Here is a 48,042-nt window from a genome sequence, read left to right as displayed (position 1 = left end):
TAGCTACACTAGCGGTACAAGTACCAGCTCCTACATTTGGAGTTAAGTTTGTTGGACAAGAGGTAAAGGTTGGATTTTCAATATCTGGATCCGTGCATTGGCCATAACTAAAAATAGAGCTAACTAGGAGTGCAATTATAAATAAGTATTTTTTTTTCATGACATCTACATTTTAGAAATGAAATTCTAATAATTTTATACAACGGAAATAGAAGAATCTAAAACTGTTTTATAACTGTAATAATGCCCGATTATATTTGTGGTATTTACATTAAGAGAGTAACAAAGTAGTGACTTGTTCACTAGCTCTCTTTTTATCTAATATAGAAAACAGTATAAGTTTTCAAATAATTTATTAGTGTAAAATATAGATTATGGGCTTATATTGCTGCAATATAACGAAGTAACAACTTTTTTCGGGAATTAAAAAGATTTTACCGACTAAAACGCCTTAAATATCGATGAAATACTTCTTTTAAAAAAAATAGTTTCTTTTTTCACTCATTTTTATCCTTAAGTTTCAAGGAAACAAAAAACTGCCTATTATGGCAGTTTTTTGTTTTTTATATAAGTCTAGTGTCAATCTTTATGGAATTATAATTTTTTTGCTTAGCTCTCCTATTGAAGTATAAACTTTAAGAATATACATTCCGGAACTTGTCTTTTTAATTGGGAGTTGAATATTTTCGTTTTTTTCATTTTCTAAATTCCAATTAATAATCAATTGACCATTTATATTGTACAAGTTTGCTTTTTTAATACTTGTATCAAATGAATTGTTGTGTATTTCAATGATATTTCTTTTTTGGAAATGAGTGATAATTATACTTTCCTCTTTTATTTTTTCGTCAACGGTACTCAGTGTTTTATTTGTGAATCGCAATGAAAATCGATCATTGTTTTCTCCCGCAGGAATAATAACTTCATAATTTTCATTTCTTATATTATGGTAGCTACTATCAGTACTGTCATATATAAATATATTTTGATTTATATCGAAGTTTTCAAGTCCGTCAATCATGAATTTGACTTTACCTTCAGTATCTGTTTTAACTCCTAAAGGATAGGATGCATTAGTGTCAAAATAGCCTTCACCTTGAATCACAAGTTGGTTATCGCCATTAAGAAAATACATATCATTTGCAAAATCATCAATATTCAATCCATCATAACCTGCATCTATGCCAGCAGTCGCTTTTTCATTCATAAACCCCAGTAAAACCTGGCGGTGAAAATCATTAGAAGAGTTGAAGCCTAAACGGATTCTTTTACGGGTGTCTGCAGTTTCGGTATCATTTTCATTCGACTTCCAGGTTTGCTTTGCATCTTTCTTTGTTTTATAAATAACGTTAGAAAAGGTAGCATCGTCTTCTTTATGAAAACCACGTTGACTATTTTTGAATGTAATTATACCTCCGGATCCAATTTTTCCGTTTACAAAAAAGCCTTGCCCGACAGGTATAAAACGATTAGGGATTCCTCTTGACGGTGTTCCTAATTGACTAATAAAATCTATACCTGCTGATGCCGGTGCAATACCTCCAGTAAGGTTTCGTACTGCATATCCCCCTTGGTAATCACGAAGTATATGGGTGTTATTTGTTGCGTAATGTTCCCAAAAGTAAAGTGTTCCATCAATAGATGGGCTTGAAAAGGATTCGATAGCACCAATATTATCATTTATAAAAGCATCCGCGTCTATTGCTGATGGATATGGATTTCCTGTTAATAGTAATTGATCATCACCTACGGTGTTTGATACGATTGTTCCATTGTTTGGTTTACCAACAAAAGTATAAGTTTGGTTTCCCAAAGTGCTTCCGCTTCCTTTCATAGTATATCCTAGACCTACTCTAAGAGGAGCTGTTTCTAAAAACTGTGTCCAGTTTGCATAATCATTATTCAAACTGTCAAATTTATACAACCAATAACGAGCCAGGCTAATAGGAGCAGTAGGTGATCCGTCATAACCACCAACCCAATTGATGTTTTGTGGTGTTGTTGTAGTTCCATCTTTCATAACACCCGCAACAGTATAATCAGTGTTGTTAGTAGTTGTGTTTATGGGACTAACGGGAGAACTCCAGTAATTATAGTTGTACTTATTTGATTGGCCTAGCTGGTCTCTTTCTATGAATCCTGAGGAAGTTGTTTCAAGAATACTACCTTCTGTTTGAATAAGTTGTGACTTGCCAACAAGATCTATTTTTCCGTTAACTTTTAAATAATGTGTTACCTCTATTTTATTATTACTATTAGCCTCGAGGGTATTGCTCTCAACAAGTAATCCTAGTAGTGTTTTGTTTCCTGCTGTTGTTATATTATTACTTGTTTTAACAATATTCCAGTCAATATAAGTGGAACCGTCAACACCCAAAGTGTTAGGTATGTTCCAAACGCTTCCGTTTGTCCACGTACTAGATGTTTCCCAAGCGGTATGTGCTGTTGATGTGTATGGCAAAGGAGCTGTTTCTGGTTGTGCAGTTACAATACCGATTAATTTACCATTACGAAGATTACTAGTTTTGTCTATTAAGAAGCCGTTTAGGATATCCGTAGACTGAGTCATTTGATAGTAGCCTTCTAGATTGGACCAACTAAGCCCTGGAATAGTTAATGGCACTATTGCACCTAGAACATTAGTACTCGTATTTGTAATACGTTGGTTCATCATTTGGCGCGTTTGCGCCGTTGTAAGCGCGACATTCCAAATACGTAATTCTTGCATCCAACCTTTAAAATAGTTCGCAGGTAGGTAAGGATAACTAGATCCTTGAATCATGGCTCCTAGAATACATTTAGCATTGTTATTTGATACTGGGTTTACACCAGCTACAGCATTTTTAACGCTAATTCCGTCTATATATAGATTATAGGATGTACCATTAAATGTAACAGCAATGTGGTACCATCTACCCGTATTTATTGCGTAATTTGAAGTTATAGCGTTGCCATTGTTCCAGTTGAAAGAAACGACGTTATTGACTAATCTTAAATCGTATCCATCAGTAAGTGCGCTGGAACTTCTTTTTGAAAAAATAGTTTGAATCCCAGCATTAGATGCTCCCGGTTTAATCCAAGTTTCGATACTAAAAGATCCAGTATTTAAATTATAATTATTTTTTAAATTAACATTATCGTCTATTCCGTCAAAATCTAATTTGTTACATAACCCTATGCTTACAAGTGCATCATCAATAATAGGGGTGCAGCTTCCACCACCAAAAGGGAGTGTCCATCTCAAGGTATAAATCCCCGTATTAGGACTTGAGAATTCAGCCGTTGGGCTATTAATATTGGAGAAAACCTCACCACCCCCAGCTGGACCGCTAACAATGGACCATGAACCTGAGGTGCCTGCAGTGGCGCCAAGAGTTACAGCTTCTAACCCGCAAACAGGTGGTGTTTTATCAGGACCTGCTAAAGCTGCAAAACAAGGGCTGTTCGAACTATTGAAATTCACAAGAATAGGCTTAAAAATAAGGCCCCCACAGCTAGAAGATGGGTCGATGCCTTGCGAAATTGGTAAATTAAAAGCGGTGTTAGATATGGATCCATTTCCAGTAATCGCTCCATTTATTGAGATACTTGCATTACAACCCGAATTAAATAAGGTAGCACAATCAGTGGTTAATGTTACTTTAAATATTAAGCTTCCTAATAATGTGTTTGGGTCTGAAAGTAAAGGGAGATTACCTACGTTCCATATTACGGAATTAGATCCAGAATCATAATAGGGAGCATTCGCGGGCGTAAAAGAAGGATGAATATTGCTGGTAGTAATACTTCCAACTCCATATAATGCAGATACAGGCACTGGAACGGTTATGATTGTATTCTTTGTGGGCTCTGAACCCCTATTTTTGATGTCGATCTTGTACTCTATTTCATCCCCAGGTAGTGCTGTTAAGGGTGTGGCTGGAGTGACACCGCCAATTTTGTTTACAACAATAAGTCCTTGCGGCTCTGGTATGTAGGCGTCTACCGACATTGCAAAACCAAAGATAGTAAATATATCGCCCGATGAGCCAAAGCGAAATGTAGTAGATGTTTGGTTATTTCCAATAACTAAATTACTTGCGTTAGGAATCGTAAACATACTAAAATCGACTCCTGTATTATTTTTTAGGATTGGATCACTTTTGCCTGCAGCTGGAATCGGAAAAATAGAAGAATTGAAAAAGTTATTAGTCGTGTTTCCAGCATGGTTTAAGGTTAAATAATTAGTTGCGTTATAGGTATTAGGGTCCGCATTCAATTTTTGAACTGCGAGATAATCTCCACTTAGCCCCACATCTCCCTCGGCTGCCATTACCCCTAATTTCATGTTCACAGGTCCTGTGCCAACAGTTGTGAATCCTGAAATTGGAATGTTTCCGAACTCGCCAGCATTACTGTTCAGTGTTCCGTTTACATAGGCATAACCATCAAAAAGTGTTACTGCTCGGCTTTTAATAACTGGATTTTCATAGATAACAATCATTGTCCATCCTCCTGAAAATCCGGGTGAGTCATTATTTGATCCCGCTTCTAATAAGGCAATATCAGCTACGGTGTATGCTCCTGGTCCATTTGCTTTTACATAATCAGTTATTTCTTGATACCCCACAAAAATACCGCTGTAAGTTGTTCCTGGGAAAAGAAGTTCTGAATTAGTTCCTACTGTTTTTGCGGTAATAGTAGTATAGGTACTTGCTCCTGGTCCTTTAATTTTTATTACTTTTTTATTAAAAGATTTAGAGTCAGTTATGTAGTTGGGTGCAGTTCCTGATACATTTACGGCTGCAGATGATGTACTTATAACAGTTGAATTATTATTGTCTGTAGCCGAACTTCTTATTAGTTGATTGATAGTTAGGTTTACTCCTCCATCTGCAATAACATAGGGAGTAGTAAGTGTGGCAGTATAAACACCGCCCGAACTGACCGATGTAAATGGGATGTTGGTTGCTGTGCCATTATTTACTCTTAATGTTATTGTGGGAGTATTATTAAATTCGAAAGCATAGGTGTTACCATTACCGCTAAAAGTATAAACAGGCCAGCGACTATTACCAGAATTGTTTACAGTTATTGCAAGGCGATAATTGGAGTCAGTTATGCTTTGGTTATCACCTACTGTTGAGTTGGTATTCACTGTTCTTGTTCCTGATTGAACTTGTCTTGATGCAGTAAAGGTATCTGTTGCACTTGATTTTCCGGTCCAGTAAAGTCCTGCAAAGAGTACAGTGGAGCAACTTTGGCTAGAGCTATTTTCACCTGCATTAGAAAGTTCTAGAGTTGCTTTCGAGGAGTTGAATGTAGCAGGATCAGAGTCAGTATCTACAAACTTCATGTAGTTTAGTTGATTGTCAATGTTGTCCCCGTAAGTGGCAAGCGTTAAGTTAGTATTACCTAACATAGTAAAATCACCTTTCACATTATATATTTTTTTGGTAGGTGTGGCTGCTGATGTTCTCTGTAAAAAATTTACTTGTGGAGTAGTAACAGTTTGCGCGTATGTTGTAAAAAAAGGAATAACTAAAATTAATATTAAAAATAATTTTTGTTTAATAGTAAAGTTCTCCATAAGTTGTTTTTTTAATTGAAAGTATTTCAGTTTTGGAGTGTAAAAAGAAGGACTGTTTTAAAAATCCAATTTTAAATAACAAAAGTATAAAACATTTTATTTTAGCATCGATAAAAAGCTTTAAAAACCGATTAAATACACAAAAAATAAAACAAAGTAAGTTAAATATTATAAAAATTAATAGAAAATTTTTTTATGAAAGGTTGTCAATCCTGATCGAATCGAAGAATTAACTTCAATTCAATAATTTTGAATAACAAGTGCACATATCGCTTTGAAGTAAATTTTATATTAGGAATATTACAGTAGAGCTTGAAAAAAAAGAAAAAACAATTAAGATCCACTGAATGATAGTTAAAAATGTGTTTGAAACGTATTCTTTTGACTGCTATAATCGTATCAATTGTAGAGCATTGGCGAAGTAAAATAAAACAACTGGAGCAAATTGAGGGTTGTAATTTGGAGTTTTATAAAACAAAATCTATTTTATTTAGACTTTTAATACAAATGAAAAAACCCTTAAACAGTTGTTGTTTAAGGGTTTGTTTTCGTAGCGAAGACGGGAGTTGAACCCGTGACCTCAGGGTTATGAAAATTGAAATGTTACTTTTATTACTTTGTAAAGTGTTGATTATTAGGCATTATGTTTTTTAGCTTAAATTGGTTTATGTCGTATTTTTTACTTTTCCTCACTCTTTTTCCTCACTCTAAAAAAACATAATCATTATGGTATTTGATTTATTAAATAGGTAAGTTGTTAACAAATAAATTGGCTAATACTATATGTATATAACCTGTCTGTAGAAGAAATCTGATTGGTTCCATGATCAATAATCATTTTATGTTTGTAGAATTACGAGTTGGAAACCCATAGAGGGAATTTTATAGTTAACAAAAGTTAAGTTGAAGATACCTAACATGTTGAAATCGCCCTTAAGATTATAGATGTTTTTGGTAGGTGTAGTAGAGTAGGTTCGTTGGGAATAATTAACTTGTGGTATTGATTTTTCACGAACCAAAGCATTGTAAGAAGTAGCCCATAAAATAAAAAGTAACTGCTTAAAATAATGTTATGTAAAAAAAATGTGAGACTGAATTGCTTCAATCTCACATTTTTAAATTTTATCTATAAATTCTACTTCCAGAAAACTGCATAAACCACTACTAATAATATCATTATTGCAAATGAACATATATTAAAAAGAGGACTTGTTTTGAATAAGCCTTTTGTCAATGGAATACCTTTGGAATCATTTTCTCCGTTATTTTGGAACAAACTAATCGCAATAATCAATAGCATAGTCAAAATAGCTGTATAACCCATTTGATCCATCCAAGGCAATGTTGGAAAGAAAGACTCGATACTAGATCCCGCAGCCCACGACTTAGGTCCTACTTTAAAAAACATAGCAATAGGAATAGAGACTAAAGCACCCCAAATGGCTGCTTTATTAGTAGTTTTTTTCCAAAACAATCCTAATATGAATACGGCCAGAATACCAGGACTTACTACACCTGTATATTCTTGTATAAATTGAAATGCCTGATCAATTCCACCTAAAAGTGGTGCCATGATTACTGCTATTAATAATGCAACTCCTCCTGAAAGACGTCCTACATTAACTGTCGTTTTATCGTCGGCATTTTTATTAATATACTGTTTGTAAATATCCATGGTAAAAATGGTCGAAGTCGAATTTAACATCGAAGCCAAAGAGGAAACAATAGCAGCAGCCAAGGCAGCAAATGCCAACCCTTTTAAACCTGCAGGCAAGAAATGCAACAACCAAGGATAGGCTCTATCAGCAGTACCAAGACCTGGTAAATTGTCTGCAGCTGCAGCACCTAATCGCGCCATAATCGCGGGATCATTTACCATCACATAAGCTGCAATACCCGGTATTACGACAATGAAAGGAATAAGCATCTTTAAAAATGCAGCTAATAATATTCCTTTTTGTGCTTCGCGCAAAGATTTTGCAGCCAAAGTTCTTTGAATAATATATTGATTGAACCCCCAGTAATAAATATTTGCAACCCAAAGTCCACCAACCAATACTCCTATTCCAGGCAGGTTCATATATTCTGGATTAGATTCATCTAAAATCATCACAAAACGATCAGGTGCCGCTTCATAGATAGTTTTTAGACCCTGCCAAACACCTGCTCCATCAGAAACGGTATTTAATGCCAAGTATGTAGTAACTAAACCACCTAATACCAAGAATATTACTTGAATAACATCTGTCCAAGCCACAGCAGAAAGTCCTCCGTACAAAGAATAAGCTGCTGCAAAAAGTGCCAATCCTATAATTGCATATATCATATCAACACCTAATATTGTCTGTATCGCTAAACCTCCGAGATATAACACTGTAGTAAGATTAACAAAAACATACAAAGCAATCCAAAAAATAGCCAAAATCGTTTTAAGGTTAGTTGAAAACCGTTTTTCTACAAATTCAGGAATTGTATAAATTCCTTTTTCGATAAAAATGGGTAAAAAATATTTCCCTACAATAATTAGCGTGAAGGCGGCCATCCACTCATAAGAGGCAATCGCTAATCCTAATGCAAAACCAGAACCAGACATTCCAATGAATTGCTCTGCGGAAATGTTCGCCGCAATCAATGAAGAGCCAATCGCCCACCAAGGCAATGATTTACTAGCAAGGAAATAATCCTCAGCATTTTTTTGATGACCGTCTTTTTCACGAGAGACCCATAATCCAACACCTAAAATAAGAACTGCATAAGCAGTGAAAACCAAATAATCTATAAATCCAAATTCTGTTGTCATACTATTGTATTAATGTTAATGAAGTGTTTCAAATTAATAATTATGTTAACCTCTAACCTTTTGTTCCCATTCCCAAGCACTTGCTATCCCTTCTTCGAGTGTATATTTTGTTTTCCATCCAAGAATAGTATTGGCTTTATCCGTATTGGCATAAGCCGAAACAACATCACCTTCTCTTTTGCCTACAATTGTATAAGGTAATTTTTGACCACTTACTTTTTCAAAAGCTTGAATCACCTCCAACACCGAACTTCCTGTACCAGTACCCAGATTAAAAATTTCAATTTTATCCAAATTATTTTTGGTTACCAATCGTTGCAAGGCAATAACATGCGCTTTAGCCAGATCGACAACATGTATATAATCCCGAACACAAGTTCCGTCGATCGTAGGGTAATCGTCCCCATAAACCGAAAGTTCTTTTCTCAAACCCATTCCTGTTTGTGTGATAAAAGGCACTAAATTTTGTGGTACTCCTACCGGTAACTCTCCAATTTCTATTGATGGATGTGCTCCAATAGGATTAAAATAACGCAACAAAACAGCAGTAACACCACTTACTTTTGTAAAATCGGTGATGATTTCTTCCCCAATTTGTTTCGTGTTCCCGTAAGGAGACATGGCTGGTTTAACTGATGCATTTTCATTAATCGGCATCATATCAGCTTGACCATATACTGTACAAGACGAACTAAAGATAAAATGAGACTCTTCTTTTTGTTGCAATTCCTGAAGCAAATAGACTAAAGTACTAATATTGTTTTCATAATACAATAAAGGATTTCCCACGCTTTCTCCAACTGCTTTTGAGGCCGCAAAATGAATTACACCACTAACATCAGAATGTCGTTTAAAAAAATCTTGAACAGCTGTTTTTTCTCTTAAATCTAACTTTTCGAAAATAGGCATTTTCCCTGTTATAGCAACAATCCCTTTTAAGACATCTTCTGTAGAATTTGAAAGATTGTCGATAATGACTACTTCAAAACCTTTATTTTGCAATTCAACAACGGTATGCGAACCAATAAATCCTAATCCGCCAGTAACTAGTATTTTCATTTTTAAAATTTTTTACAATACGCTTTTTTAAAATTTTACTTCACTTCTGTTATTTCGAGAACTACACTTGTTCTCTTCAAATTCACACTAGGATTAACTCCTACCTTCATAAGAAAATCACCCGAAAAAGCAGCATTAGAATCAATTGACGAGCTCGTACCTGGATATATATTCAGTTCCTTAACTGCATATTTTTTATTTGGGTCCAATCCTTTCAAAACTACAGGAAGTGCAGTTGCAGTTAACATATAACGATTATTAACTAAATAATTAAAAACAACTGCTTTACTTTTGTCTTTATCAACATACATTACAGCTGATACATCATTTTCATGTGGATTTACTAAACGATACATATCACCATGCCACACTATATCTTTAAATCCATTATAATTTTTTATTGCTTCTTTACAAAATAACTTATCATTATCACTTAAATGACTCACCACAATATCAAATCCTAATTTACCCATACTGGCAACGTCAACTCTAAATTTCAAAGGTTGTTTCCCCCAGTCAGTCACGTGATTGTCTGTAGTAATAGAAGGAAAGAAATAGGAATAATCATATTGCATAAATATTCTTTCAATTGGTTCTGTATCATCACTAGGCCAGAATTCTGTAAAATATTTCAATAATTCATAATCGCCTCGACCACCACCACCTGAACATAACATCATAGGAACTTTTGGGTATTTGGCTCGAATTCTTTCTAGCACTTTATACAAACCTCTTGTATAATCAACATATAAATTTGACTGTGGAATGCCTTTTTTATTTAGATAAGCTGAATAGGCATTGTAAATAACTGCGTTACAGTCCCATTTTATAAATGCCAATTCTGGGTTTTTTACAAAAAGATCGTCAACAACCCCAAAAACGAAATCCTGTACTTCCGGATTCGCTAAATCAAGTACTAATTGATTTCTATAATATACCTCAGGTCTTTCTGGCTGACGAATTACCCAATCTAAGTGTTTTTCATATAACTCACTTTTAGGATTTACCATTTCGGGTTCAATCCAAATTCCAAATTTAATTCCTTCTTTTTTAGCTTCTTTTACTAAATAACCTAAACCGTGGGGTAATTTCTTCGCGTTTTCTTTCCAATCTCCAAGACCTGCTTTATCGTCGTTTCTTGGATACTTATTTCCAAACCAACCGTCATCCAACAAAAACATGTCTACTCCAATATCTTTAGCCCCTTTGAACAAATCAGCAATTTTATTTTCATCAAAATCAAAATAAGTGGCTTCCCAATTGTTTAACAAGGTAAGACGTTCTCCTTCACCATCTAAAACTCTATATTTTCTTGCCCAATCATGGAGGTTTCTACTGGCTTCCCCCGTACCATTATTAGACAAAGCATAAATGAAAGAAGGGGTCTTAAAAACTTGATTTGGATGCAAAAGATACTCAGATGCAAATGGATTAACACCTGCAATAAGACGTAGATTTTTATAAGAATCAACTTCAAAATCCAATTTAAAACTGCTACTCCATGCTAATTGTCCTAGCATAACTGTCCCTTCCGTTTCTGAAGCGGGTTTCCCAAAAGACAAAATAAAATTAGGGTTTTGAAGTAACATCGCTCTTGTTCCCAATTTAGAATCTACAGTTCTAATTCCCTGTATAAGTTTTGATTCAATAGGTTGCATTTCTTTTAAATACTGCCCTTGAAAACTAGTCAAATAGAAATCTTTATTGGTGAAATACAAATTAGCTGAAGCAAATTTTTGTAACAAAACTCCCTTTTTCTCATTATGTTTTATTTCTGACCATTGTTCGATTACATTTTCTTTTGGCCAAACTTTATAAAACAAAGTCACCTCAAAAGGATAAACTGGATCTTTTAAAACAATACTGGTAAGAGAGGAATTAGCATCCACTTTTTCTGTTTTATAACTTACATATTTAAGTTCCAAAGAGGGATTCCCATCAGCATGTTTGACTTGAATAGCTGGTTCCGATAGATTCCAAGTTCCTGCAGGAGTATACGCTCCATTGTAAATTCCCGCATTTTCATCCTTGAAATTGTAAGCAGCTGAAGCTGATGAATATTCGTTTGTATTTGCCAGCGGTTTCCCAAAATAAACCGTCATCAACCGGTTTTCATTATCTGTTTGTAACAACATCATATTGCTATTGGTTGCAATAGGTATTGTCACTTTCTGTGCCCATAAACTAATTGCACCAAACATAAAAAACAATGTAAAAACACCCTTTATATGGAAACAGAATTGTGATTTTTCTTTCATAATAATCATTTTAAACAATCTCTTTTTGAAACAATTTCGGTTTTATAATACTCCTGTTATATATCTTCTAAAACAGGAGTACAATCTATCTATTTCTTTATTGGCTTAATAACAAAACCATAACTATACGCTTTATTTCTCAATTGATACTGTTCGTGTGGCATAGCTCCCCAACTATTGTCTCCACCAAGACCTCTTTGAGCTAAATCAACACAAATTATAACTTCATTTCTTGGTGTAATATCGTTTGTGTGTTGTTGTTTTTTAGTTAAGCCTGGATCAAAATCTTCAGGGTAATTATTCAAAGCACTAACGCCTAATGGCTGTAAACCTACAATTTCAATTCCGTTTCCAGAGTTATTTGTCAACGTTATCCAACGAATATCTGTTTTATACCCATTTTCTTGAGGACGAGTATAAGGAACATATTGGTCTGCCACTTTACTTTCGTAAATCCCCTTTAATGACGATGTGTTTCTATCTTGATAGTTTTCCCATGGGCCTCTTCCATAATAACTAAAGTTATCCAACTCTTTTTTTAGTGAGAATAACATCCCAAAACGAGGCATTTCAGACAATGCCATTTCTCCCGCTTTGAACGAATTTTGCAATGTTAAACTTCCATCAGCATCCATAGAGTAAGTAATCTTACAAGTCGATGCTATATCTTTCAAGAAAAGATGCGCTACAACAGTTGTCTGACCAGACACTTCTTTCACTTCAATGGTATCTAAACTACTGAATCTTCCCACGGTTCTCCATACATTACTGCTTACCTGCATGTAATTACCAAAATCATTATCCGTTGGTGCTCGCCAGAAATTAGGAACTGGCATTTGATTGAAGTAATTCTCCTCTCCGGATGTATATTTTTGCATTAAACCTGTTTTCTTATTTATTGTTACTTCAACACCATTTGCACTTAGAGTAATCGCATCCTGAGTATCTTTAACTATCGGATTTGTACTAGCCTTTGCAACTTTAACAAAATACTTGCTCTCTGCTATGGAAAACTGTTCGCGCGCTATTTCAAAATTCTGAGGCAATAGTTCCGTTCCTTCTTTTGTGTAAGCAAAAACATTTAAAAGATATTCAACTCCATCTTCTGAAGTTAATTTTGGTAATTCAATTTGAATCTGTTTCTTAGATTGCGGCGCAAGACGAATATTGATTACCCCTGATTTTATAACCAACCCATTTTTCAAAACTTCAAATTTGAAAAGGTATTTATCAAGATTGGTATAACCAAAGCCATTTTCGACTTCGATAATTCCTTTATCCAGATTGACTCCTTTGAAAAGAATATCTTGATATACTTTTTTTACTTCAAAAGCACCTGGATGTGGTGTGCGATCTGGCCAAACCAATCCATTGTGACAGAAATTTGCGTCATTGGTGTAGTTTTGACCTCCCATATCTCCGCCATATGCCCAGTATTTTCTACCAGCTTCATCCGTTTCTTCAAATCCTTGATCAACCCAATCCCAGATGAATCCACCTTGCATGTTAGCACTACCATGAATAATGTCCCAATATTCTTGAAAATTACCGTTACTGTTACCCATTGCATGTGAATACTCACACATGATAAAAGGACGTTTTACATCTTTGCGATTCGCATATTCCTTCATATACTCCATACTTGGATACATTGGACAAACAACATCGGTATTTTCTTGCTCCCCTGCTTGCTCAAATTGAACCAATCTCGTTTTGTCTCTATTTTTTATCCAATTGTAAGCCTCGTGAAAAACAGGTCCGTTTCCACATTCATTCCCCAAAGACCATAGAATAACAGACGGTTGATTTTTATCGCGCTCCACTAAGCTATAAATACGATCCATATGAGCTGCTTTCCATTCTGGTAAATAGGCTGGGTGCTTTGTTTTATCAAATGAACCTTGTAATTCAGCTCCCATTCCATGTGTTTCAATATTGGCCTCGTCGACTAAAAATAAACCGTATTTATTACATAGTTTTACCCACAATAAATTGCTTGGATAATGACTGCAACGCACCGCATTAATGTTTAATTGTTTCATTAACTTAATGTCCTTCATCATGGTTGCCTCATCTTGATAATGACCCGTTTTTGGGTTGTGCTCATGAATATTTACCCCATGAACCATAATTCGGATTCCATTAACCAATAATTGTCCATTCTTCAATTCTACTTTTCTAAAACCGATTGAAGTTGCAACAGTTTCTACAAATTTTCCGTTTTCATCCTTTAATGTAAGAACTAAAGTATAAAGATTTGGCGTTTCGTTATTCCATAATTTAGGAGACTTAACCTTTTGTTCAAATGTGGTTGACGAAACAGTATTAGCTCCTAAATTTATTTTTATTGTTTTTACAAAAACTTCTTTTCCAGCTGCATCAACTAATTTAGCTTCTACAGTTTGATTGTTTTTGGCAACCGAATTGGCATTTTTAAGTTTAATATCAACTGATAAACTTCCGTTTTTATAAGAAGTATCAAGGTCAGGACGTGCAAAGAAGTCAGCAATACGAGTATTAGCCGTACTATAAAGATAAACGCTTCTATCAATTCCAGATAAACGCCAAAAATCTTGATCCTCTAAATACGAACCATCACTCCAACGATAAACCTCTACAGCAACCTGATTTTTACCCACTTTTACATACTTTGTAATATCAAATTCAGTTGGGCTTTTAGTATTTTGGCTGTAGCCTACTTTTTCTCCATTTATCCAAATATACATGGCAGATGTTCCCCCTTCAAAATGAAGGTAAACACGACGTCCGTCCCAGTTTTCTGGCAACTCGAAAGTACGGCGGTAAGACCCAACAGGATTATCGGCATGATCAATGAATGGTGGATTTTTGACAAATGGATACGTAATATTAGTATAAATAGGAATTCCATATCCCACTAATTCCCAATTGGAAGGCACTCCAATCTCTTTCCAGGTGGTTGTATTAAAATCAGTTTTAAAGAAATCTTTTGGCCTTTCATCAGGAGTAGGAGACCAATTAAACTTCCATTTTCCGTCTAAACTCATATACCATGGTGAACGAGTATAGTCATCTGCAATTGCCGATGCTTCATCTGCAAAAGGTAAAAATGCAGCTCTAGCTGGCTCACGATTAATCTGAAATACTTCAGGATTTTCCCAGTCATTGCGACTTGGTTTTTCTTGGGCAAAGACAATTAAAGATATAAAAGCAAAAATGCTGGTTAAAATTGTTCTTTTTTTCATGTTCATTATTTTTTTTAGGTAACTATTTTTGCATTTAGTCTCTTTAATCTATAATGAATCAGCTTGCATTATATAAGTAAAGGAACCCTGTTTTTTTTAAAAATAGCACAAATGATTATTTGCTGTTATTATACAAATAACCATCTGTCACTATTTAATTACATTCTTATTAGTTAGTGGGTGTAATTATTTCGACACTGATTTTATAGGCTTTATTTTGTTTTTAAAACAGTGTAAGCCCAATGTCTGCAACCAATTAATTGGTTGAAAAACGTTTTTTGACAACATCCCAAATTTCATTTAGTATCAAAATTTGCTACATCATTAAACCATTAAACTTCTGCAGCCGTTTTTTATAAAATAACAACACCCGAGAACTAATTATTATACTCTATTACCAATTATCATTTTGGGTCATCTTCGGATTATTGTTTAACTCACTTTCAGGAATTGGAAAGTAATTGTATTTTGCTGAGTAATTATTGTAGCCCTCTCTTAAACTTTCTTTAATCACTTTCTCTAATGTACCCCATCTTCTCAAGTCATACCAATGAATCCCTTCACGAGCAAACTCAACATTTCTTTGATGCATAATTTCGTCCATCATTTGAGTTTGACTCCATCCTGTCATTACAATACTGCTTAGCTTCGCTCTGTCTCTAATTCTTTTAACTAAAGGGATAGCACTTGCTACTTTTCCTTGCATGGTTTGCGCTTCTGCAAGCATTAAAAGTACATCAGCATAACGCATTGCATATTCATTCAATTCTGATTTCCAATCTCCCTCATCGTTATTCCACCAGTTTTGGTTTTTTCTTATCCAAATGGAATTTGCACCAAATTTTGTTGCAAAATCAGCATTATAATACATGCTTCCTGGGTAGTTCCATGCCAAAGTAGCAGTAGCTCTTGGATCAAAACCTCCATCTACTGTTTTTTCTTTGGTCATTGCATTTAATAATGTTTTGGTAGGCAATAACTCAAACCAACCACCTACTTCTCCAGGAGCACATTCTTGAGCCATTGTTGTAGCCCTAGTTCTTTGTGAAGGCTCTCCTCCCCAAATAGTAGCTCCACCTACTTTACTAAACTGAATTTCAAATACTGACTCTTTGCTGTTCTCATGTTTACCATCAAATAATTGAGCATAATCATCCAAAAGACCAAATCCATTCGTCCCTTCATTATTCACTAATTTAGCAAATTGCTCTTCGGCTTTTGCCCACTCTTTTCTATATAAATAAGCTTTTCCAAGATATGCAATAGCAGTGTTTTTAGTTACTCTTCCTTTTAAAGCCGCAGGATATATTTCTGGTAATGGACTAGTAGCTGCTAATTGAAAATCAGCAATTACTAGGTTCCAAACTTCATCTTCAGTCGACTTTTCTTTAAAGTAATCAGATGGGTCTTTTACTAAATCAGTAAATATTGGTACACTTCCAAATTCAATTACTAAATTAAAGTAATTCAACCCTCTTAAAAAACTAGCTTCGGCAACTAATTGCGCTCTTTTTGTTTCGTCAATGTTTTGGATTTGAGGAGCATAATTAATAACCTGATTGGCACGAAATATACCTATGTACATTGCTTTAAACATCCCAGTAGTTTCTGCCGTACTAGGACTGTTTTTATAAGTAGCAACTGCAAAACGTCCAGGAACGTCATTTCTAGCAATAAAGTTTTCTGTTCTATTCTCTTTTAATTGCATGGCTTGGATTTCCCAATACCCTGCATTATTATTATCTACTAAGGTATTATATACCGTAGCCAATCCAGACTCAAGATCTGCTGGAGTTTGCCAGAAAGATTCTGCTGTTAGTTTATTTGGGTTCCCAAATTCAAGGTTGTCTGAACAAGAACTTAGCGTTACAAGTCCACCCATAAAAAATACTATGATTAATTTCTTTTTCATTTTTGTCGATTTAAAAGTTAAGTTGAATTCCAAAAGTAATTGTCTTGCTTAACGGATATGATTTATAATCAATCCCTCTGCCTCCAAGTCCATCACTTGAAACATCTGGATTATAACCTGTATACTTAGTTAAAGTATGCAAGTTGTCTCCGGCAACAAATAATCGGCATCTATCAATCGCTAATTTTTGAATTAAGCTATTTGGGATTGTATAGCCAACTTGAATCGTTTTAATTCTAAAGTAAGAACCATTTTCAAGAAAACGATCAGAATAGTCTGCTCCATTATCATTTAAGTCATCAATATCCAACCTTGGAAAATTTGAGTTTGGATTAAAAGTATAAGAATCTAATGTTGCGCTAGAGTAATTAATATTAGCTCTCACTGTAGCTAAATCAGTATTATTACCATTATATATCATATTCCCTTGTGTTCCTTGAGCTGCTATAGTAAAATCAATCCCTTTCCAATCAGCTGTCAGGCGTAATCCATATTCGAAATCTGGGAAAGCACTTCCTCTATACTGTCTATCTGATCCATCAATTTGCCCATCGCCATTAAAGTCAACATATCTGATGTCTCCTATTTGTGCTCTAGGTTGGATTGGATTTCCATTTAAATTATGTGCATCCAATTCTTCTTGTGATCTGAATAAACCATCCGTCTTAACAAGGAAAAAAGAATAAATAGGATACCCTACTTTACTATACGTTACTGCTGCACCATGGAATGAGCCACTAGAACCTGCAAGAATTTGACTTCCTGTGCTTAAATCTTCTACACGATTTTTCACACTGGAGATATTAGAACTAACAGAAAAGTTAACTTCTCCTACTTTTTTATTATAGGTTAACCCCAATTCAAACCCTTTATTTGAAACTTTACCCGCATTAGTATAAGGGTCGTTACTTGAACCAACAGACAAAGGAATTGGCACACGTAAAAGTAAATCTGTTGTGTTTTTTTCAAAATAATCAGCTGTAAGATCCAATTGACCATTCCACATCGATAAATCAACACCAACGTTAGCGGTTGCAGTTGATTCCCATTTTAGACCAATTGCAGGATATTCTTGTTGAATGTTTCCAATCCATAATGAATTTGGCTCACCCACTGCGTAACTTATTCCTGGAGAAATCAAACCAAGATATTGGTAATCTCCAATTTCTTGATTCCCTAATACACCATAACTAGCACGTAATTTTAACTCAGATATAGGTAAGTTTAACTTAGTAAAAAAATCTTCTCGGCCAATTCCCCATGCTGCAGATATAGATGGGAAATTTCCCCATTTATTTTCTGGACTAAAACGAGAAGAACCATCACGTCTAAATGTTGCTGTAAAAATGTATTTGTTGTCATATGAATAAATGGCACGACCAAGAAAAGATAGTAATTTACTTTCACTAGCCAAACCAACAATCGAAGGATCTTCTGCTCCAGCTAGAACAAAGATACCATCAGGTAATCCTGAAACGGAGCCTGAAATTGAACGGAATTTATTTTCATATATCGTATGTCCTACTAACAGATTTACAGAATGTTTTCCAAAAGTTTTTGCATAATTCAACGTATTTTCTATTTGATAATACTGATTCATATCACTTCCTTCTGCCAAAACATTCTTTAAATTCTTAAAGAAACCACCCACTTCATAACGTGGAGTGTAAGTATAAGCCTTGTGTTCAGAAATGGTAGCTCCCACATTTAACTTATATTTAAAACCATCAAAAAAGCTTGCCTCAGCATAGGTATTTATTAATGCTTGATAAGAATCATTTTTCACATCTAAAAGATTCAAAGCTGCAACTGGATTAAATATATCTGTAACTGAGCCAGAAGCACCTCCGTAACCTCCGATGGCGTTTTCATCGTAAATTGCAAAACCAGGAATCATTGATATTGCAGATCCTACAACGTTTGTTCCTTGTCCTGGTACTCCAGGTAAATCTTTTCTTTTTTCTTTGGTCAACATCACTGTTTCTCCAATTTTAAAGATCCCTTTTTTATATTCAGATTTAACCCTTAGATTAACTCGGTCATAATTTGTTTCTTTTATAACTCCCTCTTGATTAAAGTAGCTTAAAGACATATTATATTTTACATTATCAGAACCTCCTGAAAGTCCCAATGAATAATTTTTAGTTGGAGCCGTTCTATATATTTCATTTTGCCAGTTTATACCCGCACCCGAAACTTCTGGGTTTAGAGCAATATCCAACGGCTGTTTTCCTGCTGCAGTATAGGCTGCAGTACTTACTTTTGCCCATTCCTCTTGATTTAACAAATCTAACTTTTTAGCTACGCTTGCAGACCCAAAAGAAGAATTGAAAGATACTTTCATATCTCCCTTTTTACCACTCTTTGTAGTAATTAAAATAACCCCATTTGCAGCTCTAGACCCATAAATGGCAGCAGCAGATGCATCTTTCAATACTTGAATAGACTCAATGTCATTTGGATTCAAATTATTCATTGATGCTACTGCAATATCATCAACCAAAATCAAAGGATTATTATTGTTTAATGATCCAGCTCCTCTAATCTGGATTTTAGTTCCAGAACCTGGAGCACCTCCACCTGATTCTACTGTTACACCAGCAATTTTTCCCTGAATTGCACTACCTAAATTCGTGTTACTTTGAGCGTCTAATTGTGATGCTTTTAAGCCTCCAACAGCTCCAGTCATATCACTTTTCTTGATAGTACCATATCCAATAATAACAACTTCATCTAAAGTGTTGTTTTCTTCATTTAATACTACATTAACGATTTTTCTACCTTTAACAGCCTCTTCCACTTTACCATATCCAATGTAAGAGAATACTAATGTTACATTAGAATCACTTACATTTAATACATAATTTCCATCAACATCAGTCATGGTACTATTGGTAGTCCCTTTGACAAGTACAGAAGCTCCAATAATAGTTTGAGACGTCTTTTGATCGATAACAGATCCCATAACCGTATTTTGAGCTTGCAAACTAATACAAGAAATCACAATCAAAATAGATAAAGTGAGTTTAGAAGTTAAGAAAGTTTTAATCCTTAACATCTGATTTACGTTCTTCATGGTTTTCATAAATTCATGTTTTTAATAATTGGTTGGTTAATATTTTTTTTTGCTTAATCATTCTTAAAAAAAACACACAAAAGTTTTGCAACCCTACTTAAAAAGAAGGAAATTTAAATTGAGCTCTAATTCAATTTTTAAGTGTATATTTTAAAAGATTTTTTTTACTATAGGCGCGTTTTATAATGAAGTTCTGATTGGTTTTTCAGAAGTCCCGCACTTTTCTCAGGGGTAATATCTCTTTGTGATTCTCCCATCATTTCATATCCTACCATGAATTTTTTTACGGTTGCAGAACGTAATAATGGAGGATAAAAATGCATATGAAATTGCCATTCTGGATGTTCCTCACCATCAGTTGGAGCTTGATGAATTCCTGAGGAATATGGAAATGAAGTTTCAAAAAGATTGTCGTATTTTATAGTTAATTGTTTTAAAATAGCTGCAAAATTCGATACCTCATCTTCTGTAAAGTCAGTGATTTTTGTCAAATGACGTTTACTGATAATCATTGTTTCGTAAGGCCAAATAGCCCAAAAAGGAACCAATGCTACAAAATGATTATTCTCTATTACAATACGCTCATTTAGTTTTAGCTCTTCTTGCAAATAATCCTGCAATAAGTTACTTCCGTTTTTGTCTAAATATCCTTTTAAATTGTTTTGCGTTTTCTCTACTTCTGTTGGTAAAGAGGATTGTGCCCAAATTTGTCCATGCGGATGCGGGTTACTGCATCCCATAACACTTCCTTTATTTTCAAAAATTTGAATGTGATTGATGTAATCAACAGCACCTAAATTCGTATATTCTTTTTGCCAAGTATGAATAATATTTTTAATACCTTCAACTGGCATTTCAGGCAAAGTCAAGTTGTGTTTTGGCGAAAAACAAACTACTCGAGAAATTCCTCTTTCAGGTTTTACTTTAAAAAAAGTGTCCTTTTTATTTTCTTTAAAAGTAATTTCCTCTTGCTTTAAAGCGGCAAAATCATTTTCGAAAACAAAAGCATTTTTATATGATGGATTTACTTCTCCATTGGCACGTACATTGCCTGGACATAAGTAACATGTTGGGTCATATTCCGGCAAAGATCCTGAGGTCACTTTTTCATTTTGACCTTGCCAAGGACGTTTCGCACGATGCGGAGATACTAAAACCCATTCATTGATTAATGGATTATAGCGTCTATGTGGATCTTCATTGATATCAAAATTTCTCATCCTAATTATTTTTATAAAGTGATGTCCCGTTTCCGATTTTGACATCATAAATTTTTAATTCTATTCCAAAAGTCTCTAGATAAAGTCCCGAAAGTTGTTTTTTGATTCGGTTTTCATGTCCTTTTTTAATTAAGTTGATGGTACAGCCACCAAAGCCACCACCCATTAATCGGGAGCCTACAACTGCATCTTCACTTTTAAGCGTATTGACAATCATGTCAAGTTCGGCGCAACTTACTTCATAATCGGTAGACAATCCTTCATGTGTTTCAAACATTAATTTTCCTAGTGTTTCAATATTTCCGTTATCCAATGCTTCACAGGCTTCGATAACACGATTGATTTCTTTTACCACGAAAAGACTCCTTTTATAAACATTAGGACTCATTACATTTTGCAATCCTAAAATATGTTGCTCTTTACAATCTCTAAAACTAGTAATCTCTGGAAAATTATTTTTAATGATAGCAATACCCTCTTCGCACTGTTCTCTTCTTTCATTATAGGCCGATGTCATTAATGAATGTTTCACATTCGAATCAAATAAAATCAAAGAATAATCATTAAAATCAGCATTATGATATTCATATTCCAATGTTTTACAATCAATTTTTATTACCTTATTTTCTAAACCCATCACACTAGAAAATTGATCCATGATTCCACAATTAATCCCTACCCAATGTTCAGCACTTTGCCCCATTAAAGCGATATCAACAGGTTTTATGTTCAAATTAAAAAGCGCATTTAGTCCAAATAAAAAGCCACACTCTAAAGCTGCAGAGGATGATAACCCAGAACCAACTGGAATATTACTGCTAAAAACACAGTTGAAACCTTCAAACTCAAAACCTTTTATTTTCAATTGATTGATAACCCCTCTCACATAATTAGTCCAAACATTGTCGGTCAATTCAACTGAATCTGCAAGGTTAATTTCGAATTCATCATTAAGATCAATTGCGATTATTCTTGATTGATTTGTATTGTTTTTCTCGAAAGCAAAACAAATAATTTTATCAATTGCCGCTGGCAAAACATAACCATCATTATAATCAATATGTTCTCCAATAATATTAATCCTTCCTGGAGAAAGCACAATTTTTTCTGCAGTAGTACCGAAGGTTTCCTGAAAAAAAGCGGTCGTTTTGTTGATTAATAATTTGTTCATTTTCTTTAAATTACTATTATTTTTAAATTTTTAAAATTTGTTATTTCTAAGCCACACTTGACGCTTGAAAAGCAATTATATTTTTTTAAGACCTTTCTTTTTTCAAAAACCTAGTTGAGCTATCCTATTCAGCTTTATTTTTATTTCGTAGATACTAAATTCAATTTACCACTCTTAAGCCCGGCTCCGTTTACTTCAAGGTTAACATCACCAGCAGTAGTTATAGATTTTACAAGCACTACTAACTTTCCGCTAAAAAGTTTCATGGTGTCTTTATGAAACATTTCAAGTGAAGTAGCATCACCATTGCAGGCTGCCCTATAAGTACCTGCTCCTGTAACTTTAAATTTTAATTGGTTTGTTGCCGTAGGGCACGGAATTCCATTTTTATCAACTACTGATACTGTGACAAAAGATATATCTTCACCATTAGCAGTGATTGTTTTTCTGTCTGCGTCTAAAACTATTTGATATGGCTGACCAGCAGTTTTTACTTCTTGTTCAGCAACGGCTTTTCCATTGTCGTCATAAGCCACCACTTTCACCGTTCCTGGCTCATATTTCACAGCCATCCACATTAAACGGTAGCGGTTTTGTGGAGTACTGCTATCTTTTTTCTGTACTCCCATACTTTTACCATTTATAAAAAGTTCAGCGCTGTTGTAGTTCGTATAGACAAAAACAGGAGTAATCTCTCCTTCACGACCTTCCCAGTTCCAATGCGGCAAAATATGAAGAGTTGATTCCTTCGTATTCCAACGGCTTCTGTATAAATAATAGCGATCCTTAGGTAAACCCGCTAAATCGTTAATCCCAAAATAAGAACTTCGAGACGGCCAGCTTTCATCATAAGGTGTAGGTTCACCCAAATAATCAAAACCTGTCCAAACAAATTCACCAATTACCCAAGGTTTATCATCTTGTAGTACAAAATCTTCATCTGGTACATTAGACCAGCTACAGGCTTCCAAATCATAAGATGAAGATTGAAAGTCAGGATATTGCTTCATTTTTTCTTGAACCACCGGAAATTTATAAATTCCTCTAGAACTTACAGTTGAAGCTGTTTCTGAACCTAAAATAAAACCTTGTGGAAATTTCGCAAAGGCTTCATCATATAAATGCACACGATAGTTTAAACCTGGAACATCCAACACTGCTCCAAAACCAGATTCCATAGTCGCTTTAACTTGATCCATACCCACAGTTACTGGACGTGTTGGGTCTTCTCTATGGAATATATTTTGCAACCATTTGGCTCTTTTTACACCTGCTTCTCCCCATTGATCAGGCACTTCATTTCCAGCACTCCACATCACAATCGAAGGATGATTTCTTGTTGCATGCACTAAATTCACGATGTCTTTTTCGGCATATTGATCAAAAAAACGGTGATACCCATTCTCCACTTTTGGTTTTGCCCATTCATCAAAACTCTCTGCCAAAAACAAAAAGCCCATTTCATCAGCCAATTCCAGTTGTTCAAAAGAGGGCATATTGTGTGAACTACGGATCGCATTGCAACCCATATCTTTTAATATCATCATTTGTCTGCGCAAAGCAGCTTTATTTACTGCAACTCCTAGTGGACCAAGATCGTGGTGCAGACAAACGCCTTTAAATTTAGTTACCTTCCCATTTAGACTAAATCCTTTATTGGGCTCATATTTTATTTCTCGAATTCCAAAAGGGGTTGAAATCACATCTTTCAGTTCTTTACCAACATACAATTGGGAAACCGCTTTATACAAATAAGGGGTTTCAGGACTCCATAATTTTGGCTTTTCAACTTTTATATTTTGATCAAACTCATTTCCGAATTGAATTGTCGACTCCTCAGAGTTTAGTTTATGTCCTTCGGCATCAAAAATAGTGGTGACTAAACGACTATTTTTCCCAGAAGTTTTTGTCTTAATTTTAACTTTAGCAACTTCATCACTTATAAAAGGTGTCGTTACAAACTGTCCCCATTGGTCAATACTCACGTTATTTTTTATAATAACACTTACATTTCGATATAAACCAGCACCAGGATACCAACGTGAAGCAAATTCTTTATTGGTTAGTTTTACTGATAAAGTGTTCTCTCCTTCTTCTACAAATTGGGAAACATCAAAATAAAAATAGCTATAGCCATACGCCCATTCTCCTATTTTTTTTCCGTTCAAATACACTTGAGGTTCGCTCATTGCCCCTTCAAAAAGTAAAATTATTTTCTTCCCTTTTGAATCTTTAGATAATGTGAATTTATTGCGATACCAGGCAGTTCCTGTGTGAGGTAAAGCTCCTGTACGTCCGGTTTTTTCGGTAGCTTCATTTTCTCCGTTTTGAACAATGGCAACACTCTGCTTATCTACATTTTTATCAAATGGCCCGTATATTGCCCAGTCATGTGGAACAGTTACAAATTCCCATTTCGAATCATTAAAATTTACTTTATACGCCTCTTCAAAATCACCTTTTTGAAATTTCCAATTCGTATTTAATTTTATTTTTGATCGTGACTGTGCTTGAATTTCACCAGAAGAAAAACCCAATACAATTAGCAATAGAAAAAGTATGTTGTTTATAATTTTAATCATTTTAAAAAGATTGAAATTTATAAATTGTTTTATGATGATAAAATTCTTCTTTTTTCAAAACTGAACTTGGAAAATGTTCGTGATTTGGAGCGTCAGGAAAATTTTGGGTTTCAAAACAGATTCCACTTAAAGGATGATAATCCCAATTTTCTTTACCTTTCACTTCATTAAAACAATTGCCTCCAACATAAATATGAACTCCAGGTTGATCTGTATAAACAGTCATTTTTAGCATATTACTTTTGTTGAAAAGTGAAGCTGCAAACTCCTCTTTATTATCTAAAACAAAGGTGGTATCAATTTCTGATGGACTTTTTTTGGGACTACTAAAATCAAATGAAGAACCGGCAATGTTCAAAAATTTTCCTGTTGGAATATTTTCGTTTGTAGTTTCCAGAGTTCTTTTAGAATTAACTATTAACTCTTGCTCTAATATGTCTGATTTGTGACCATCAAGATTAAAATAACTGTGATGTGTTAAATTCACAATAGTGTCTTCACTTGAACTTGCTTGGTATTCTATAATTAATTCATTTTCTTCCGATACCGTATAGGTTAGCTTTACTACTAAATCTCCAGGATAATTTTCTTCTCCATTAGGGCTTAAACAACTTAATGTAATCGATGGGTTTTTACCTTCAGTCGAATTTTCTACAGTCCAAATTTTTTGGCTAAAGTTCTCAATCCCTCCATGTAGCGAATGATTATTATTGTTTTTATTTAATAAAAATGCTTTCCCATTCAAATTAAATAAACTGTTATTTATTCTTCCAGCAAATCTCCCCACTGTTGCTCCAAAATAAGGAGGACTTTTCAATTGAAAAGATTTTAGATAGGCTTCTAAATTATCGAACCCTAAAACAACATCAATAAGCTCTCCAGTTTTTAATGGCATTTTTAATGAGACTACGGTAGCTCCATAGTTTATAACGGTTAATTTCATACCGTTTTTGTTACTTAAATCAAAAGACTCAATAACCTCCTCGGCAGGTGTCAAACCAAACAATTTCATTATATAATTAGTCATAAAATATGATATGTGTTTTATTTCTATTCTTTTTTTATCAATATTAAAAATCAAAATTAGAATAATAATTCACTTTTACATACCAGTACCTACCAGTTTTTGTATATTGCAAAAAAAATCAGTCTCATGAAAACAATTTCCATTAAAAACAATCTTGGGATACCCAAATACAAGCAGATCATCTCATCAATAGAAAAAACTATTGAAGATGGCAAACTAAAAAAAGATGAAAAATTACCTTCTATAAACAAAGTATGCTTAGAATTCTCATTGTCCCGCGACACTGTTTTACAGGCGTATGAAGAATTAAAAAAAAGAGGAATAATCTATGCTATTCTCGGAAAAGGGTACTACGTAAAAAGCACTGAAATAAGCACTAAACACAGGATTTTCTTATTATTTGAAGAGCTAAATATCTTTAAAGAAGACATCTACAACTCTTTTTTGGAAAACATAGGAAAAGAGGCCCAAGTTGACATCTTTTTTCATCATTTTAACATCCAAGTTTTTAAAAAACTAATAAATGAAAGCAATGGAAACTATACTAAATATATTATAATGCCCACCAATTTAGTTGAGGCAGCATCCGTTATAAAAACCCTACCGGTTAACGATGTTTACATATTAGACCAAACAAATCCTGATTTAAAATTGTATCCTGCGATATACCAAAACCACCTTAAAGACATCTACAATGGCTTACTTAAAGGAAAATCTAGATTAAATAAATACAAAAAAATTATCTTAATATTTCCTGGATTTCGAGAACCATTAGGAATGAAAATTGGTTTTGAAAATTTTTGTAAAGACCACAATTTTAGCTATGAAATAATTTCAGATTTTAAAAATAGAGAACTAAAAAAGGGCGAAGTGTATGTTATTCCGACTGATCGTGATTTAGTAAGCGTGATTGAAAAATCAAAGCTCCAAAACCTAAAATTAGGTAGTGATTACGGGATTGTTTCATATAACGAAACTCCATTGAAAAAAATTGTTGAAAATGGAATTACGACTATTTCCACAAACTTTGAAGCAATGGGGAAAATTCTAGCGCAAATGATTCTCAAAGGTAAAAAAGAACAAATTGAGAATGAGAGTGCTTTGATTATTCGAAACTCCTTGTAAAAAAATTACTGTTGATAGGAATAGTTATATAGGAGGGACTGTAAATGAAATCTAATTAAAAAATAAAAAGGACCATTAGCAATAGGTGAATTAAAGTAAGTTATCGATGGTGTATGAACTGATTGTTTGCATGTAGTAACTACATTATATGTTTTAGTGGTAGTTTTTAAACAAAAAAAATAATTTTTGGTTTAAATGAAAGCTAAATTAATTAAATCGTATAATTTCATTATGTTTGTTTGAATTTATGCCTACTTAAAAAACAAAGAGATTTGCGAGGATATTTTTAATCTAGCCTGTCCTTTGTGCTCATATTTTTTCTTCTAGCTATACAAGCTTCCCGTGCTCAAGTCATACTTAGGGCAAATTTCTAGAAGATAAATTTCTTATGAAGCAGCTATTATTTCTAGCTTCTAAGTTAAATTCCATTTCTTGTATTTCATATCTCAAATATTTAAGTTTGAAATTTCAAATAACACTCCGGACTATTAAGGGCTAAACTATATGATACTTCGGAATTTATTGAGCGTTTATTCCTCTTTGAGTTGCGTTTTCTAAAATTCTAAAATAATTTTTAAGACGAAAAAAAAATTACATAATCGCATTATTATTCATCAATTACCTACATTAAAAAGAATTATAATTCTTTCAACGCTTTTAAGTATGCTTGGTGAGCAAGTATCGGCGTTTTAAATGTCCCTAAATTTCTCTGACAACCATCAATACAAATGTAACTTCTGAAACCTTTGCCGTTTTTTGTGATCCCAGTGTAACCATATTTGTTTTTAGCGTCTTTCGTGGTGTTTTCTCTGTTTGAAATAATTTGTAAATTGTCTTTGTTATTATTCATACTATTATTATCTATATGATCAACAATACTTGTTTTATTTCTCAAATCTAGATTTAGGAATGCTGCTGCAACTAACCGAGACCCATACATTCTATACTTTCTCCCATCCTTTCTTAAATTATAGATTACTCTTGTTTTATTAAATTTTCCATGGTCTTTTTGAACTGATCCTTTTAGTTGTCGCTTGTGTTTATTTCTCAATTTCCCAAATGACGATACCTCGTAATTTTCAAAATTTGGTACAATTTTCCATACTTCTATTGTTTTTTTATCTTCACTGATCATTTTATAAGTCATTATTTTTATGAATTATATATAATGCGGTGAAGTTGCTTTTTTTTAGGTATGGATTGTTTATACAATTACCAGTATGATTAAATAATGCAAAGCTTATCCTTCAATCGGTAAAATATTTTATATGCTAATTGGAGTAATGTGTACGCAGATATTTAAGCACATTAAGATTTTTGTAATTTTGATCTTAGATAATTTACGTTAAGGTTATGTTTCGTCCTTAATAACCTATACAGAGTATTAAACCAAAATATTTAATTAAGCAATCGAAAATTCGTTTTACCAAAGCTTTTGTTTTGATCTAAACATTTTTTACTTATCAGGTCAATCCAGCAAAACTGTATTATGTTTTTTCTTTGGAAAAAAGGACGACTGGGGCTGGACTCGAGGTCTGGTTATGTATTGTTCACATTATGAGGGTTGTAGGTTGTTGTTGTTGTAAATTCCTCACTCAAATTCCTCACGGAGTGAGGAATGAATTCCAATAAAAAAACCCTTAAGCAATTGATGTTTAAGGGTCTGTATGTAGCGAAGACGGGAGTTGAACCCGTGACCTCAGGGTTATGAATCCTGCGCTCTAACCGACTGAGCTACCTCGCCAAATGTTCAAAGAATAACAATCCCTGAACGCGGGTGCAAATATAAAAATTATTTTAGAGCATACAAGCAAAAATCAAAGAAAAAAAAATATTTTTAAAAACGTTTTTTTTATGGCATTATATTCTATATATTCGAAAAAAATATAAATGTAGCTCATGGATTTAAAAGTACGTTACGAAATAGAGTTCCCCATAAACTCTTCTCCTCAATTATTGTATCAATATATTTCGACTCCATCTGGATTGTCGGAGTGGTTTGCAGATAATGTGAATTCTCGAGGTGAGTTTTTTACGTTTATATGGAATGATTCTGAGGAGAAAGCTAGGCTTGCCTCAAAGAAATCAGGCGAAAAAGTGAAGTTTAAGTGGGTGGACGGTGATGGTAAGGATACAGAGTATTTTTTTGAGCTTCATATTTTAGTTGATGAATTAACCAAAGATGTTTCTTTAATGGTGGTTGACTTTGCTGAAAAAGATGAAGTTGATGAAGCAACGCAGCTATGGGAAAATCAAATATCAGACTTAAAACATCTAATTGGATCTGTATAGTAAAATTGTATATTATAACTTACATTTGCCCTAAACTAAATTTAGGGCTTTTTTTATGATTAATTTTAATGGAACTATAGTATCTCAGGATAGTAATATATTGACACAGAATCGTGCTTTTTTATATGGCGATGCCGTTTTTGAAACGGTTAAAATCGTAAACTCTAAAATTCTTTTTTTAGAAGATCATTATTTTAGGTTAATGGCGTCCATGCGTGTCGTTAGAATGGAAATTCCTATGAATTTCACTATGGAATACCTTGAAGAGCAAATTCTCTCTGTAGCGGCTAATAATTCGTTGTCAAGCTCCTCTCGTGCTAGAATTACTGTTTTTAGGAACGATGGCGGGTATTATTTACCGCAAATTAATACAGTCTCTTATTTGATTCATACGATCGGAATAGAAGAAAGGCTCTATTCATTCAGTCAGGAGAACTATGAAGTAGATTTGTTTAAAGATTTTTATGTGACTAAACAATTGCTTTCTTCGATAAAAACAACAAATAGAATTCTAAATATTACCGCAAGTATTTTTGCTAGTGAAAACGGATATGATAACTGCTTACTATTAAACGATAGTAAAAATGTTGTAGAAGCAATTCAAGGGAATATTTTTATGCTAACGGGCAGTAAATTGATTACTCCTCCAGTTTCTGAAGGTTGTTTAAATGGCGTTATGAGAAAACAGATTTTGGAATTCGCTAAAAAGGTGGACAATTTAGAGGTAGTAGAAGAGGTGATTTCCCCTTTTGATTTACAAAAAGCAGATGAGTTGTTTATTACAAACGTGATAAAAGGAATACAACCTATAACAAAATACAGAAAAAAAGAGTTTGATGTTGTCTTGGCAAAAGTATTATTGGAAAAATTAAATGAAGTAGTAAGTGCAACTTAATTTAAATAGGGGTTTTCTGGAGCGTTAGACCAAATCATATAGTCGCCTCCTAATTCTAATATTTGTTCTTTCCAGAAATGTGCTGAGGACTTGCCGATGATTTTATTTTTATAACTATTTGGAGCAATAATCCATGAGTTTGACGCCATTTCCATCTCTAATTGATTCTCTTCCCAGCCTGTGTAGCCTAAAAAGAAACGGATATTGTTTTTGTTTATTTTTCCGTTATTGATTAGTGCTTTTGTAGACTCAAAATCTCCGCCCCAATAGATGCCATTAGATATTTCTATACTATTTGGTATTAATTCGGGGATATTGTGGATAAAATAAAGGTTGTCTTGCTCAACCGGTCCTCCATTATAAATTTTAAAAGAGGCATTAATTTCTGGGAGTAGATCATTGATCGTGTATTTCAATGGTTTGTTTATGATAAAACCTACTGATCCGTCCTTATCGTGGTCTGCTAATAAAATTACAGATCTATTAAATGATAGATCTCCAATTATAGAAGGCTCTGCTATAAGTAGTTGTCCTTTTATTAATTTTTCTGAAATCATAATACCGTAATTTTTTTAATAAATTTAAGAATAAATAAGAGAAAAAACCAAATAAAATCGTTTAAAGACAAAAAAAAACCCCCCATCAGGAAGGTTTTTATTATAATAGGTTTTAAAACTTACAATTAGTTTACTGCACCTTCTAATTCTGCACCTGCTTTGAATTTTACAACGTTCTTAGCTGCGATTTGAATAGTTTTTCCTGTTTGAGGATTTCTACCATCTCTTGCTGCTCTTGCTGAAACTGACCATGATCCGAAACCTACTAGAGATACTCTACCACCTTTGTTCAAAGTTCCACTTACATTTCCTAGAAATGACTCTAAAGCTAATTTTGCAGCTGCTTTTGTGATTCCTGCATCAGCAGCGATAGCATCGATTAATTCTGATTTGTTCATAATAATAGTTATTAATTGTTGGTTATAAAAAATTGTTAATACACAAATTTAGCAGGAAATCCCTTCCTCGCAAGTGTTTAAGTGGATTTTAGCACGTTTTGTTGATAACTTATTTTTTTTGTTCATAAAACCACTATTATTTGTTGTGATTTGTAAAAACCACCCTGTTTTATTGAGGTTAGTAGACTTTTGCGTTGGCAGAAAACGTGATTCCATTGAGGAATTCAGGTGTTGTCATCTTCTTTTTGCCAGGAAACTGTAAACTTAGAACCTGAATAAAGCCATTTTCTACTGCAATTTTCATTTCTTTCTTGGTGCAAACCATACTACCGGTATCTAAATCATGATCTTCAAGTAGTATTTTAGCATCATAGATTTTTACATTCCATTCTTCATTTTTGTCTGAAAATACACACCATGCAGTTGGATACGGACTCAAGCCTCTAATTAGGCTATTGATTTCTGAAGTTGATTTTGTCCAATCGATTTTACAATTTTCTTTGTTAAGTTTAAATGCCGATTTAATTTCAGATGAATCGGTTTGAATAGTGGTTGTTACATTTCCTTTTTCAATTAGTTCCAAAGTGTTTATAACGGTTTCACTGCCCAAATGCATTAAACGGTCGTGCAAGTGCCCTGCATTTTCATTTGGATCAATCTCAATTTCTGAACTTATAATCATCGCGCCAGTGTCAATCTTGTCGTCAATGAAAAAAGTAGTGACTCCTGTTTTTGTTTCTCCATTTATTATTGCCCAGTTTATTGGCGCAGCCCCACGATAATTGGGTAGAAGCGATGCGTGTAGATTAAAGGTGCCTAATTCGGGCATTTCCCAGACTACTTTTGGTAGCATTCTAAAGGCTACAACAATTTGCAAATTAGCATTCAGAGATTTCAATTCGGCTAAGAACGATTCCTCTTTAAGATTTGTTGGTTGTAATAGTCTTAAATTGTTAGCAAGCGCATATTCTTTTACTGCAGAATATTTTAATTTTTGGCCACGACCTGCTGGTTTATCGGCGGCAGTAATGACCCCGACAACTGTATAATTATTTTTGATTATAGTATCCAAAATGCCAACGGCAAATTCTGGTGTTCCCATAAATACGATTCTTAATTTTTCCATTATAGTTTTAAGGTATATTTATTGTTTGACTTTATCAGTATACGTTCATTTTCTAAAAGCTGTTGCAGCACAAAGATAATATCGTCTGATTTTTTATTTGTTTTATTTTCAATTTCTCTCGAATTTAAATCGGCAATTTTCAGTAAACTGATTATTTCGTTTGAAAGACTAGAACTATCTGTTTTCTTATTTTTTTTAGTAATACAGTAGGAGCATATGCCACAATCAGTATCCGTTTTTTCGCCAAAATAGCTCAGGATCAATTTGCTTTTGCAGACTTTTTCTTCACTAATGTAATGCAATACTGATTTAAGTTGGTCTTTTTTAAGTTGGTTTTGATTTTCTAAATATTTAGAAACGCGGGAAATAGTTCTTTCGTCTTCCCTAATTTCATTAAAAATTAAAGAGGCATCATTGTTTTTTGATTGATAATCAACAATGTCTTTTTCTTTTAATTTTTGTAAAACCGCCAGTACTTGAGCTTCAGTATGCTTTGATTTTTTTGCAATTAATTGTAAGTTAAAGGCAGTTTGCGTTTCGTAAATTCCGGCGTAAGTTCTTAGAATGGCCAAAATGATTTCCTCGTCGTTACGATTCAAACTCATGTATCGAATTAGCTCTTTAGAAGGAATAATGAACTGTAACAAAATCTTTTCTGAAAATTCTTGTGACAGTGTAATGATTCCTTGTCGGTCTAAAAACTGCATTGCATTGTATGTTTTTAAAACTGGAAACTTATATTTTAAACAAAATTGATTCAAATTAAAAGAGAATCTTTCGTTGATTCCTTCTCCGTATGCAATCTGGAAAAAATTACATAGTTTGTTATACATTTCGTTCAGAAACTTTTTGTCAGGGAGAATGTGGATAAACTGATTTTCGGCCTGTTTAATATCTGAAGGGTTTGTGAGTAGCACGGCAAATGCTTTATCTCCATTTCTGCCAGATCGTCCTGCTTCCTGATAGTAATTCTCAAGATTTTCTGGTAGCTGAATGTGAATTACGGTTTTAACGTCTGCTTTGTCAATCCCCATCCCAAATGCATTTGTAGCGACAATCACTTGCACTTTGTCTTCCATCCAAAGTTGCATATTCTTATCTTTCTCCCTTGAGGTCAGTCCGCCGTGATAATAAGTGGCTTTAAATCCTAAGGATTGTAATTGTGATGAAATTTCGATACAGGATTTTCTGTTTCGAACATAGATTATTGAGGATTGAGGGTTTTTCTTTAGAATTTGCTCGATTCGAAAGAGTTTGTCCTCCACTTCAAAAACCATATAAGCTATATTTTTCCTTGCAAATGATTTTTCAAAAAGCTGCGGTTCTTCTAAACCGAGTTCGTTGATGATATCTTCTTTAACTTTAGGTGTCGCGGTTGCTGTTAAAGCCAAAAATGGAACTTTAGGAAAATGTGTTTTTAAGTTGGAAATTTTTAAATAAGCTGGCCGAAAATCATGTCCCCATTGCGATACACAATGTGCTTCATCGATGGTGATTAAATTGATGGGAAGATTTTTTATTCTGTCCAAAATCCAGTCTGACTGTAGTCGCTCAGGAGATAAATAGAGAAATTTATAATTTCCAAATTGGCAATTATCTAACAGGTCAATCATTTCGTCTGATTTTATTCCGCCTGTCAATGCGATTGCTTTGATGTTTCGCTTTTGCAAATTGGCAACCTGATCTTTCATTAAAGCTACCAATGGGGAAACTACTAAACAAATTCCTTCGTTCATCATTGCAGGAATCTGAAAACATACTGATTTACCTCCGCCAGTTGGCATCAATGCAAAGGTATCCTGACCGCTTAAAACGGAGTCAATGATTTCGTTTTGTAGCGACCTAAAGGAATCGTGTTTCCAGTATTTTTTTAGGATTTGTAATGCTTCTGACATCAATTATGAATTTTGATTACAAATTTTGAATTATAAATCAATGATTCATAGTTCCTGACTTAAACAACTAATTACTTAGAAATTTCATCTAATATAAAAAGAATTCTGTTATCTATAGTGTCTTTGGGAACTTCAGTAAGAGAATAGCCATAGCCTTCGTAGGTTTCTATCAGGTGATTTTGGATCAATTTAGCCTGTTCGTAGTTTTCATAGCGGGCTTCATCACTCACATAAATTTCTTCCCAGGGAGGAAGAATGAAAATTTTACTATAAATGTGTTCTCTGCAAATCGCATCAAAAGAAGCAGGGTAGCTGTCTCCAATATAATGCATATATGCCAAAACATCAGGAATTCCGCGGTCAATAAAAACAACTTCATGCGGTTCATTCTGTGCATCAACGAATTGTTTTTTTCTTCCTTCAAGAAGTAGTTCGCTGAATAATAATGGCTTTTCGAGAAATAATTGCTCGATACCTTGTTTTTTTGCCTCTAAGGTTACTTCTCTGGAAATTTCTGGGTAACAACAAAAGCCTTTGTCTATTAATCCATCGATAATAGTACTTTTTCCTGTTCCTGGACCGCCGATAATTACTATGATTTCTTTCTGCACTTTTTGGAAATAAGGCGCAAAAGTACTCAAACTTATTGGAAATCGAAAAAATCATTACCATTAAAATAATAGTTTTCGGTAAAATTTAATAATTGATAATTCGTAATTTACATTTGAAACCGTATATTTGCTATTATTATTTTAAATATAAAATGGATAAAAACACCGAAGAATTTTATACTAGATTAAAAGTGGAGTTGGATATGAGTAATACCTGGCCTGCTTTATATTTGTTTAAATTTATTGTGCCTTCTGAAAATGATAACATTGTTAGAGTAGAACAGGCTTTTGACTGTATGGGCGCCGTTATTAAAACGACAAAATCCAAAACAGGAAAGTTTACCAGTATATCAGTTGATGTTCAGGTTAAGGATTCTCAAGAAATAGTTGATAAATACCTAGAAGTTTCTACAATTAAAGGTATCGTTTCCTTATAAATAGGGAAGAGACTGATTAAAGCAAATACAAATACTTAACTTGTTCTTTCTTTATATCAGGCTGTAACATAGATTCAAAATTAAATTCACTTATGAATTCAAAATACCAAAAAGAGATTGCGAACGATGTCGTTCACCATTTAGAATATAATGCAGAGAGATCGCATTTAATTATTCCTGAATATGGTCGTCATCTACAAAAACTTATAGAGCAGGCAACTGCAATTGAGGATGCAGAAGAGCGAAATAAAGCTGCAAAATATATCATTCAAGTAATGGGTAGTTTGAATCCCCATCTTCGTGATGTATTGGATTTTCAACATAAACTATGGGATCAGCTTTTTATTATGTCTGATTTTAAATTAGATGTAGAGTCACCGTATCCTATACCATCACGTGAAGTTTTACAGCTAAAACCGGACGTGTTACAATACCCTCAGAATTTTCCAAAATACAGGTATTACGGTAACAACATTAAGTATATGATTGATGTTGCCAATAAATGGGATGATGGAGACATGAAAAATGCGTTGGTTAAAGTGATCGCAAACCACATGAAAAAATCCTACTTAAGTTGGAATAAAGATACCGTTAAAGATGACGTGATTTTTGAGCACTTATATGAACTTTCGGATGGTAAATTAAACATGATTCAAAGTGCGGAGGAATTGATCAGTACATCTGATTTATTGCGAACGAATAAGCGAATATCTAATAAAATTTTGCCGGTTGGCCAACCAAAAATTCAAAGCAATAAAAACACAAAAACAGGCAAATCAAAAACATATACAAAAAACAATAATAATCAGAAATAGTAATGCTTTAAAATAGGGTACGGATTGTAGAGTAACTCTCTAAGTAAATCCGAACAGTTTTAAATGTATTACATAAATCTTACTACAATCATATGGGAATTTTCAAAATAGAAGGAGGCATTCGACTAAAAGGTGAAATCACTCCACAAGGAGCAAAAAACGAAGCATTACAGATTTTATGTGCTGTTCTTTTAACTCCTGAAAAAGTAACAATTAATAATATTCCGGATATTATTGATATCAATAAATTGATAACACTTCTAGGGAATTTAGGTGTGAAAATCCAAAAAAATGGTTCTGGTTCTTATACTTTTCAAGCTGACGATGTTAATGTTGAGTATCTTGAAACAGAAGCATTCAAGAAAGAGGGAGGGTCACTACGTGGTTCTATTATGATTGTTGGTCCGTTTTTGGCTCGTTTCGGAAAAGGATATATTCCTAAGCCGGGTGGTGATAAAATAGGAAGAAGAAGATTAGATACACACTTTGAAGGTTTTATTAACTTAGGTGCAAAATTCCGTTACAATAGAGAAGATCATTTTTATGGTGTTGAAGCTCCAGATGGCTTGACAGGTGCTGATATGCTACTGGACGAAGCTTCTGTAACTGGAACAGCAAATATTGTTATGGCTGCTGTACTGGCAAAAGGAATAACAACGGTTTATAATGCTGCTTGTGAACCTTATTTGCAACAGCTTTGTAAGATGTTAAACTCTATGGGGGCTAAAATCACTGGAGTTGGCTCAAACTTATTAACTATTGAAGGAGTTGAAAGCCTTGGTGGATGTGAGCATAGAATTCTTCCTGATATGATTGAAATTGGGAGTTGGATTGGATTAGCCGCAATGACTAAAAGTGAAATTACTATTAAAAATGTAAGTTGGGATAACCTGGGAGTAATTCCAAGTACATTTAGAAAAATTGGTATTACATTAGAACGTAGAGGAGATGATATTTATATCCCGTCTCATGAAAATGGATACGAAATTAAAACAGATATTGACGGTTCTATTCTTACCGTCGCAGATGCACCTTGGCCTGGATTTACTCCTGATTTACTGAGTATTGTTTTAGTTGTGGCAACGCAAGCTAAAGGAGATGTTTTAATACACCAAAAAATGTTTGAAAGCCGTTTGTTCTTTGTCGATAAATTAATCGATATGGGGGCAAAAATTATGTTGTGTGATCCACATCGAGCTGTAGTAATGGGGCATGATTTTCAATCACAATTGAAAGCGACAACGATGTCTTCTCCAGATATTCGTGCGGGTATCTCTTTATTGATTGCAGCGCTTTCAGCAAAAGGAACAAGTACAATACAAAATATTGAGCAAATTGATCGTGGTTATGAAAGAATTGACGAACGATTAAGAGCTATTGGCGCGAATATTGTTCGCGTTGAATAAAAAAATGTAACAACAAGTAATGACGAATGAACAAACTGCTGTAAAAGCAACTTACTTTAGTATCATTGGAAATGCCTGCTTAGCCCTTATTAAAGGGATGGCAGGCTTTTTTGGCAATTCATATGCCTTAATTGCTGATGCTATTGAGTCTACAACGGATATTTTTGCTTCGTTTTTGGTATTGTTTGGAATCAAATATTCTAACAGACCAGCGGATAAGAATCATCCATACGGGCATGGTCGTGCCGAGCCATTAATTACCTTTATAGTGGTTGGCTTTCTGATAACTTCGGCTACTATTATTGCTTATGAGAGTATTTCAAATATTCAAACACCTCATGAATTACCACAATCCTGGACACTTCTGGTTCTAGGAGCAATTATTATTTGGAAAGAGTATTCTTTTAGGTTAGTGATGAGAAGAAGTATAGAAACTAATAGTTCATCATTAAAAGCAGATGCCTGGCATCATAGGAGTGATGCAATTACTTCTGTTGCCGCGTTTATTGGGATTTCAGTCGCACTATTATTAGGAAAAGGATATGAGTCGGCAGATGACTGGGCGGCACTTTTTGCTTCAGGATTTATTCTGTTTAATGCGTATCTTATTTTTAGACCAGCCCTCGGGGAGATAATGGACGAACATGTATATGATGATTTAATTGAAAAGATTAGAGAAGTGTCAGCTCAGGTTGAAGGGGTTATTGATACGGAAAAATGTTTCATCAGAAAAGCCGGAATGAAATATCACGTAGACTTACATGCAATTGTAAGTGGCAATATTTCAGTTAGAGAAGGACATGATATCTCTCATAAGTTACAAGATAGACTCTTAAAAGAACTTCCTGAATTAGGACATGTGTTGATACATGTGGAACCAGATAAATACAAGTAATTTTTTCAGAAATGATTAAAGACCGAGCCCTATTTTTAAAATGGAACTTGGTCTTTTATTTATCCAAAATATTTTTTTTATTCTAGTACATCCAAAAATTTCAATCCAAAAACTACTCCTTCGCCTTTAAACCCATTTTGATACGGGCGAATATAATCAACTCTAAACATTTTAAATTTACCAAAACCAAGATTGTCAAGACCAACTGTGAATTCAGAATACGGTTTTGTGTTTGGGATGGCTAGTGTATGAAATCCTATATTCATAGTAGATTTTAATTTGTTCAATAGAGGGATTTTATTCATAATATAGCCCTGGTCATTGTGTTCCATATGCGCTTCAAAATAACTGTCGTTAGTACTATTCGAATAATAAGGCAGTAAATTAAACACATTCAAGTACCTATCTGTTTGTCCAATGTGTGTTTGGTTCCCGTTAAAATGTTTGTAATCCACAAACGAGATATTATCGCCGTTAAAAAATTTCCCCGCTTTTACATTCATTGAAAAAATTCCTTTATTGCCTATAGTGGATACATACGAGAGTCGCGAACTGATGTGGTCAAATTCATATTTTTTCTCGCTTCCAGCGAATGCTTTTTCATAGGCTACAAATAATGTGGGGTATTTTTTGTTTGGAATATTGAATTTGCCGTCCGGTCGTGAGGAATACTTGTTGCCAAAATTAATCTTTGTATTCAAAGTCGCCTTTATTAAATGATGTTCTTGAAAAGGATCTGTCATAAAATCATTTGGGGCTAACGGATTATTTGAAGAGTATAAATCATCCTTGTGGAAGAATGAAAAGTCAGTTGTATTGCGCAATGGCTTTCGCTGCTGATATTCTATTTTTCCAATTAAATTTATCCCGTTTGCAATATCTTGACTATAGCTTATTTTAGCAAATTCTAAATTGTATAATTTCATGTAATTATTTTTAAAATACAAAGAGCTGATAGAGTTGATAATATTAGTTATGGGTAGATTTTCATTGAATTGTTTTACTGTGCTTCCTCCGGAAACGCCAATATTTGCATAGTTCTGTTTGTTGAATCGATGTGTAAACATTCCTGTGATTCGTAAGCGCTCTTCTGAAAACCCGTAATTAAAGGTTGTTTTTATAGATGTATACTTTCCTTTTTCATTCGCGCTCCAGTCAGTGAATGAAAACCCAGAGTCTAAATTTAGTCCTTGAACGGTATTAAAACTTAGTGAGCTTAGGTTAAATAAACCGTCATAGTTGAAAGTTTGTTTTTCCATACTGTTTCTATAGGTGTAGCCGGTAATTAGTTTCAATACTTTAAATTTATTCCCCTTTTGATCTATCGAATCTAAATATTTTTTAGAATTTCGCACCTTGTATATACTGTCTTTTCTAATGTAGTCATTGCTTTCTTCGAATGTCAAAGGAATAGGCCTGCTGCTGTTCCAAAAGACAGTGTCTTTTTTGTTTGAATTTATTTCTACGGTCGTAATTTCATTAGTAAATGTTTTTTTGTCAAATGCATTCATGAACTTATAATTACTGTATACATAAGTGTATTTCCCCGTAAATTTTATACCAAAAGCTCCAGCAGTAAAATCTAGGCTTTGCGTGTTTTTAGTCCATATTCTATTGTTTTTATTATAGCTGAAGTTTTGTTTGATCGTCATTGTATCAATAAACTCTTCTTTCATTCGATAGCCTTTTATATCTAAATCTATCGCATAAATGGCCCAAGAATCTTCTACAATGTAAATGTATCCCTCAAATACGGGTTCGTTATCACGTTTTGGGATGACTTTTACTTTATTTATTGTTTGGTTGTTTTCGTCATTGAAGGTGCCTTCTAATTTAAAATCATAGTAATTGAAAGCATTGTCAGCAATGGGTGAAATCATATTAATGCCAAAATTCACATTGTTGTCATAGAAGTCGTAAAAAGAAGATCTTGCTGTATTGTAGCTATATCCTTTATCTTTTCCGCTTACTTTCGAAGCGGTTACCAATTCTTTTAAATTATTAGGTTTCTCAAAAGTAATTTTAGAAAATGTTTCTGATAATGAAATAATACCGGTTCCTGTGGAGTCTAAGGCACCATTCATGTCACCAATTTTCTGACCAAATATTTTTTTAGGGGCATTTTTGAGTTTGAAAATACCTCTTGAATAGAAGTCGGCCTTGAAACGTGCCGTCTTCTCAGTATTCTCTTTTCTAGTTTCAATTGCATTTCTTATGATTGCAAGTGCTGGATTGTGTTTGGTATTGATTACTACTTCATTCAAAAAAAAACTCTCCTCTTGCATTTTAACATCCAAAGTGAATGGAGTACCCTTTGTCTGAACGGTGGTTTTTTGAGTTTTATAACCTAAATATTGAAAAACTACCGAATGAGTTCCTGCAGTTTTTATATTCAATTCATAAATACCCTGATCATTAGAGGTCGTTGCATTATAGGTATCTTCTTCAAATATCGATACAAATGGGAGTGGATTTCCAGCGGAGTCCGTTACTGTTCCTTTAATTTGTGCAAAGTTGGAAATAGAAATTAAAGAAAATAAAAATAGAGTATAGTTTTTCATGAAAGTTTTTTCTTTCACAAAAATATAAGATGTTTAAAACTAGTGTATTAATAATTTGTTAAATATTTATAGGAATTTTTTGATGTTTTCTACAAAAATGACTGTACAGCTAATTCATAGCTTTGTAATCCAAATCCTAGGATAACTCCTTTTGCATTTCCTGAAATATAAGATTGATGTCTAAAACTTTCACGTGAGAAGGTATTTGAAATATGTACTTCGATAACAGGAGTCGTGATGGCTTTAATAGCGTCACCAATGCCAATTGAAGTATGTGTATAGGCACCAGCGTTTAAAATAATTCCGTCATAGCTAAAGCCATATTCCTGAATTGTATCGATTAGTTCTCCTTCGATGTTGCTCTGGAAATAGCTGAATTCTACATTTGGAAATTTTATTTGTATTGTGGTGAAATATTCTTCAAAAGTAAGACTGCCATAAACTTCAGGTTCCCTTTTTCCTAATAAGTTTAAATTTGGGCCATTAATGATGCAAATTTTCATAGTTGTTGTTTTTGTAAAAATAAAAAAACCGTTCTAATTATAGAACGGTTTTTTTAAAATTGTTTTAATTCTTTTAGAAAAGGAATCCAGCAGAAACTTGTACTACTGAGTTTTTTACCTGTGCATCCTTAGAAGCTTCGGTTAATCCTAAGCTATAACGACCTTCAAGGAAGAAACTCTTTGTAATTTTAAAGCCAAGTCCTGCATTAGCAGCAAAGTCAAATGTATTGGCATCCTTCACATCAAAATTATTTCTTTCGCTTAATAAAAAGGAAGCTTGTGGTCCTAATTCAAGGCTTACTACTTTATTCAAATAGATTTTGGCCATGACCGGAATTGATAAATATCCTAGTTCGTTTTGAAATTCTTCCACAGCATTTTTGTAGGTAGCTCCTTGTGTAGAGTACAATAGTTCAGGTTGTATTGCGAAGCTGTCTACCAGTTTAATTTCAGCCACTAAACCCGCATGATAACTAGTGATCGCAGAAGTTTGATAATTAGTGCTGTTTATCGTGATATCTGAACCATTTTGATTAGCGTAATTTAATCCGCCTTTAATTCCGATTTTTACTAATTGAGCTTGAACGGAAGCAGACATAGCGAGTAACACTACGGCAGCAAAGATTGTTTTTTTCATAAAATTGTATTTAAGTAATGTTTTCTAATTTGAAGCTGCAATTTATAACACTTTAATAGTATAAATATTGCCTTTCACTTTTCTTTATTTTTTTTTTTATAACATTGTCGATAAATCAAATACTGAGCCGTAAATTAAAAAAGTATTGTGCTATAGTTTTTCAAATGACTATTAGGGTACTGTAAAACTGGTTGCTAAAAATTGTTAATTGTTGGCATTTAGGGTTTTATGATAAAAAAATGAAATTTATATTTTAAGGTTACTAATTTTTAAAATTAATAAAAATATGGTGATCAGTAAGTTGAAGGGGTATATTGTTTTTGATTCTGTAAGTTTTATTTATCGAAATTTTATATGCTTTAAGCAAAAAAAAAAATGCTTTATCGGAATTGGTAATTATCCTCCGATTATAGATTCGTTTTTTTTTGATTAGTCTATTTAAGCACCTCTAGTTTTGGGAGGTTTTTTTATGTGTAAAAAAGGCTTTACTTTGTAATATGAGTTGGAATTCATATATCAAAAATTATCAGTCCTATTTAAAGATTGAGCGAGGTTTGTCAAAAAATACGATAGAAAATTATTCTTTTGATATCGAAAGGTTGTGCTTATTTCTCAGTGAAAATAGAATAGAAGTTTCGCCACTTAAGATCGGGGAGGAAACAGTGCAGCAATTTATATATGCAGTTTCCAGTCAAGTTAACCCGCGCTCCCAGGCTCGGATTATATCAGGTCTGAAAAGTTTTTTCGGTTACTTGATTTTTGAAGATTATCGAATGGACAATCCTTTGGAATTAATTGAATCACCCAAAACGGGTAGGAAATTACCGGATACATTATCGATTGAAGAAATTGATGCGTTGATCAAGGCAATTGATTTGACTTCAAATGAAGGGGAACGCAATCGCGCGATGCTAGAAACTCTTTATGGCTGCGGTCTTCGGGTTTCAGAATTAGTGTCTTTAAAGATTTCCGATTTGTTCTTTGATGAGGGCTTTATTAAAGTCACAGGGAAAGGAAATAAGCAGCGTTTTGTGCCTATAGGTGAATTAGCACAAAAATACATTCATATCTATAAAGATGCCATTAGAATCCATCTGAATGTAAAGAAAGAGCATGGTGATGTTTTGTTTTTGAATAGGAGAGGAGGCCAACTCACAAGAGCCATGATTTTCACCATTATCAAAAATTTAGCTGTTAAGATAGAATTGCATAAAAAAATAAGTCCACATACCTTTCGGCATTCTTTTGCAACTCATCTTCTTGAAAATGGTGCTGACTTGCGTTCTATTCAATTGATGCTTGGACATGAGTCGATTACTACAACAGAGATCTATTTGCATCTTGATCGGAAATTTTTAACGGAAGTGATTAATAACTTTCATCCGAGAAAATAGTATTCAGTATTTAGTTAGTCGTTATGTGGATAAAAAATAGTCTCGGTATGATTCACATAAGTGAGTCATACCGAGACTATATATTAATTGCTGTAATTATTATTTAGCAATATTTACTGCTCTTGTTTCTCTAATTACTGTTACTTTAACCTGACCTGGATAAGTCATTTCTGTTTGAATTTTTTGTGAAATTTCAAAAGATAGTGTAGCTGCATTATCGTCAGATACTTTTTCGCTTTCTACAATAACTCTTAGTTCTCTACCAGCTTGAATTGCATAAGCATTTTTAACACCAGTGAATCCGTAAGCTACTTCTTCTAAGTCTTTCAAACGTTGAATATAAGAGTCTAATACTTGTCTTCTTGCACCCGGTCTTGCACCTGAAATGGCATCACAAACTTGGATTATTGGAGACAATAGAGATTTCATTTCTATTTCATCGTGGTGGGCTCCGATAGCATTACATACTTCTTCTTTTTCACCATATTTTTCAGCCCATTGCATTCCTAATAATGCGTGAGGTAAATCACTTTCTGCATCTGGCACTTTACCGATATCATGTAATAAACCAGCTCTTTTAGCTAATTTCACATTCAGCCCTAATTCTGCTGCCATAATTCCACAAAGTTTAGAAACTTCACGGGAGTGTTGCAATAAATTTTGTCCGTAAGAAGAACGGTATTTCATACGTCCCACTACTTTTATTAATTCAGGGTGTAATCCATGAATTCCTAAATCTATAACGGTACGTTTTCCAACTTCTATAATTTCATCGTCAATTTGTTTGGCTGTTTTAGCAACAACTTCCTCAATACGGGCAGGGTGAATACGTCCGTCCGTTACTAATTTGTGTAAAGCTAAACGTGCAATTTCTCTACGTACAGGATCAAAACAAGAAAGGATGATAGCTTCCGGTGTGTCATCTACAATGATTTCTACTCCTGTTGCTGCTTCTAGTGCTCTAATGTTACGTCCTTCACGACCAATAATTCTACCTTTAACATCGTCAGATTCTATGTTGAATACAGATACACAGTTTTCTACCGCTTCTTCTGTTCCAACTCTTTGGATAGTGTTAATGATGATTTTTTTAGCTTCTTGCTGTGCCGTTAGCTTAGCCTCTTCAATTGTATCTTGAATATGAGACATCGCCTTAGTCTTCGCTTCTGCTTTCAAACCTTCTACCAATTGATTTTTTGCGTCTTCAGCAGATAAGCCTGAAATTACTTCAAGTTGTTGTAATTGGCTTTTATGTAGTTTGTCAACTTCTACTTGTCTTTTGTCTAAAACTTCAATTTTAGCAGTGAATTCGGTTGTTTTTGCTTCAAAATCATCGTTGACTTTCTTTACCTTCGATAATTCATTAGAAACTTGTGATTCTTTGTCTCTGATTCTTTTTTCAACTTCAGCTACTTTCTTGTCTCTAGTCAGAATTACTTGTTCGTGCTCTGATTTTAATTCAATAAATTTTTCTTTTGCTTGAAGGATTTTATCTTTCTTTATATTCTCAGCTTCTAGGTTAGCATCTTTTAAGATGGATGAAGCTTCTTTTTTTGCGTTTTTAATAAGATTAGAAATATTGCTTTTTTCTATAATTTTAGCGATTCCAAAACCCGCTGCAATACCTATAATTCCTGAAATAACGATCGTTAATATGTCCATGTTTGTTAAAATTTATATATAAAAAAAGCCTACATTAGGTGGATTGAATAAACTCGAAAATGACAAGTTTTGAGCTAACTCACTGTTCAAGTTTCCTCGCCTAGGCGTGGCATGCTTTAGTAGTGATGATTTGCTCATTCTAAATTATTAGTGTTGAGTTTACCAAATGTGAACTAATGTAGGCAGTATCTTAGTTTCTGTAAAGAACGTTTAATTGTCGAGATATTGATCTAAAAGTGCATTCAATTTTTTAATTCTTTCAATAGTCTCATCTCCATTGATAGTATTATCTATTTGTTTTTGTTCTACTTGAGAAGCAAATTGCAAAGCGCACATGGCTAATACATCTTGTTTGTCTCGTACAGCATAATTTTCTTCAAATTGCTTCATCATTACATCAATTTTTTTAGAAGCACTTCTAAGCCCCTCTTCCTGAGAAAGTTCTACCGTTAATGGATAGACTCTGTCTGCAATTGATATCTTAATTTTAAGCTTTTCGTCCATATGTTTTACTAATCAGATAGCTGTGCTATACAGTAATCAATTTCCCGAATTAATGAATTTATTTTAAGCTTCGTATCTCTTTTATTATCGTCACTGCCTAATAATGAGTTGGCAATCTTAAGTGTCTCATATTGCGATTTTAACGCTTCAATCTCGTTTGACTGAGTTTGTATGATGTGTGCAGACTTTGTTAATTCGATTTTTAATTCTTGAGTATTTTGATCTAAACGTTTAATTTTTAGAATCAGTTTTTCAACTTTATTTTCAAGAGTATCAATTATTTCTGCAATTACACTCATTATTTATCCTATTCATTACTTAATATTACAAATTTAGTATTACTTTTTATTATTACAATATATTATTCGTTTTTTTATTAGAAAATAATCAAATTGTTGTAATGTAAATGGTTACAAAATGTATTATTTTATAAAGAAGAACAAATTACTTTTTTTATCTTAGCAAAAATGAATACCATGAGATTTTTACTTTTTTTTCTGTTGTTTTCGAGCGCTATTATGGCACAAACAGAGTATCCAAAGGACTATTTTAGCCCTCCATTAGACATTCCTATGCAGCTGTCAGGTAATTTTGGAGAATTGCGGCCCAATCATTTTCATGCAGGTTTTGATTTTAAGACCTTGCAGCGAGAGGGTTTGGAAGTGCATGCTGTTGCAGACGGTTATGTATCTCGAATAAAGATTTCTACCTACGGGAATGGTAAGGCAATATATATAACGCATCCAAATGGATTTACATCTGTTTATTGTCATCTTCAAAAAGGTGTTGGTGTCATCGAAAATTATATTGAAAAAACACATTATAAAGAAAAATCATTTGAGATAGAAATGTTTTTGAAACCAAATGAGTTGGTTGTCAAAAAAGGGCAAACTATTGCTTTGACCGGTAATACTGGGTCGTCAGAAGGGCCTCATTTGCATTTTGAATTTCGCGACAACAAAACAGAGAAAATTATCAACCCGATGCTGTTTGGTTTTGATAAAGAGGTAAAAGACACTAAAAAACCATCGGTTTCGGCCGTTTATGTATATCCTGTTGATAGTAAAACTTCGGTAAACCAATCGAAGCGTCCGTTGTTATTAAATTTGTCTTTGCAAAAGGATGGAAGCTACTTAGCAAATAAGGTTGTGGCTAATGGTAAGATAGGTTTTGGTATCACAGCTGTCGATTATGATAATGTTTCAGGTAATAGAAACGGAATTTATAAATTGCAAACGTACTTGAATGGAAAGGCTAATTTTGGGTATCAATTAGATACCTATTCATTTGATGAAATGCGCTATATCAATGCATTAATCGATTATCCAAGATATAAATCAACTTCACAAAGGGTGCAGAAACTATTTATGGTGAATCCTTATAAATTGAGTTTTATAAAAACAGATGACGCAAACGGTATTATTACAGTAGTTCCTAACTTAACGTCTGTTTATCGTATTGAAGTTTCCGATTTTCAGGGGAATACAACAAAGATCTCTATTCCGATTAGTTATGACTTGTCGGCAACCATTATTGATAAGGAGCCAGTAGTTTCTAATTATTTTGTAAAGGTGAATAAAGACAACAATTTCACTAAAAATAATATGTCAGTTTTCTTTCCAGCAGGAACCTTTTACGAAGATTTTGATATGAATTTTAATGTTAAGGATGATACCCTGTATCTTCATGACGATACAGTTCCTGTTCACTCCAATTTTGCAATTACAATCGAGGATAATAAATACACGGATAGTCAAAAGGAAAAAGTGTTCATTGCGGATATTAGTAAAAGTGGACGAGTAGGCTACAATAGTACTTCTAGGAAAGATAATGTATTTACGACCAAGGTGAGGTCTTTGGGTAAATACACATTGGCAATGGATACTGCTGCCCCTACAATCTCTATTGGAAGCTCTATTGAAGGCAAATGGTTAAGCACCCAAAAAACAATTCAACTTTCAATTAATGATAGTGGTTCAGGAATAAAAAGCTACAATGGTTATTTAAATGGGAACTGGATTTTATTTGAATATGATAATAAAACAAGGAGAATTACGCATAATTTTAGTGATGGTGTTGTGGCAGAAGGCGCTAATGATTTAAAAGTGGTTGTCACGGATAATGTAGGAAATTCTACTATCTTTGAAACTCAATTTTTTAGAAGTCAAAAATAATAATATACAGACATCTTGAGTATCAATAAAATAATCATTGTTTTTATTACTTTTTGGATAAGTTTGCCTGTGCTTGCGCAATCCGCACGCATCAAGGGAGTGATTCTCGATATAAAGAATCAACCAGTAGAAAATGTAAATGTCACAGCTGGAGGAAGTATAACACAATCTAATGAAAACGGATTTTATCTTGTTAGGGTGCCGTTAAACCAAAGAGTAGCTATCGTTTTTAGCCATGTTTCTTTAAAGAAAGCAAC

33 protein-coding genes, 1 tRNA gene and 1 other RNA gene (1 of these 35 cut by a window edge) are annotated in these 48,042 nt (G+C 33.7%); 10 read left to right on the top strand and 25 right to left on the bottom strand.

From position 1 onward, the window contains the following. Positions 1-586: 586 nt before the first annotated feature. The 11 genes from AAC069_RS13400 to AAC069_RS13350 form a co-directional block, all read right to left on the bottom strand. Positions 587-5,569 carry a LamG-like jellyroll fold domain-containing protein gene (locus AAC069_RS13400; RefSeq protein ID WP_339920963.1) on the bottom strand — a complete coding sequence of 1,661 codons (4,983 nt, stop codon included), beginning with the start codon at positions 5,567-5,569 and terminating at the stop codon, positions 587-589. A 1,135-nt stretch (positions 5,570-6,704) separates the two neighbouring features. Further along, a complete protein-coding gene (locus AAC069_RS13395) occupies positions 6,705-8,369 on the bottom strand; it encodes a sodium/sugar symporter (RefSeq protein WP_339920962.1) in 1,665 nt (554 codons plus the stop codon). Between the two features lie 45 nt (positions 8,370-8,414). Continuing rightward, complete coding sequence (gene galE, locus AAC069_RS13390) at positions 8,415-9,428, bottom strand: UDP-glucose 4-epimerase GalE (RefSeq protein WP_339920961.1); 1,014 nt, start codon at positions 9,426-9,428, stop codon at positions 8,415-8,417. A gap of 35 nt (positions 9,429-9,463) precedes the next feature. Then, the gene (locus tag AAC069_RS13385; RefSeq protein WP_339920960.1) at positions 9,464-11,686 is read right to left on the bottom strand and encodes an alpha-galactosidase; all 2,223 of its coding nucleotides are present in this window, start codon (positions 11,684-11,686) and stop codon (positions 9,464-9,466) included. Positions 11,687-11,775: 89 nt separating this feature from the next. After that, the gene (locus AAC069_RS13380) at positions 11,776-14,910 is read right to left on the bottom strand and encodes a glycoside hydrolase family 2 TIM barrel-domain containing protein (RefSeq protein ID WP_339920959.1); all 3,135 of its coding nucleotides are present in this window, start codon (positions 14,908-14,910) and stop codon (positions 11,776-11,778) included. A 394-nt stretch (positions 14,911-15,304) separates the two neighbouring features. Further along, on the bottom strand, positions 15,305-16,822 hold the full coding sequence (locus AAC069_RS13375) for a RagB/SusD family nutrient uptake outer membrane protein (protein ID WP_339920958.1): 1,518 nt from the start codon (positions 16,820-16,822) through the stop codon (positions 15,305-15,307). Between the two features lie 10 nt (positions 16,823-16,832). Continuing rightward, complete coding sequence (locus AAC069_RS13370) at positions 16,833-19,907, bottom strand: TonB-dependent receptor (protein ID WP_339920957.1); 3,075 nt, start codon at positions 19,905-19,907, stop codon at positions 16,833-16,835. A gap of 158 nt (positions 19,908-20,065) precedes the next feature. Beyond that, entirely contained in the window at positions 20,066-21,118 is a 1,053-nt protein-coding gene (locus AAC069_RS13365; RefSeq protein WP_339920956.1) for a UDP-glucose--hexose-1-phosphate uridylyltransferase, read from the bottom strand. A gap of 1 nt (position 21,119) precedes the next feature. Further along, a complete protein-coding gene (gene galK, locus AAC069_RS13360) occupies positions 21,120-22,289 on the bottom strand; it encodes a galactokinase (RefSeq protein ID WP_339920955.1) in 1,170 nt (389 codons plus the stop codon). Between the two features lie 140 nt (positions 22,290-22,429). After that, on the bottom strand, positions 22,430-24,871 hold the full coding sequence (locus AAC069_RS13355) for a DUF4982 domain-containing protein (protein ID WP_339920954.1): 2,442 nt from the start codon (positions 24,869-24,871) through the stop codon (positions 22,430-22,432). A 1-nt stretch (position 24,872) separates the two neighbouring features. Further along, positions 24,873-25,898: an aldose epimerase family protein gene (locus tag AAC069_RS13350; RefSeq protein ID WP_339920953.1), complete on the bottom strand. Its 1,026-nt coding sequence runs from the start codon at positions 25,896-25,898 to the stop codon at positions 24,873-24,875. A 126-nt stretch (positions 25,899-26,024) separates the two neighbouring features. On the opposite strand from AAC069_RS13350, the gene AAC069_RS13345 reads away from it, so the two are divergent. Next, complete coding sequence (locus AAC069_RS13345) at positions 26,025-27,023, top strand: GntR family transcriptional regulator (protein WP_339920952.1); 999 nt, start codon at positions 26,025-26,027, stop codon at positions 27,021-27,023. A gap of 637 nt (positions 27,024-27,660) precedes the next feature. Here AAC069_RS13345 and AAC069_RS13340 read toward each other — a convergent pair. Together AAC069_RS13340 and AAC069_RS13335 are read right to left on the bottom strand one after the other, a co-directional pair. Continuing rightward, a complete protein-coding gene (locus AAC069_RS13340; protein ID WP_339920951.1) occupies positions 27,661-28,170 on the bottom strand; it encodes an NUMOD4 domain-containing protein in 510 nt (169 codons plus the stop codon). 523 nt (positions 28,171-28,693) lie between these two features. Then, positions 28,694-28,767, bottom strand: a tRNA-Met gene (locus AAC069_RS13335). A gap of 155 nt (positions 28,768-28,922) precedes the next feature. On the opposite strand from AAC069_RS13335, the gene AAC069_RS13330 reads away from it, so the two are divergent. Continuing rightward, positions 28,923-29,315, top strand: coding sequence for an START-like domain-containing protein (locus AAC069_RS13330; protein ID WP_091092413.1), 393 nt, complete (start codon positions 28,923-28,925; stop codon positions 29,313-29,315). 55 nt (positions 29,316-29,370) lie between these two features. Then, on the top strand, positions 29,371-30,210 hold the full coding sequence (locus tag AAC069_RS13325; protein WP_339920950.1) for an aminotransferase class IV: 840 nt from the start codon (positions 29,371-29,373) through the stop codon (positions 30,208-30,210). Here AAC069_RS13325 and AAC069_RS13320 read toward each other — a convergent pair. The 5 genes from AAC069_RS13320 to AAC069_RS13300 all read right to left on the bottom strand — a co-directional run bounded on the left by AAC069_RS13320 (position 30,207) and on the right by AAC069_RS13300 (position 34,797). Further along, entirely contained in the window at positions 30,207-30,767 is a 561-nt protein-coding gene (locus tag AAC069_RS13320; protein ID WP_339920949.1) for a YqgE/AlgH family protein, read from the bottom strand. The genes AAC069_RS13325 and AAC069_RS13320 overlap by 4 nt on opposite strands. Before the next feature lie 125 nt (positions 30,768-30,892). Next, positions 30,893-31,165 carry an HU family DNA-binding protein gene (locus tag AAC069_RS13315; RefSeq protein ID WP_091092421.1) on the bottom strand — a complete coding sequence of 91 codons (273 nt, stop codon included), beginning with the start codon at positions 31,163-31,165 and terminating at the stop codon, positions 30,893-30,895. A 178-nt stretch (positions 31,166-31,343) separates the two neighbouring features. After that, positions 31,344-32,291: a methionyl-tRNA formyltransferase gene (fmt, locus tag AAC069_RS13310; protein ID WP_339920948.1), complete on the bottom strand. Its 948-nt coding sequence runs from the start codon at positions 32,289-32,291 to the stop codon at positions 31,344-31,346. Next, positions 32,291-34,186, bottom strand: coding sequence for an ATP-dependent DNA helicase RecQ (locus AAC069_RS13305; RefSeq protein WP_339920947.1), 1,896 nt, complete (start codon positions 34,184-34,186; stop codon positions 32,291-32,293). Before AAC069_RS13305 ends, fmt begins: the two co-directional genes overlap by 1 nt. Before the next feature lie 71 nt (positions 34,187-34,257). Beyond that, positions 34,258-34,797 carry an ATP-binding protein gene (locus AAC069_RS13300; RefSeq protein WP_339920946.1) on the bottom strand — a complete coding sequence of 180 codons (540 nt, stop codon included), beginning with the start codon at positions 34,795-34,797 and terminating at the stop codon, positions 34,258-34,260. Positions 34,798-34,949: 152 nt separating this feature from the next. Between AAC069_RS13300 and AAC069_RS13295 the strand changes: the two genes are divergently transcribed. The 4 genes from AAC069_RS13295 to AAC069_RS13280 all read left to right on the top strand — a co-directional run bounded on the left by AAC069_RS13295 (position 34,950) and on the right by AAC069_RS13280 (position 38,350). Then, positions 34,950-35,234 carry a DUF493 family protein gene (locus tag AAC069_RS13295; RefSeq protein ID WP_091092429.1) on the top strand — a complete coding sequence of 95 codons (285 nt, stop codon included), beginning with the start codon at positions 34,950-34,952 and terminating at the stop codon, positions 35,232-35,234. A 92-nt stretch (positions 35,235-35,326) separates the two neighbouring features. Further along, complete coding sequence (locus AAC069_RS13290; protein WP_339920945.1) at positions 35,327-36,049, top strand: DUF4290 domain-containing protein; 723 nt, start codon at positions 35,327-35,329, stop codon at positions 36,047-36,049. Positions 36,050-36,141: 92 nt separating this feature from the next. After that, entirely contained in the window at positions 36,142-37,455 is a 1,314-nt protein-coding gene (murA, locus tag AAC069_RS13285) for a UDP-N-acetylglucosamine 1-carboxyvinyltransferase (RefSeq protein WP_339920943.1), read from the top strand. Positions 37,456-37,474: 19 nt separating this feature from the next. Then, positions 37,475-38,350 (top strand): cation diffusion facilitator family transporter, encoded by an 876-nt coding sequence (locus tag AAC069_RS13280; protein WP_339920942.1) that lies wholly within the window; start codon positions 37,475-37,477, stop codon positions 38,348-38,350. A gap of 77 nt (positions 38,351-38,427) precedes the next feature. On the opposite strand, the gene AAC069_RS13275 is transcribed toward AAC069_RS13280, so the two are convergent. The 3 genes from AAC069_RS13275 to AAC069_RS13265 all read right to left on the bottom strand — a co-directional run bounded on the left by AAC069_RS13275 (position 38,428) and on the right by AAC069_RS13265 (position 42,051). After that, positions 38,428-40,911, bottom strand: a complete 2,484-nt coding sequence (locus tag AAC069_RS13275) for a DUF5686 and carboxypeptidase regulatory-like domain-containing protein (RefSeq protein WP_339920940.1) — start codon at positions 40,909-40,911, stop codon at positions 38,428-38,430. A gap of 89 nt (positions 40,912-41,000) precedes the next feature. Next, on the bottom strand, positions 41,001-41,414 hold the full coding sequence (gene aroQ / locus AAC069_RS13270) for a type II 3-dehydroquinate dehydratase (RefSeq protein WP_339920939.1): 414 nt from the start codon (positions 41,412-41,414) through the stop codon (positions 41,001-41,003). 73 nt (positions 41,415-41,487) lie between these two features. Beyond that, positions 41,488-42,051 (bottom strand): porin family protein, encoded by a 564-nt coding sequence (locus AAC069_RS13265; protein ID WP_339920938.1) that lies wholly within the window; start codon positions 42,049-42,051, stop codon positions 41,488-41,490. Between the two features lie 497 nt (positions 42,052-42,548). On the opposite strand from AAC069_RS13265, the gene xerD reads away from it, so the two are divergent. Beyond that, complete coding sequence (xerD, locus tag AAC069_RS13260) at positions 42,549-43,445, top strand: site-specific tyrosine recombinase XerD (protein ID WP_339920937.1); 897 nt, start codon at positions 42,549-42,551, stop codon at positions 43,443-43,445. Between the two features lie 99 nt (positions 43,446-43,544). Here the strand turns inward: xerD and rny are convergent, their stop codons facing one another. The 4 genes from rny to AAC069_RS13240 form a co-directional block, all read right to left on the bottom strand. Next, positions 43,545-45,107 carry a ribonuclease Y gene (gene rny / locus AAC069_RS13255; RefSeq protein WP_091092447.1) on the bottom strand — a complete coding sequence of 521 codons (1,563 nt, stop codon included), beginning with the start codon at positions 45,105-45,107 and terminating at the stop codon, positions 43,545-43,547. Between the two features lie 49 nt (positions 45,108-45,156). Beyond that, positions 45,157-45,266, bottom strand: a non-coding RNA gene (ssrS, locus tag AAC069_RS13250) — 6S RNA. A 51-nt stretch (positions 45,267-45,317) separates the two neighbouring features. Further along, positions 45,318-45,611, bottom strand: coding sequence for a cell division protein ZapA (locus AAC069_RS13245; protein WP_339920936.1), 294 nt, complete (start codon positions 45,609-45,611; stop codon positions 45,318-45,320). Positions 45,612-45,619: 8 nt separating this feature from the next. Next, on the bottom strand, positions 45,620-45,910 hold the full coding sequence (locus tag AAC069_RS13240; protein ID WP_101136563.1) for a hypothetical protein: 291 nt from the start codon (positions 45,908-45,910) through the stop codon (positions 45,620-45,622). A gap of 177 nt (positions 45,911-46,087) precedes the next feature. Here AAC069_RS13240 and AAC069_RS13235 point away from each other — a divergent pair, with 177 nt between their 5' ends. Together AAC069_RS13235 and AAC069_RS13230 are read left to right on the top strand one after the other, a co-directional pair. After that, positions 46,088-47,785, top strand: a complete 1,698-nt coding sequence (locus AAC069_RS13235) for a M23 family metallopeptidase (RefSeq protein WP_339920935.1) — start codon at positions 46,088-46,090, stop codon at positions 47,783-47,785. A gap of 15 nt (positions 47,786-47,800) precedes the next feature. Then, on the top strand, positions 47,801-48,042 hold the beginning of the coding sequence (locus AAC069_RS13230) for a TonB-dependent receptor plug domain-containing protein (RefSeq protein ID WP_339920934.1). The gene runs 2,227 nt beyond the window's last position; only the first 242 of its 2,469 coding nucleotides appear in the window; its start codon is at positions 47,801-47,803; the stop codon falls past the right edge of the window.

Origin of the sequence: uncultured Flavobacterium sp., assembly GCF_963974175.1 — a bacterium.
Classification (GTDB): Bacteria; Bacteroidota; Bacteroidia; order Flavobacteriales; family Flavobacteriaceae; genus Flavobacterium.
The sequence above is the reverse complement of the archived record's forward strand: the minus strand, read 5'-3'. Positions and strand labels throughout refer to the sequence as shown.

Excerpts from the sequence above, each read along its gene's own strand:
- galE (WP_339920961.1), bottom strand. The coding sequence starts at position 9,428 with ATGAAAATACTAGTTACTGGCGGATTAGGATTTATTGGTTCGCATACC.
- AAC069_RS13295 (WP_091092429.1), top strand. The coding sequence starts at position 34,950 with ATGGATAAAAACACCGAAGAATTTTATACTAGATTAAAAGTGGAGTTG.
- aroQ (WP_339920939.1), bottom strand. The coding sequence starts at position 41,414 with ATGAAAATTTGCATCATTAATGGCCCAAATTTAAACTTATTAGGAAAA.
- AAC069_RS13330 (WP_091092413.1), top strand. The coding sequence starts at position 28,923 with ATGGATTTAAAAGTACGTTACGAAATAGAGTTCCCCATAAACTCTTCT.
- AAC069_RS13245 (WP_339920936.1), bottom strand. The coding sequence starts at position 45,611 with ATGGACGAAAAGCTTAAAATTAAGATATCAATTGCAGACAGAGTCTAT.
- AAC069_RS13340 (WP_339920951.1), bottom strand. The coding sequence starts at position 28,170 with ATGACTTATAAAATGATCAGTGAAGATAAAAAAACAATAGAAGTATGG.
- AAC069_RS13400 (WP_339920963.1), bottom strand. The coding sequence starts at position 5,569 with ATGGAGAACTTTACTATTAAACAAAAATTATTTTTAATATTAATTTTA.
- AAC069_RS13395 (WP_339920962.1), bottom strand. The coding sequence starts at position 8,369 with ATGACAACAGAATTTGGATTTATAGATTATTTGGTTTTCACTGCTTAT.
- AAC069_RS13375 (WP_339920958.1), bottom strand. The coding sequence starts at position 16,822 with ATGAAAAAGAAATTAATCATAGTATTTTTTATGGGTGGACTTGTAACG.
- rny (WP_091092447.1), bottom strand. The coding sequence starts at position 45,107 with ATGGACATATTAACGATCGTTATTTCAGGAATTATAGGTATTGCAGCG.
- AAC069_RS13290 (WP_339920945.1), top strand. The coding sequence starts at position 35,327 with ATGAATTCAAAATACCAAAAAGAGATTGCGAACGATGTCGTTCACCAT.
- AAC069_RS13315 (WP_091092421.1), bottom strand. The coding sequence starts at position 31,165 with ATGAACAAATCAGAATTAATCGATGCTATCGCTGCTGATGCAGGAATC.
- AAC069_RS13325 (WP_339920950.1), top strand. The coding sequence starts at position 29,371 with ATGATTAATTTTAATGGAACTATAGTATCTCAGGATAGTAATATATTG.
- AAC069_RS13355 (WP_339920954.1), bottom strand. The coding sequence starts at position 24,871 with ATGATTAAAATTATAAACAACATACTTTTTCTATTGCTAATTGTATTG.
- AAC069_RS13235 (WP_339920935.1), top strand. The coding sequence starts at position 46,088 with ATGAGATTTTTACTTTTTTTTCTGTTGTTTTCGAGCGCTATTATGGCA.
- fmt (WP_339920948.1), bottom strand. The coding sequence starts at position 32,291 with ATGGAAAAATTAAGAATCGTATTTATGGGAACACCAGAATTTGCCGTT.
- AAC069_RS13345 (WP_339920952.1), top strand. The coding sequence starts at position 26,025 with ATGAAAACAATTTCCATTAAAAACAATCTTGGGATACCCAAATACAAG.
- AAC069_RS13305 (WP_339920947.1), bottom strand. The coding sequence starts at position 34,186 with ATGTCAGAAGCATTACAAATCCTAAAAAAATACTGGAAACACGATTCC.
- galK (WP_339920955.1), bottom strand. The coding sequence starts at position 22,289 with ATGAACAAATTATTAATCAACAAAACGACCGCTTTTTTTCAGGAAACC.
- AAC069_RS13280 (WP_339920942.1), top strand. The coding sequence starts at position 37,475 with ATGACGAATGAACAAACTGCTGTAAAAGCAACTTACTTTAGTATCATT.
- AAC069_RS13240 (WP_101136563.1), bottom strand. The coding sequence starts at position 45,910 with ATGAGTGTAATTGCAGAAATAATTGATACTCTTGAAAATAAAGTTGAA.
- AAC069_RS13265 (WP_339920938.1), bottom strand. The coding sequence starts at position 42,051 with ATGAAAAAAACAATCTTTGCTGCCGTAGTGTTACTCGCTATGTCTGCT.
- AAC069_RS13385 (WP_339920960.1), bottom strand. The coding sequence starts at position 11,686 with ATGAAAGAAAAATCACAATTCTGTTTCCATATAAAGGGTGTTTTTACA.
- AAC069_RS13370 (WP_339920957.1), bottom strand. The coding sequence starts at position 19,907 with ATGAAAACCATGAAGAACGTAAATCAGATGTTAAGGATTAAAACTTTC.
- AAC069_RS13275 (WP_339920940.1), bottom strand. The coding sequence starts at position 40,911 with ATGAAAAACTATACTCTATTTTTATTTTCTTTAATTTCTATTTCCAAC.
- xerD (WP_339920937.1), top strand. The coding sequence starts at position 42,549 with ATGAGTTGGAATTCATATATCAAAAATTATCAGTCCTATTTAAAGATT.
- AAC069_RS13380 (WP_339920959.1), bottom strand. The coding sequence starts at position 14,910 with ATGAAAAAAAGAACAATTTTAACCAGCATTTTTGCTTTTATATCTTTA.
- murA (WP_339920943.1), top strand. The coding sequence starts at position 36,142 with ATGGGAATTTTCAAAATAGAAGGAGGCATTCGACTAAAAGGTGAAATC.
- AAC069_RS13320 (WP_339920949.1), bottom strand. The coding sequence starts at position 30,767 with ATGATTTCAGAAAAATTAATAAAAGGACAACTACTTATAGCAGAGCCT.
- AAC069_RS13350 (WP_339920953.1), bottom strand. The coding sequence starts at position 25,898 with ATGACTAATTATATAATGAAATTGTTTGGTTTGACACCTGCCGAGGAG.
- AAC069_RS13365 (WP_339920956.1), bottom strand. The coding sequence starts at position 21,118 with ATGAGAAATTTTGATATCAATGAAGATCCACATAGACGCTATAATCCA.